This is a genomic window from Pseudomonas sp. LB3P31, from assembly GCF_054897945.1.
Genome location: NZ_CM142710.1, coordinates 1085073 through 1142743, shown reverse-complemented (window position 1 = coordinate 1142743; position 57671 = coordinate 1085073). Strand labels below are relative to the sequence as shown.

47 protein-coding genes and 2 pseudogenes (1 of these 49 only partly in view) are annotated in these 57671 nt (G+C 62.5%); 35 read left to right on the top strand and 14 right to left on the bottom strand.

The features are described from left to right. Positions 1-6 precede the first annotated feature (6 nt). Positions 7-666, bottom strand: a complete 660-nt coding sequence (locus ACYZTK_RS05055) for a TetR/AcrR family transcriptional regulator (RefSeq protein ID WP_462013439.1) — start codon at positions 664-666, stop codon at positions 7-9. Then, a complete protein-coding gene (locus tag ACYZTK_RS05050) occupies positions 653-1504 on the bottom strand; it encodes a 3-hydroxybutyryl-CoA dehydrogenase (protein ID WP_462013438.1) in 852 nt (283 codons plus the stop codon). Before ACYZTK_RS05050 ends, ACYZTK_RS05055 begins: the two co-directional genes overlap by 14 nt. Positions 1505-1671: 167 nt before the next feature. Here ACYZTK_RS05050 and ACYZTK_RS05045 point away from each other — a divergent pair, with 167 nt between their 5' ends. The 3 genes from ACYZTK_RS05045 (at position 1672) to ACYZTK_RS05035 (ending at position 5776) form a co-directional block, all read left to right on the top strand. Continuing rightward, complete coding sequence (locus ACYZTK_RS05045; protein WP_462013437.1) at positions 1672-2712, top strand: AraC family transcriptional regulator; 1041 nt, start codon at positions 1672-1674, stop codon at positions 2710-2712. 77 nt (positions 2713-2789) lie between these two features. Further along, positions 2790-3914: a hypothetical protein gene (locus ACYZTK_RS05040; RefSeq protein WP_462013435.1), complete on the top strand. Its 1125-nt coding sequence runs from the start codon at positions 2790-2792 to the stop codon at positions 3912-3914. A 47-nt stretch (positions 3915-3961) separates the two neighbouring features. Continuing rightward, positions 3962-5776, top strand: coding sequence for an ABC transporter ATP-binding protein (locus ACYZTK_RS05035; RefSeq protein ID WP_462013434.1), 1815 nt, complete (start codon positions 3962-3964; stop codon positions 5774-5776). Between the two features lie 299 nt (positions 5777-6075). Here ACYZTK_RS05035 and ACYZTK_RS05030 read toward each other — a convergent pair whose 3' ends face one another. Both ACYZTK_RS05030 and ACYZTK_RS05025 read right to left on the bottom strand, forming a co-directional pair. Beyond that, the gene (locus tag ACYZTK_RS05030; RefSeq protein WP_462013433.1) at positions 6076-7074 is read right to left on the bottom strand and encodes an NAD(P)H-quinone oxidoreductase; all 999 of its coding nucleotides are present in this window, start codon (positions 7072-7074) and stop codon (positions 6076-6078) included. 106 nt (positions 7075-7180) lie between these two features. Continuing rightward, positions 7181-7903 carry a pirin family protein gene (locus tag ACYZTK_RS05025; protein ID WP_462013432.1) on the bottom strand — a complete coding sequence of 241 codons (723 nt, stop codon included), beginning with the start codon at positions 7901-7903 and terminating at the stop codon, positions 7181-7183. 340 nt (positions 7904-8243) lie between these two features. On the opposite strand from ACYZTK_RS05025, the gene ACYZTK_RS05020 reads away from it, so the two are divergent. Both ACYZTK_RS05020 and ACYZTK_RS05015 read left to right on the top strand, forming a co-directional pair. Then, complete coding sequence (locus ACYZTK_RS05020) at positions 8244-9200, top strand: GlxA family transcriptional regulator (protein WP_462013431.1); 957 nt, start codon at positions 8244-8246, stop codon at positions 9198-9200. Between the two features lie 141 nt (positions 9201-9341). Continuing rightward, on the top strand, positions 9342-10826 hold the full coding sequence (locus ACYZTK_RS05015) for an ATP-binding protein (RefSeq protein WP_462013430.1): 1485 nt from the start codon (positions 9342-9344) through the stop codon (positions 10824-10826). On the opposite strand, the gene ACYZTK_RS05010 is transcribed toward ACYZTK_RS05015, so the two are convergent. Further along, positions 10791-13604 (bottom strand): ATP-binding protein, encoded by a 2814-nt coding sequence (locus ACYZTK_RS05010; protein ID WP_462013429.1) that lies wholly within the window; start codon positions 13602-13604, stop codon positions 10791-10793. The genes ACYZTK_RS05015 and ACYZTK_RS05010 overlap by 36 nt on opposite strands. Positions 13605-14044: 440 nt before the next feature. Between ACYZTK_RS05010 and ACYZTK_RS05005 the strand changes: the two genes are divergently transcribed. Continuing rightward, positions 14045-14620 (top strand): flavodoxin family protein, encoded by a 576-nt coding sequence (locus tag ACYZTK_RS05005; protein WP_462013428.1) that lies wholly within the window; start codon positions 14045-14047, stop codon positions 14618-14620. Between the two features lie 31 nt (positions 14621-14651). Beyond that, the gene (locus tag ACYZTK_RS05000; RefSeq protein WP_462013427.1) at positions 14652-15476 is read left to right on the top strand and encodes an alpha/beta fold hydrolase; all 825 of its coding nucleotides are present in this window, start codon (positions 14652-14654) and stop codon (positions 15474-15476) included. A 56-nt stretch (positions 15477-15532) separates the two neighbouring features. Here ACYZTK_RS05000 and ACYZTK_RS04995 read toward each other — a convergent pair whose 3' ends face one another. Further along, positions 15533-15988: a helix-turn-helix domain-containing protein gene (locus ACYZTK_RS04995; protein ID WP_462013426.1), complete on the bottom strand. Its 456-nt coding sequence runs from the start codon at positions 15986-15988 to the stop codon at positions 15533-15535. A 145-nt stretch (positions 15989-16133) separates the two neighbouring features. Between ACYZTK_RS04995 and ACYZTK_RS04990 the strand changes: the two genes are divergently transcribed. The 5 genes and pseudogenes from ACYZTK_RS04990 to ycaC all read left to right on the top strand — a co-directional run bounded on the left by ACYZTK_RS04990 (position 16134) and on the right by ycaC (position 21503). Then, on the top strand, positions 16134-17057 hold the full coding sequence (locus tag ACYZTK_RS04990; protein ID WP_462013425.1) for a LysR family transcriptional regulator: 924 nt from the start codon (positions 16134-16136) through the stop codon (positions 17055-17057). A 193-nt stretch (positions 17058-17250) separates the two neighbouring features. Next, a pseudogene (locus ACYZTK_RS04985) lies at positions 17251-17556 on the top strand (RHS repeat-associated core domain-containing protein); the annotation flags it as partial. Between the two features lie 801 nt (positions 17557-18357). Further along, on the top strand, positions 18358-18972 hold the full coding sequence (locus ACYZTK_RS04980; protein WP_462013424.1) for an antibiotic biosynthesis monooxygenase: 615 nt from the start codon (positions 18358-18360) through the stop codon (positions 18970-18972). Beyond that, complete coding sequence (locus ACYZTK_RS04975) at positions 18969-20807, top strand: amidohydrolase (RefSeq protein ID WP_462013423.1); 1839 nt, start codon at positions 18969-18971, stop codon at positions 20805-20807. Before ACYZTK_RS04980 ends, ACYZTK_RS04975 begins: the two co-directional genes overlap by 4 nt. Before the next feature lie 69 nt (positions 20808-20876). After that, entirely contained in the window at positions 20877-21503 is a 627-nt protein-coding gene (gene ycaC / locus ACYZTK_RS04970) for an isochorismate family cysteine hydrolase YcaC (RefSeq protein WP_045061273.1), read from the top strand. A 371-nt stretch (positions 21504-21874) separates the two neighbouring features. Here ycaC and ACYZTK_RS04965 read toward each other — a convergent pair. After that, positions 21875-22054: pseudogene (locus ACYZTK_RS04965) on the bottom strand (mechanosensitive ion channel domain-containing protein); the annotation flags it as partial. Positions 22055-22185: 131 nt separating this feature from the next. Between ACYZTK_RS04965 and ACYZTK_RS04960 the strand changes: the two are divergent. Continuing rightward, positions 22186-23076, top strand: coding sequence for a LysR family transcriptional regulator (locus ACYZTK_RS04960; RefSeq protein WP_462013422.1), 891 nt, complete (start codon positions 22186-22188; stop codon positions 23074-23076). 142 nt (positions 23077-23218) lie between these two features. Here ACYZTK_RS04960 and ACYZTK_RS04955 read toward each other — a convergent pair whose 3' ends face one another. From ACYZTK_RS04955 to gspG, 3 genes are read right to left on the bottom strand one after another with little or no spacing between them, the layout of a single operon-like run. Beyond that, complete coding sequence (locus ACYZTK_RS04955; protein WP_462013421.1) at positions 23219-23908, bottom strand: hypothetical protein; 690 nt, start codon at positions 23906-23908, stop codon at positions 23219-23221. Positions 23909-23935: 27 nt separating this feature from the next. Continuing rightward, on the bottom strand, positions 23936-25123 hold the full coding sequence (locus ACYZTK_RS04950; protein WP_462013420.1) for a type II secretion system F family protein: 1188 nt from the start codon (positions 25121-25123) through the stop codon (positions 23936-23938). Between the two features lie 14 nt (positions 25124-25137). Next, entirely contained in the window at positions 25138-25584 is a 447-nt protein-coding gene (gene gspG, locus ACYZTK_RS04945) for a type II secretion system major pseudopilin GspG (RefSeq protein ID WP_462013419.1), read from the bottom strand. Between the two features lie 192 nt (positions 25585-25776). Between gspG and ACYZTK_RS04940 the strand changes: the two genes are divergently transcribed. The 20 genes from ACYZTK_RS04940 (at position 25777) to ACYZTK_RS04845 (ending at position 48389) form a co-directional block, all read left to right on the top strand. Continuing rightward, positions 25777-26388: a lytic transglycosylase domain-containing protein gene (locus ACYZTK_RS04940; RefSeq protein WP_462013418.1), complete on the top strand. Its 612-nt coding sequence runs from the start codon at positions 25777-25779 to the stop codon at positions 26386-26388. Between the two features lie 439 nt (positions 26389-26827). Beyond that, positions 26828-32668: a manganese-oxidizing multicopper oxidase MnxG gene (gene mnxG, locus ACYZTK_RS04935; RefSeq protein ID WP_462013417.1), complete on the top strand. Its 5841-nt coding sequence runs from the start codon at positions 26828-26830 to the stop codon at positions 32666-32668. A 49-nt stretch (positions 32669-32717) separates the two neighbouring features. Beyond that, positions 32718-34736 (top strand): YncE family protein, encoded by a 2019-nt coding sequence (locus ACYZTK_RS04930; protein ID WP_462013416.1) that lies wholly within the window; start codon positions 32718-32720, stop codon positions 34734-34736. A gap of 13 nt (positions 34737-34749) precedes the next feature. Next, a complete protein-coding gene (locus ACYZTK_RS04925; RefSeq protein ID WP_462013415.1) occupies positions 34750-35406 on the top strand; it encodes an SCO family protein in 657 nt (218 codons plus the stop codon). Beyond that, positions 35403-36023, top strand: coding sequence for an SCO family protein (locus tag ACYZTK_RS04920; protein WP_462013414.1), 621 nt, complete (start codon positions 35403-35405; stop codon positions 36021-36023). Before ACYZTK_RS04925 ends, ACYZTK_RS04920 begins: the two co-directional genes overlap by 4 nt. 9 nt (positions 36024-36032) lie before the next feature. Beyond that, on the top strand, positions 36033-37583 hold the full coding sequence (locus tag ACYZTK_RS04915; protein WP_462013413.1) for a cytochrome c/ABC transporter substrate-binding protein: 1551 nt from the start codon (positions 36033-36035) through the stop codon (positions 37581-37583). A 13-nt stretch (positions 37584-37596) separates the two neighbouring features. After that, the gene (locus ACYZTK_RS04910; RefSeq protein WP_462013412.1) at positions 37597-38550 is read left to right on the top strand and encodes a peptidylprolyl isomerase; all 954 of its coding nucleotides are present in this window, start codon (positions 37597-37599) and stop codon (positions 38548-38550) included. A gap of 232 nt (positions 38551-38782) precedes the next feature. Next, positions 38783-39301, top strand: a complete 519-nt coding sequence (locus ACYZTK_RS04905; RefSeq protein ID WP_462013411.1) for a response regulator — start codon at positions 38783-38785, stop codon at positions 39299-39301. Between the two features lie 82 nt (positions 39302-39383). Continuing rightward, complete coding sequence (locus ACYZTK_RS04900) at positions 39384-41090, top strand: GspE/PulE family protein (RefSeq protein ID WP_462013410.1); 1707 nt, start codon at positions 39384-39386, stop codon at positions 41088-41090. Further along, positions 41071-41874 carry a hypothetical protein gene (locus tag ACYZTK_RS04895; RefSeq protein WP_462013409.1) on the top strand — a complete coding sequence of 268 codons (804 nt, stop codon included), beginning with the start codon at positions 41071-41073 and terminating at the stop codon, positions 41872-41874. The genes ACYZTK_RS04900 and ACYZTK_RS04895 overlap by 20 nt, the downstream gene beginning before the upstream one ends. Position 41875: 1 nt before the next feature. Continuing rightward, the gene (locus tag ACYZTK_RS04890) at positions 41876-42421 is read left to right on the top strand and encodes a PilN domain-containing protein (RefSeq protein ID WP_462013408.1); all 546 of its coding nucleotides are present in this window, start codon (positions 41876-41878) and stop codon (positions 42419-42421) included. Then, positions 42408-42959: a GspMb/PilO family protein gene (locus ACYZTK_RS04885; protein WP_462013407.1), complete on the top strand. Its 552-nt coding sequence runs from the start codon at positions 42408-42410 to the stop codon at positions 42957-42959. Before ACYZTK_RS04890 ends, ACYZTK_RS04885 begins: the two co-directional genes overlap by 14 nt. Next, the gene (locus tag ACYZTK_RS04880; protein ID WP_462013406.1) at positions 42956-43474 is read left to right on the top strand and encodes a hypothetical protein; all 519 of its coding nucleotides are present in this window, start codon (positions 42956-42958) and stop codon (positions 43472-43474) included. The genes ACYZTK_RS04885 and ACYZTK_RS04880 overlap by 4 nt, the downstream gene beginning before the upstream one ends. Continuing rightward, positions 43471-45306, top strand: a complete 1836-nt coding sequence (locus ACYZTK_RS04875) for a secretin N-terminal domain-containing protein (protein ID WP_462013405.1) — start codon at positions 43471-43473, stop codon at positions 45304-45306. Before ACYZTK_RS04880 ends, ACYZTK_RS04875 begins: the two co-directional genes overlap by 4 nt. A gap of 2 nt (positions 45307-45308) precedes the next feature. Next, a complete protein-coding gene (locus ACYZTK_RS04870) occupies positions 45309-45782 on the top strand; it encodes a type II secretion system protein (RefSeq protein WP_462013404.1) in 474 nt (157 codons plus the stop codon). A gap of 4 nt (positions 45783-45786) precedes the next feature. Next, positions 45787-46161 carry a type II secretion system protein gene (locus ACYZTK_RS04865; RefSeq protein WP_462013403.1) on the top strand — a complete coding sequence of 125 codons (375 nt, stop codon included), beginning with the start codon at positions 45787-45789 and terminating at the stop codon, positions 46159-46161. Then, positions 46136-46675, top strand: coding sequence for a type II secretion system protein (locus ACYZTK_RS04860; RefSeq protein WP_462013402.1), 540 nt, complete (start codon positions 46136-46138; stop codon positions 46673-46675). The genes ACYZTK_RS04865 and ACYZTK_RS04860 overlap by 26 nt, the downstream gene beginning before the upstream one ends. Next, entirely contained in the window at positions 46672-47064 is a 393-nt protein-coding gene (gene csgE / locus ACYZTK_RS04855; protein WP_462013401.1) for a curli production assembly/transport protein CsgE, read from the top strand. The genes ACYZTK_RS04860 and csgE overlap by 4 nt, the downstream gene beginning before the upstream one ends. Next, the gene (locus tag ACYZTK_RS04850) at positions 47061-47495 is read left to right on the top strand and encodes a curli assembly protein CsgF (RefSeq protein WP_462013400.1); all 435 of its coding nucleotides are present in this window, start codon (positions 47061-47063) and stop codon (positions 47493-47495) included. The genes csgE and ACYZTK_RS04850 overlap by 4 nt, the downstream gene beginning before the upstream one ends. Before the next feature lie 27 nt (positions 47496-47522). Then, positions 47523-48389, top strand: coding sequence for a CsgG/HfaB family protein (locus ACYZTK_RS04845; RefSeq protein ID WP_462013399.1), 867 nt, complete (start codon positions 47523-47525; stop codon positions 48387-48389). Positions 48390-49346: 957 nt separating this feature from the next. Here ACYZTK_RS04845 and ACYZTK_RS04840 read toward each other — a convergent pair. From ACYZTK_RS04840 to ACYZTK_RS04825, 4 genes are read right to left on the bottom strand one after another with little or no spacing between them, the layout of a single operon-like run. Continuing rightward, complete coding sequence (locus ACYZTK_RS04840; RefSeq protein ID WP_462013398.1) at positions 49347-50795, bottom strand: curlin; 1449 nt, start codon at positions 50793-50795, stop codon at positions 49347-49349. A 27-nt stretch (positions 50796-50822) separates the two neighbouring features. Continuing rightward, complete coding sequence (locus tag ACYZTK_RS04835; RefSeq protein WP_462013397.1) at positions 50823-51284, bottom strand: curlin; 462 nt, start codon at positions 51282-51284, stop codon at positions 50823-50825. A gap of 60 nt (positions 51285-51344) precedes the next feature. Beyond that, the gene (locus tag ACYZTK_RS04830; protein ID WP_462013396.1) at positions 51345-53591 is read right to left on the bottom strand and encodes an Ig-like domain-containing protein; all 2247 of its coding nucleotides are present in this window, start codon (positions 53589-53591) and stop codon (positions 51345-51347) included. Between the two features lie 35 nt (positions 53592-53626). Continuing rightward, positions 53627-54973: a hypothetical protein gene (locus ACYZTK_RS04825; RefSeq protein ID WP_462013395.1), complete on the bottom strand. Its 1347-nt coding sequence runs from the start codon at positions 54971-54973 to the stop codon at positions 53627-53629. A 281-nt stretch (positions 54974-55254) separates the two neighbouring features. On the opposite strand from ACYZTK_RS04825, the gene ACYZTK_RS04820 reads away from it, so the two are divergent. After that, a complete protein-coding gene (locus ACYZTK_RS04820) occupies positions 55255-56703 on the top strand; it encodes a sensor histidine kinase (protein WP_462013394.1) in 1449 nt (482 codons plus the stop codon). Between the two features lie 184 nt (positions 56704-56887). After that, positions 56888-57671, top strand: partial view of a multicopper oxidase domain-containing protein gene (locus ACYZTK_RS04815; RefSeq protein WP_462013393.1) — the beginning only. It continues 2024 nt past the right edge of the window; the window shows 784 of its 2808 coding nt (coding positions 1-784); it begins with the start codon at positions 56888-56890; its stop codon lies off the right edge, out of view.

Here is a 57671-nt window from a genome sequence, read left to right as displayed (position 1 = left end):
AAAGCGCTAAATCGCGGCGAGTGCCGAGGTTTTTTTAGATGTTTTTCCTATCGATGAAGCGAGGCTTATTGCCTCACTGCTGCGACGCGGCGCCAGCAGGCGCTCGATGGCGCCGCTGACCATATTCTCCAGTAGCTCATCGCGCTCGGTTTCATCCAGCAGGTGGTGGGTCAGCCAGGTGGGCGCGCTGTTGAGCAGCGCGGCGATGGCGTGTCCCGCGGCGAGCATGCCCTGATCGCTGAAGCGCGAGCGCACTCCGAGGATTTTCAGCAGTTTGCGCTCGTACTGCTCGCGCAGTTGCTGGACCCGCGCCTGCTGTTCCTCATTCAGGCAGCCGCTGTCCCGCTCCACCAGGCGGAAATGCCAGGGCATGTCCTCATGCAGGTTCAGGTGGGCGCGGATCAGGCTGCTGAGCCGCTCGCGCTTGGCAACAGCCTTCTGTTCGACCCGTCCCAACGTGGCCAGCAGCTCTTCATAGAACTCCTCGATCAGGTCGAGGAGCAAGTGCTGCTTGCTCGGGTAGTGGTGATACAACGAGCCCGGAGCGAGCCCCAGGCACGTGGCGAGTTCGCGCATGCCGACCTGGCCGAAACCCTTGCTGGCGAACAGCTCCAGCACCTTGTCGCGGTATTCGGCAAAACGTGAACAGCGCTCAGGCATAGGCATGGAAGCCACGCCCCGTTTTGCGTCCAAGGTAGCCGGCGGCGACCATTTCCTTGAGCAGTGGCGCGGGGCGGTATTTGCTGTCGTTGAAACCTTCGTAGAAAGCTTCAAGAATCGCCAAAACGGTGTCCAGGCCGATCAGGTCCGCCAGTGCCAGCGGGCCGATGGGCTGGTTGCAGCCCAGGCGCATGCCGGCGTCGATGTCGTCGGCGCTGGCCAGGCCTTCCTGGAACACCAGGATGGCTTCGTTGATCATCGGCACCAGAATCCGGTTGACCACGAAGCCCGGACGGTTGCCGGCGGTGATCGCGGTCTTGCCCAGGGTGGTCGCCATGTCCAGCGCCAGGGCGTGGGTCGCGTCGCTGGTTTGCAGACCGCGGATCACTTCGATCAGGCCCATCACCGGCACCGGGTTGAAGAAGTGCAGGCCGATGAACCGCTCGGGCTGGCTGACGCTGGCAGCCAGTTGAGTGATGGACAGCGACGAGGTGTTGGAGGCAATCACGCACTCGCTGGCCACTTGTGCGGCGATCTGTTGCAGCACCCGCAGTTTCAGGTCGAGGTTTTCCGTGGCTGCTTCGATCACCAGTTGCACCGTCTGCAGGCTGCTGTACTCGGTGCTGGTGCGGATCCGCGCGAGGGTCGCGAGCTTGTCGGCTTGGCTGAGGGTTTCCTTGGCCACTTGCCGATCGAGGTTTTTGCCCACCGTGGCGACAGCCTTTTGCAGGGCGCTCTCGCTGATGTCGAGCAAGATCACGTTGAAACCCGCCTGGGCACATACCTGGGCGATGCCGTTGCCCATGGTGCCCGCGCCGATCACGCCAATATTTTGCAGATCCATGTTCCAGTCCTTGCGCTCAAAACCGTGCGATACCTTGGCCGCGACGGCGGCCGAAAGCGTACTATTGGCCGCGAGTCTAGAGCGGGCAGGGCGCTTGTCCTATGCCACAACTGTTCAACGCAACTGGTGTTTTTTGCCATTCGAATACTGGGGAGTGAAGCGTTCACATGCGGGAAAAGGATTCGGTTGCCGCCTACTTTGTCCAAGCCATGGTCCAGGCGCTGGGCGCTGATCCGTTGCGCCGGGATGCTGCGCTGCAACTGGCGGGTATTGACCCTGCGCTGATCGAGCAGCCGACGGCGCGAGTCCCGGCCAGCGCATTTGCCGCGCTGTGGCTGATCCTGATCCGCGAGCTGGACGACGAGTTCTTCAATCTCGACTCCCACGGCATGCCGCCGGGCGCCTTCGCCCTGATCTGCCGGGCGCTGATTCAGGAGCCCGACCTGCACAAAGCCATGCGTCAGTGCCTGGCCAATTTCGGCCTGTTCCTGCGCGACTTTCGCGGCACGCTGACGGTACGGGGCAAGCGCGCCGTCATCAGCCTGGAGTCCCGGGCGAAAGACGCCGATGTCAGCCGGTTTGGCGAAGAGACGTTCCTGGTGTTGATGATCAGCCTGCTGTGCTGGCTCGGAGGACGGCGTATCCCGATCGACCGTGCCGACTTTCGCCATGCTCGGGTCGCCCTGAGCGATGACCGACTGCTCTGGGGTCCCAACCTGACGTTCGGCGCCGAGCGCACCGAGATCGAGTTCGCCAGCCATTACCTGCGCCTGCCCGTGGTCCAGGATCTGGCGTCGCTGAAAGTCTTCCTGCGCACTGCGCCGCAGTGGCTGGTGATCCGCTTTCGCAATCAGCACGGCCTGGCTGCGCAAGTTCATCAGCGCTTGCGCAACAGTCACTACAGCGACTGGCCGACCCTGCAGGCTTTCGCCCTGGAACAACACCTGAGCCCCAGCACCTTTCGCCGCAAACTCGAACGCGAAGGTTGTTCGTATCAGGAAATCAAGGACGAAGTACGCCGCGGCGTGGCGTTCGAGCAGTTGCGCGAGAGCCGCGCGAGTGTTGGCGACATTGCCGAGCGCCTGGGTTTCCAGGAGCCCAGCGCGTTTCATCGGGCGTTCAAGAAGTGGACCGGGGAGAGTCCGGGCAAGTACCGGGCACGGTTTCAGGGTGGCGCGGCGAAAGATCTGACAGACGCTTCTGATTAAGCGTCACCCCGATGTTTTCCGCTGTTTCGGCCTGTACAGTCGTAGCGCCTGACCCCATGGAACTGGAGCCTGCCGCCGTGACCGATATCGAAAACATCCCCCCACGAACTGCCACCCCCGACCGTTTCAAGCAACTGAGCCAGTTTCTGTTGTGGCTCAACGAACGCGCCTGGCCGCTGACCGTGGGCATCCTGCTGATGTCCGGGGTGTACCTTTACCAGTACATCCAGGAAGAAAAAATCCCGCTGAGCATCACCTCGTCGGCGGTCATCACCGCGCTGCCGGTGATGTCCGCGATACTGGTGTTCATCATCACGATCCTGGTGGCGTTCGTCCTGTTGCCGATCTTCGTGCTGTTTCACAAACTCAACGATTCGGACCGACGCCTGAGTGACGAGCTCACCCTGGGCCGAGCCTCCCCGGAACAACGCAAACGGCATATCCGCATGTTGGGGCGCTGGGCCGCCAGCCTGTTGGTGCTTGGGACGTTCTGCGCATTGCTGAGCGCAATCGGTTCCCAGGTTTCCGGCACCTGGTACTGGACCCTCGCCGCAGTCGTCGGCACGGTGCTGACCATCGCCGTCTACTACTGGCTGATGACGCTGGGCATCGACGGCCCGATGTCGATGGATTTTCGCTTTGCCTGCCTGATGTCGGCCTTTGTGCAGATGGGCGTGATACTCAACGTCACCATCATCGCGATCGACATCGCCGGCCGTTATGTGAGCAATCTGTGGTGGCTGGTGCCGCTGATGCTGGGTGAAGTGTTGGTGCTGTGGATCATCCAGCTGCTGGGTGCCCTGTTCGTGGTGAAGATGCGCAGCCACGACAATCCGCTGGCCCTGGTCGCTTGTGCGGTATTGGTGCTGGTCGTGGTGCTGGGCATGTATCCGGGGTCGGGCGCCAAGCTGGGCGGGTTCGCCTTTCAGGTGTCCGCCTCCGGCGCGCGCAATTGTACGATCGTGAATTTCGGCCCCGAGAGCAAAGGATTCGAAGCCATCACCGATCCCGCCAGACCGGGTTTCAGTCGCCCGCTGCGGGTGATTGCCGAAGCCGACGGCACCTACTTTGTGCGTTTGTGGAAGTCCGATTCCAAGGCCGTGCAGTTTGTCCCCCGCGCCGGGCTGGTAGGCGTGGATGTGTGCCCGGGCGATAAGACGAAAACCGCAGCCGCCACAGTGACCGCCCCGACCTCTGGCTGAAGTACCATGGCGTATTCACGCCATTACCACGCCGGGTCCAGCGCCGTATGCCAGTTGCTCTCAACCGCGTCACCGCATTGCTCGACCAGGCCCGCCGCGCCTTGCTGCTGGTCTGGGGCACCTCTCGCGCATTGTTCATTGGCCTGGTCATCGCCACCCTGATCGCCGGTGTGCTGCCGGCGCTGGCCGCCTGGCTGGGCCAGCGCATCGTCGATGCGGTGGTGTTCGCCATGAATCTGCATGCGCAGCAGGGCAGTGCGCCGTTGTGGCCAGTGGTGCGTTACGTGTTGTTCGAGGCCGGCGTGCTCGCGCTGCTGTCGGCGACCCAGCGGGCGCTGTCGGTGCAGCAGTCGCTGTTGCGGGTGCAGTTGGGGCAGAAGGTCAACACCATGATTCTGGAGAAAGCCCAGACCCTGTCCCTGGTGCAATTCGAGAATTCCGAGTTCTACGACAAGCTGGTGCGGGTGCGACGCGAGGCGTCGACCCGGCCGCTGGCACTGGTGATGAAGTCGTTGGGGCTGATCCAGAACCTGATCGTGCTGATCAGCTTCGGCGTGTTGCTGGTGCATTTTTCGCCCTGGGCCCTGGTGCTGCTGGTGGTGGGGGCGTTGCCGGTGTTCTTCGCCGAGGCGCATTTTTCCGGGGACGCCTTTCGCCTGTTCACCCGCCGCGCGCCGGAGAGCCGGCAGCAAAATTACATCGAGACGCTGCTGTCCCACGAGGCCTACATCAAGGAGGTCAAGCTGTTCGGCTTCGCGCCGCTGCTGTTGCAGCGCTACCGCGACACCTTCGCCCGGCTCTACGCCGAGGACCGACGCCTGACCCTGCGCCGCGATGGCTGGGGGTTTGTCCTTGGCCTGCTGGGCACCGGCGCGTTTTACCTGGCGTATGCCTGGGTAGTGGTCGATGCCGTGCATGGCAGCATCACCCTCGGCCAGATGACCATGTACCTGGTGCTGTTCAAGCAGGGGCAGACAGCGGTGAGCAGCAGCCTCAGCGCCATCAGTGGTCTCTACGAAGATGGTCTGTACCTGTCGAACCTGTATGAATACCTGGCGGAGCCGGTGCTGATCGACAGCGGCCACCTGACCGTGGGCGCGGTGCCGGGCGATGGCTTGCGCTTCGAGAACGTCGGTTTCCGTTACCCGGGGGCGAGTCGCCCGGCCCTGGAAGGCATCGACCTGCACTTGGTGCCGGGTCATAGCGTGGCTTTGGTGGGGGAGAACGGATCAGGCAAGACCACCCTGATCAAGCTGCTGGCGCGTCTGTATCGTCCGGATCAGGGGCGGATTCTGCTCGACGGCAGCGATCTGCAAATGTGGCAGGAAGAGGCGCTGCGCCGGCGCATCGGGGTGATTTTCCAGGACTACATCCGCTACCAGTTTACCGTCGGTGAAAACATCGGAGTTGGCGATACCCAGGCGTTCGGCGATGAACAGCGTTGGCAGGCAGCGGCCAGTGAAGGCATGGCCGCGCCGTTCATCGACAAGCTCGATCGTGGGTATGCGACGCAACTGGGGCGCTGGTTCGCCGGCGGCCAGGAGCTGTCTGGCGGGCAGTGGCAGAAAATCGCCTTGTCCCGCGCCTACATGCGCCGCGACGCCGATATCCTGATCCTCGACGAGCCGACTTCGGCCCTCGATCCGGCGGCCGAAGCGGCAGTGTTCGAGCACTTCAGCGAACACACTGAAGGGCGCATGACCCTGCTGATTTCCCACCGGTTTTCCAGCGTGCGCAATGCCGACCACATCATCGTTCTCGACCAGGGGGCGATTCTCGAACGGGGTGACCACGCCAGCCTGGTGGCGGCCGATGGGCGCTATGCGCAGCTGTTCCATCTGCAGGCCCAGGGTTACCGCTAGGCCTCAGGAATCGTGAGCAGCCCGGGTGACGGCGGGGCCGGCCATCTGCGGCGGATGCGAAACAGCAGCTCGCGCTCGTTGTGCTGCAGCACCCCGCAACCCACGGCAAGCCGACCACCAGCACGGCCATGCACAGCAGCGCCAGCCAGACCTGTGGGAGCGGCGCTGGCCGCGACCCCCGGGCCTGGCATAGATCCACTGTGGGAGCGGGCTTGCTCGCGAAAGCGGTAGGACATCCACCATCCATGTGGCCTGACACGGCCCCTTCGCGAGCAAGCCCGCTCCCACAGGGGGTGTGGTCAGTCCACTTGCAACACAATCTTGCCGATATGATCCCCGGCCTCCATCCGCGCATGGGCCTGGGAGGCGTCGGCCAGGGCAAACACCTGGTCGATCATCGGTACGCACCGCCCGGCGGCCAGTACCGGCCAGACGTACTCGCGCAGCTGTTCGGCAATCGAGGCCTTTTCCTCGCGGGTGCGCGCACGCATCAAGGAGCCGGTGATGGTCGCGCGCTTGCCAAGGATCGCCGTCAAGTCGACATCATTGGCCTTCGCCCCACCCAGAAAACCCAGCATCACCAGGCGCCCGTCCATACCCAGTGCCGCGACGTTCTGGTTCAGGTACGAACCACCCATGATGTCGAGAATCACATTCACGCCTTTGCCGGCGGTGTTGTCCTGGATGACCTGAACAAAATCCTGATCGCGATAATTGATCGCCTCGGCCCCCAGCTTACGAATCGCCGCGCACTTTTCCTCGCTGCCCGCCGTGGCGAAGGCCTTGACCCCGAACTCGCGGCAGAGCATCAGGGCAGTGGTGCCGATCCCGCTGGTGCCGCCATGAATCAGCGCGCGCTGGCCCTTGTTGGCGCCGCCGATATCGAACAGGTTGGCCCACACGGTAAAAAACGTTTCCGGGACAGCCGCAGCGTGAATCCAGTCCATGCCGTCTGGAATCGGCAACGTCTGGCTGGCCGGCACCACGCAATATTGTGCATAGCCACCGCCGTTGGTCAGCGCGCAGACTCGGTCGCCCAGGATGAACTCGTTGACGCCTGCACCGATCGCCACCACTTCGCCCGCCACTTCCAGCCCCGGAATCGGGCTCATGCCAGGCTTCATCGGATACTTGCCGGAGCGTTGAATCACATCGGGGCGGTTGACCCCGGCGGCATGCACGCGAATCAACACTTCGCCCGCAGCCGCCGTCGGCACCGGCTCCTGGCGCGGCTGCAAGACCTCAGGTCCGCCAGGCTGGGTGATTTCGATCAAGGTCATGGTCTGAGGCAAGGGCATGTCGGTGGCCTGTATTCAAAGGATGTACAGGATGGGACCACATTTTTCGTCGTTTGACTGTAGGAGCTGTCGAGTAAAACGAGGCTGCGATCTCTTGATCTTGCCGTCAAGGCATCTCCGGCAATTCCAGCGGCCGCAGATCAAACACCAACACCTCCGCATCCACTCCATTACTCAGCGTCAACACCTGCTCGTCACGCACCCGCACACCATCGCCTTCCTGCAATTGCACGCCATTAAGCTCGACGCTGCCGCTAGCCACGTGCACATACGCATAACGATTCGCCGCGAGTTCCAGGGTCGCGCTTTCCTTGCCGTCGATCAGCGCCGCGTAGACCCGCGCATCCTGGCGCACCTTCAGCGAGCCGTTTTTGCCTTCCGGGGAAATGATCAACTGCAAGCGCCCGCGTTTTTTCTGCGTGCTGAAATGCTCCTGTTGATAGCGCGGTTTGGCGCCGGCAACGTCGGGCACGATCCAGATCTGCAGGAAGTGCACCGGGCGAGTGCTGGAGTGGTTGTACTCGCTGTGCGCAACGCCATTACCGGCGCTCATCAACTGCACATCGCCAGGGCGGATCACCGAACCGGTGCCGAGGGTGTCCTTGTGTTCAAGGGCGCCTTCGAGCACGTAGGAGAAAATCTCCATGTCGCGGTGCGGGTGCTGGCCGAAGCCTTTGCCGGCTGCGACGCGGTCGTCATTGATCACCAGCAGGTCGGAAAAACCCTGCTCTTTCGGGTTGCGGTAGTTGGCGAAGGAAAAGGTGTGGAACGACTTCAACCAACCGTGATTGGCCATGCCGCGATCAGAGGCTTTGCGAAGGGTCAGCATGATGAATTCTCCTTGAGGGACGATGATTCGTCCGAGTGAGGAGAAGGTTAATGGTTACTGATCGACGCAATAAGTAGATGGAAATTGAATAACTGTCGCTTTTAGGTTGACAGTAATGTGTGGCGGATCACATTTTCCAGCCCGACATCTGGCTTACTCTCGCCCATAATGCCCGTTACATGACCTTGCATAGCCCTGCATAAAGCTGTGGGAGCAAAGCTTGCTCGCGATCGCGGTGCTTCAGTCGATAAACCTGGCACTGAAAACTCCGCCATCGCGGGCAAGCCTTGCTCCCACAGGCTGGTGTTAATTCATTCTCGACCTCAGCGATACTCATCTCATGAAAACCGTGGCAATGGTGCTGTTCCCCGACTTCCTCCTGCTCGACATGGCCGGCCCCATGGAGGTGTTTTCGATCGCCAATCGGTATGTGGCGGCTGATCAAGCCTACGCACTGACCACCATCGGCACCGAGCCTGGCGCGCTGCGGGCCTCCAACGGCGTCAGCCTCACCGCCGACCTGCACATCGACAACGCAGCTCAAAGCTACGACCTGCTGCTGGTCCCCGGCGGCCCAGGCGCCTACAACGAAAAACCCCCGGAGTTGCTCGCCTGGCTGCCTGGCGCTACGGCCCGTGCCGGCCAGTACGGCTCGATTTGCACCGGCGCCTTCGTACTTGGCCACGCCGGTCTGCTCGACGGCTACCGGGTGACCACCCACTGGCATTACACCGAGCGACTGATCAAGGCCTTCCCCAAAGCGAGCGTTGAGACCGACCAGATCTATGTGCAGGACCGCAACCTCATCACCTCCGGCGGCGTGACGGCCGGAATCGACCTGGCGCTGTCGGTGGTCGCCGCAGACCACGGCAAGAAAGTCGCCCAGGACGTGGCCAAAGTGCTGCTGGTGGTGATGAAGCGTCAGGGCGGACAGGCACAGTTCAGTCCTTTGATGGCTGCAGTGGCCCCCCACGAGACCGCCATCACCCGGGTGCAGAAGCATGTGCTGGACCATCTGCACCAGCCTTTCAGCATCGACTGTATGGCCAGCCAGGCGGCCATGAGCCCGCGGCATTTCGCCAGGGTGTTCGCTCGGGAAGTCGGCATGACGCCGATGGAGTTCCTCCAGCGCGCACGCATCGATCGAGCCAGAAACCTGTTGGAAACCAGTGACTTGCCCCTCAAGACCATTGCTTTCAAAAGCGGCTTCGGCAGCGTGCGGCACATGCGTTTTCTGTTCAGTGAAAAGCTCGGCCTGACCCCGACGCAGTACCGCGAACAGTTCAGTTGGGGCTGATTGTCCGTCGCGCGCACCCGGATGGCTGTGACGCTCCCATCGCGGCAGTTGTGCTGTCACCAATGCGTGCCAAGATTGATGAGAACCAATTGCAATGGAGGTGCGCGAATCCGCGTGGTCGGATTTGCGCACGTGAACTGCATGAACAGTCTCTCAGATTTGCACAGCGACACGGTGCTGCGATTCGGCCCCTACGCCTTTCACCTGCAACAGCGCCTGATCCTCGACGGGACGCGGGCGCTGCGCATGGGCGGTCGCGCCCTGGACATCCTGCAGGTGCTGGTGGAGCGGGCGGGCACGGTGGTCAGCAAGGACCAATTGATCGCCCTGGTGTGGCCGACTTCGGTGGTCGAGGAGATCAACCTGCGCGTGCACATTGCCGCGCTGCGCCGGGCCCTGGGTGACGGGCAGAACGGCCAGCGCTACATCGTCAATGTGCCGCAGCAGGGTTACAGCTTTATCGCCCGGGTGATGCAGGTGCCGGCGGACACGTTGGCCGCCGCCGAAACCTCCGTGCAACCGCAGCACAATTTGCCCGCCCGACTGACCCCAGTGACCGGTCGGGACTCGCTGGTCGGCAGCCTGGTGCGGCAATTGCCGGTCTGGCGCCAGATGACCCTGGTCGGCCCCGCTGGCATCGGCAAGACTACGGTCGCGCTGCGGGTGGCCGAGCTGTTGTTGCAGCATTATCGGGACGGTGTATGGCGGGTAGATTTTTCGACCATCGATGACCCGGCGCGCGTGGTCGATCATGTGCTGCGTAGCCTTAATCTGGACGTCGGCACCAGCCTTGATGCATTGACGCAATGGCATGGCTTGCTGGTGCTGGATAACTGCGAGCATGTGCGCGAACGCTGCCGCACGCTGGTCGAGGACTTGCTGCAGGCCGCGCCACGCTTGTCGACGCTGGTGACCAGTCGCGAACCCCTGCAGGCCGGTGGCGAGACGGTGCACCGGGTGCCACCACTGACCGTACCGCCGGCGTCAGCGCTGCTCAGTGTCGAGCAAGTCATGGGCTACTCGGCGGTGCAACTGTTCGTCAGTCGGGCACGCGCGCGCCAGCAGGGTTTTGCCCTGCGCGAACAGGACCTCGAGGCCATCCGGGAAATCTGTCGGCGCCTGGATGGTTTGCCGTTGGCCATCGAGCTGGCGGCGGCGCACATCGACGCGCTGGCGTTGGTCGGATTACAGGCGCAACTGAACAATTGCTGCCAGTTGCTGACCCAGGGCCGACGCACCGCCGTACCGCGTCATCAAACCCTCAAGGCGGCCCTGGACTGGAGTTACGAACGGCTGAGCAACCGCGAGCAGACGGTGCTGCAGCGCCTGGCGGTGTTCAAGATGTCTTTTACCCTGGATGCGGCCATCGGCGTGATCAGTTGCGCGGTGCTGCGCCCGGCGCTCCTGACCGGGTTGCTGGAACGGCTGGTGGCCAAGTCGCTGCTGTCGCTGGAGCGGGTCAACGGCAGCGTGCGTTATCGCTTCCTGCACACCACTCGCAGCTATGCGCTGGACAAGCTCGAACACAGTGGCGGCCTGCGCCTGTTCGAGGTGCGCTACGCCCATTACATCAGCCGCGCCCCGCGGGTTTCACGCGCGCAACTGGCCTTGCAGATCGTCGAGTAGACGCCGGACCTGGAGCAGGTCCGGCGTGGCAAAACCCTCGGTGAAACGCTCGTACACCGGCGCCAGCAACTCGTACGCCTGCTGGTGTCGACCCTGGCCCTGCCATAGCTGCGCCAGGGCCGTGGCGCTGCGCAGTTCCCAGGCCAGCGCCCCCTGGTTTCGCGCCACATTCAACGCCCGGATCAACAGGGCTTCAGCGCTGCTGGCATCACCTGCCGCACCTGCCTCATCCCCGGTCAGCAGGGCCACACCTCTGGCCCGCAGGATTTCCGCCGTGCACCAGCCGGCCGCTCCGGTATCCGCCCTGAGCATCAGAGCCTCATCAACCAGGCCTGGATTCAGGGTGACCATGATCTCGCTGATCAGCCCAGGTCCCGCTGGCAGGGCAGGCTGCGCTGCGCCGGGGTCGATCACCTGCGCATACTGGCGCGCCCAGTTGTAGAACAGCAGCACTGAATGTTTCTGCGCTTGCTCCAGCAGCAGCTGCAACAGTTCACGGGCAGTGCGGGTGTCGCCGTTGTACTGCGCGATTAGGCAGCCGGCGAGCGCCAGGGTGTAGCAGATGGACGTGCCGTGATTGATCTGCAGCGCGACGTCCAGCGCTTGGCGGGCCGTGCGCCAGGCCTGTTCGGGCTGACCCTGGACCCAGAGGATGCGCGCCAGAATCGTCAGCGCTGCAACGCTCTGGTCGTATTGCACGCCAAAGCCATGCGTGAAGCGGTTGAGGTGTCCGCTTTGGGCCATGCGCTGGATCACCTCTTCGGCATTTTCCCGCGCCAGCTGCTGATTGCCGGCGAAGTGCAGGGCGAGGACCCGCAGACGGTGCGCGCTCAACCCCAGCAGCGGGTCGCCGTGCTGGCCCAGGCGGTCGAACTGCTGGCTCTGCTGCAGCGCCATCTGATAATTGCCGCAACTGAGATTGACCGCCATGTGCCCGGACACCGCGCGCAACTCCCCGGCGACGTCATTGCACTGTCTGGCCTGGGTCCTCGCGCTGACGAACGCCTCAATGGTCTCAACGGTGCCACCCTGGGCGTGGTAGCAGGAACTGCCGAGGGCGAGGTTCAGGCTCATCTGCAACTGGGGGCAGGGCTCAGGCGTGGCGTCGAGCAGTGCCAGCGCCTTGCGCAGGTAGATCCCGTGTTCCTTGAGCAACGACAGTTCCTGCCAAAGCGGCGTCGATGTTGCTGCCAGGGTGATCGCCAAAGTCTGCGGGCCGGCCGCGAGCAGACCCCAATCCAGCACGCAGCGGATGTCGTCCAGCGTGCGGGCGTAACGCTCGATCCACCGGTGGGTGGCAATCAGATCCCAGTCGGTGCGGGCCTGTTGCATCAGTGCCAGGCACCGTGCGGCGTGGCGAGCGCGGGTGTCCGGCAGGTCACCGGTCTGTTCGAGTTTTTCCAGCGCGTAGCCGCGGGTCAGATCGAGCAGGCGGTAAAACACCTCTTCGTCGCCGACTTCCACGTTGAGCAGCGACTTGGCCACCAGTTGCGTGATCGAGCCAAATACTTCACCGGGCTCGATATGTTCGCCGACGATCACCGCAGCAGCCGACTCCAGGGTGAAACCGCCGCGAAATACCCCGAGCCGGCGCAGGCAGGTCTGCTCGCAGGGGCTGAGCAGTTTAAAGCTCCAGTCCAGCGTGGCGCGCAGGGTCTGATGGCGGGCGAGGCTCAGATGACTGCCTTGGGTCAGCAGGCGAAAACTGCCCTGCAACTGGTTTAGCAAACCGCTCAAGCCAAAGCGTCCGACCTGCGCCGCCGCCAGTTCAATCGCCAGCGGTATACCGTCGAGGCGCTGACAGATGTCGATCAGTAGCGGCAGTTCGGCATCGTTCAGCTCGAAACTGTCGTGGCTGGCCATGGCCCGTTCGACGAACAGCTGCAGCGCGGAAAAGGCCAGCGCCTGGGCGCGATCCAGCACCGCGATGGGCGGTGGGCAGTCGAGCGATTCCAGGCGCTGCACAAACTCGCCTTCGGCCCGTAAACCTTCGCGGCTGGTGGCCAGGATGTGTACTCGGGGTGCGCTACGCAGGATGCTTTCGCAAAGCGAAGCAATGGCGTCGACCAGGTGTTCGCAGTTGTCGATCACCAACAGCATCTGCCGCTCGCGCAGGAAGGTCGCGAGGCTGCTGACGGGTTCGCTGTCGTGCAGGGACAGGTCGAGCAGGGTGGCCAGGTGCGCGGTGATCATCGAAGGGTCGTTGATCGGCGCCAGGTCCAGCAGGCGAATGCCATCGCGGTATTGCCCGATCAGTTGTTCGGCGACGCGCAGGGCCACGGTGGTCTTGCCGATGCCGCCGGGCCCGACGAGGGTGATGAAACGCTGGCGCGGCAGTTGCGCCACCAGGCGCTCGACCAGGGCCTGGCGACCGATCAGACGGGTGCGCCGCACGGGCAGATTGTGTCGGCTACGCTCTACTTCTTCACTCGGCGGATGTGGCGCGATCTGCTCGGTTGAGTAGGGCGCAACAAAACTGTAGCCGCGCTGGGCCACCGTGACGATGTAGCGCTGCCCGGCCTGGCCGTCGCCGAGGGCTTTGCGCAACGCGGCCATGTGCACCCGCAGGTTGATGTCTTCCACCACGCTGTTGGGCCACACCCCGGCAATCAACGCTTGCTTGCTGACCACATTGCCGGCGTGTTGCAGCAGGATCAACAGGATATCCATGGCGCGCCGACCCAGGCGTACGGGCTGGTCGCCTTCCAGCACCAGGCGTTGCCGGGGGTAGATTCGGTAGGGACCGAAATGGATGGCCTGTTCGGGGGCAAAGGTCACGCGCTCTCTCCTGCATGCGTGCGTCTGGTACGCGGTTTGCGAGCATATTCCAGAGGTTTGCCGTGCAACGCAATGAGACGGTGGGTAGGGGAGCAGAATTAACAACGTTTAACTCGTCGTGAAGCGGGTTGCGGTTCGACACTGCAGGACGCGTAAAAACTCGTATGACGCGATGACGCGATGACCCGATGACCCGATGACCCGTAGGAGCTGTCGAGTGCAACGAGGCTGCGATCTGTTGACGTTGATTGTTAAAACAAGATCAAAAGATCGCAGCCTCGTTGCACTCGACAGCTCCTACAGTCCAAACGGTCCAAACGGTCCAAACGGTCCAAACGGTCCAAACGGTCCAAACAGTCCAAACAGTCCAAACGGTCCAAACAGTCCAAACGGTCCAAACAGTCCACCAGGCAATCCAATACCCCGGGAGCAACGCCGCAATGAGCAACGTGGTGGTGGTCTATCACAGTGGCTACGGACACACCCGGGTCATGGCCGAAGCCGTGGCCCTTGGGGTGGCTCAGCACCTGGGCAGTACCTGCCAGCTGATTGCGGTGGAAGACGTTAACGCCCACTGGGACCGGTTGCACAGCGCCGACGCGATCATCTTCGGCGCGCCGACCTACATGGGCAGTGCCTCGGCCTCGTTCAAGGCATTTATGGAAGCCACGGCCGCGTTCTACCTGGCGCAGCCCTGGCGCGACAAGCTGGCCGCCGGCTTCACCAACTCCGGCAGCCTGTGCGGCGACAAACTCAACACCTTGCTGCAGATGGCGGTATTTGCCGCGCAGCACTCGATGATCTGGGTCGGCCTCGACCTGTTGCCGGCGCGCTCCGGCAGCGGCCTGTTCGACGGGCAGTTGAACCGCTTGGGCAGCTCGCTGGGGGCCATGGCCCAGTCCAACGTCGAACAGTCCCCCGACCAGGCACCTCCCGCCGAAGACCGCTGCACTGCAGCGCACCTGGGCGAGCGGGTCGCGCGCCTGGCTGCACGCATGACTAATTCCTCCGATTGACAACCCAACCCCACGTAATGGAGCAAGCCTCATGAGCACGTTCACCACCCGCGACGGCACCGAGATCTACTACAAGGACTGGGGCACCGGCCAGCCCATCGTGTTCAGCCACGGCTGGCCGTTGAACGCCGACAGCTGGGAATCGCAGATGATCTTCCTGGCCTCCAAAGGTTATCGCGTAATCGCCCACGATCGCCGCGGCCACGGCCGTTCGAGCCAGCCCTGGAGCGGTAATGACATGGACACCTACGCCGACGACCTGGCGCAGTTGATCGAACGGCTGGACCTCAAGGACGCCGTGCTGTTCGGCTTCTCCACGGGCGGCGGCGAGGTGGCGCGCTATATCGGTCGTCACGGCACTGGCCGCGTGGCCAAGGCCGGTTTGATCTCCTCGGTGCCGCCGCTGATGCTCAAAACTGCGGCCAACCCGGGCGGGCTGCCCATTGAAGTGTTCGACGGCATTCGCCAGGCCTCACTCGCCGACCGCTCGCAGCTGTACATCGATCTCGCCAGCGGTCCGTTCTTCGGCTTCAACAAACCGGACGCAAAACCGTCCCAAGGCATGATCGACTGGTTCTGGATGCAGGGCATGACCTCCGGCCACAAGAACGCCTACGACTGCATCGCCGCGTTCTCCGAAACCGACTTTACCGAGGACTTGAAAAAGTTCGACATCCCGACGCTGGTGGTGCATGGCGATGCCGACCAGGTGGTGCCGATTGAAGCTGCAGGTATCGCTTCGGCGGCGCTGGTCAAGAACTCTACGCTGAAGATCTATCCAGGTGCACCGCATGGCCTGACCGACACGCATAAGGATCAGCTCAATGCTGACCTGCTGGCGTTCCTTCAGGGGTGATAGCGGTTTAGGGTAAGGCAAATCAAAAGATCGCAGGCTGCGCCAGCTCCTACGGGTTATGTACAGGCCTGGGTAGGAGCTGCCGCAGGCTGCGATCTTTTGCTGTTAGAGGGCAGCGCAAGCACAGTCCGGCAGCGCCATGCAAACGGATTGATGCCTTCACTGCGGGTGAAGATATGGCAAAAATGCGCCTGGTCGCAGAACCCGCATTCCAGGCTGATTTGCGTCAGCGTCAGGTCGGTGGTTTGAATCAACTGCTTGGCGCGGGCGATGCGTTGCTGGCGAATCCAGTCCTGGGGTGACAGCCCGGTGCTGCACTTGAACGCGCGGGAAAAATGACTGCGCGACAGGGCGCAGGCGCGTGCCAGTTCGGTGACTTCGACGGACTCGCCCAGGCGTTCGAGGATAAGCTGCTTGGCCAGGCTTTCACGCCACGGGGCCAGGCCTCCGGTGTTGTTCCTGCGCGAATCCAGGGCGGGCGGGCAGGCGATATTTTGCTGAAGGTGAGCCATGGCCAATGTCCGGGTTGGTATTCCGCATTCTTGGACGCGAGGCTCTGGCAGGCGAGTTAAACGTTGTTAATTCCGTGTTTACACCGGGCATCCAGGAACAAAGTCAGACACAATCGCCCTCTAAGCCAACAGGGAACCGTGCCCCATGAACCGTAACGATCTGCGCCGCGTCGACATGAACCTGCTGGTGATTTTCGAAGCTCTCATGTTCGAAAAGAACCTGACCCGTGTCGCGGAAAAACTGTTCATGGGCCAGCCGGCAGTGAGTGCGGCGCTGGGGCGCTTGCGCGACCTGTTCGACGATCCGTTGTTGTTGCGTAACGGTCGGGCCATGGAACCGACGGCGCGCGCCCTGGCGATTCTCAAGGAGCTGCAGCCGGCGATGGACACCATCTCCGGTGCGGTCAGCCGGGCCAAGGAATTCGATCCGGCCACCAGCAGCGATGTGTTTCGAATCGGGCTGTCGGACGATGCCGAGTTCGGCCTGTTCCCGCCACTGCTGACGCAACTGCGCGAGGAAGCGCCGGGGATTATCGTGGTGGTGCGCCGGGCGAATTACCTGTTGATGCCGGCGCTGCTGGCTTCCGGGGAAATCTCCGTCGGGGTCAGCTACACCACGGACCTGCCGGCCAATGCCAAGCGCAAGACCTTGCGCGACATTCCCTGCAAGGTGCTGCGCGGCGACAAGCGCCCGGGCCCGCTGACGCTGGATGACTACTGCGCGCGACCCCATGCGATGGTGTCGTTTTCCGGGGACCTGAGCGGCAATATCGACCTCGACCTGGCGAAGATCGGCCGCAATCGCCGGGTAGTCCTGGGCGTGCCGCAGTTCAGTGGCCTGCGCGCCTTGCTGGCAGGCACCGAGATGATCGCCACCGTCCCGGATTACGCAGCCTGCGCACTGGTCGAAGGCTGCGCCCTGCGCGCCGAGGATCCACCATTTCCGATCGCGGCCGCGCAGCTCTCGATGGCCTGGAGCGGGGTGCACGACAACGACCCGGCCGAACGCTGGCTGCGCTCGCGGATCAGCGACTTCATGTCGCGGCCTCTTGCAGTTCAGACACAGTAGCGACTCGTTCGCTCCGGCAGGAATAAACCCTGTGGGAGCAAATTTCACACGCAGTGAGCGCACTCAGCTTCAGCGCGTCCTATCATTTCTGCTAGTACCCAACTGCTGCAAAATGCGGAAGAGTAGTAGCCTCCTGAGACACCTGTCTTTCAGCAAGCAGTAATCACAAGAGCCCGGTGAAATGAAAACGCGTCTACTTGCCACCGACAATAACCAATCCGTGTTGAAGGTGCTTGAATCGACCGGGACAAACACGCTGGTCTATACAGTCTATGGATATCGTCCGTCACACGGCAGCCTGCTCGGCTTTAAGGGGGAATGGGCGGAGCCGGCGACGGGACACTACTTGCTAGGCATGGGTTATAGAGCGTTTAACCCAGTGTTGATGCAGTTTAACAGCCCGGACAGCTGGAGTCCGTTTGGGGACGGTGGACTTAACGCCTATGCATATTGCGGCGCTGAACCCGTGAATCGAAATGATCCCTCAGGACATGCGCCTGTGTTGCCAAGGGCAGTAGTGCGCAAGATTCGAACGGTTATCGCTGGAAGCGATTCATCAAAAACTGCAGTCCTTTATCCTTCGGTGTTCAACAAGAGTCGTAACCCAGGCACTAGCTTAAAACGCTTAGCAAGGGGAGGAGCTCCAAGGGATTTCAAGGTGGTACCAGTCCATAGAGTTAAATCCGTACAAAGTGAAATGACCTCTGTATCTGATGCAGCCGGTAGTACATCCCGTAGCAGCGCCGTGCCTCCGTTTATGATGGTCCGAACGGATACCGCAGTTTCTCCGGTTTCGCGAAGTCAGGCTTCAGGCCTTCGCCGGGTGTTGAGCGGTCAAGAGTTCTCGGATCAGGCCGCCGCTGAGCGATTAAGGCCGAGTCCCAACGTCGACCACCTTGTTACCCAAATGATTCAGCGAGGATTGACCGTTACTCGTTCGGCTCCTGCACCTGCTGTCCCAACACCAGCATCAGCTCCGGTCGGACTTTCAGGCACCGCAGCGGATCTCAGGCGGACTTGATTGTCGTAGTCCTGCTCGCATCCCTGGGGTCTCGTGGAGACCCGCCAAATTGCGGTTGCGATGGTATCTGGTGCGAAACTGAGGACCGCACCGCTGGCCAAAACAGCACATACATCCAATTCCCCATCACGCACTCTCGGCATTATTCCCTCAGATGCCTGCCCTTTGAGGCCGATAGTTTTCCGGACAGTTGAGCTGACTGACGATCCTGTGTACCGCATTGCTATGCGTGCCCCGGATGTCTGAAGTTCAACCTCCGATTCCGCGGAGTCTTGCCTCATGTCTGAATCCACCCCACTGCACACCCCCGCACGCGGCTTTGATGAGGTCGTGACCCTGGTGATCAAACACCGGGTCAAGGCCGGTTTCGAAGTGCCCTATGAAGCCTGGTTGCGCAATATCGTCAGCATTGCCGGACAGCAGGATGGGCACCTGGGGGTGGACGTGATGCGCGGCAAGAACGCCGGTCTCGACATGTACACCTGCGTGCTGCGCTTCTGCTCCACGGACGCCATGCAGCGCTGGCTCGATTCGCCGCAACGCCTGCAACTGGTGAGCGACGCCACGCCGATGCTCGCCGACGGCGATCAGACCGAAGTCAATCCGGTCAACGAATTCTGGTTTGCCCCACAAGCCGACAGCGCATCGCCCGCGCCACCGCGTTGGAAGCAGGCGGTGGTCACGCTGCTGGTGATTCTGCCGCACACCCTGCTGGTGCCGCTGATCTGGGGACCGCTGCTGCAACTCAATGCCTTCCTCTCCAACTACGTGGTCGCGACGTTTCTGATCACCCTCACCATCGTCGTTTCGGTGGTGTACCTGTTCATGCCGATGGCGACGCGCCTGTTCGCGCCCTGGCTGTCTCCTACCCCTGAGCCCAAGGAAAACCAATGAACGCCGATCTGATTCTGTTCAACGGCCAGTTTCACACCGTCGACCGGGAAAACCCGAACGCCAGTGCCGTGGCCATCAGCGACGGCCGTTTCATCGCGGTCGGCACCGACGCCCAGGCCATGGCCCTGCGCGGTGCGAGCACTCAAGTCATCGACCTCAAGGGCCGCTGTGTCATCCCCGGCCTCAACGACTCGCACCTGCACTTGATCCGTGGCGGCCTGAACTACAACCTCGAGCTGCGCTGGGAAGGCGTGCCGTCAGTGGCCGATGCCCTGCGCATGCTCAAGGAACAGGCCGACCGTACGCCGACCCCGCAGTGGGTGCGGGTGGTGGGTGGCTGGAACGAATTCCAGTTCGCCGAAAAACGCATGCCGACCCTGGAAGAGTTGAACCAGGCGGCGCCGGACACCCCGGTGTTCGTCCTCCACCTGTACGATCGCGCATTGCTCAACCGCGCCGCCCTGCGAGTGGCGGGCTACACCCGCAACACCCCGAACCCGCCGGGTGGCGAGATCGTCCGGGACGCCAACGGTGACCCAACCGGCATGCTGGTAGCGCGTCCCAACGCGATGATCCTGTACTCGACTCTGGCCAAGGGGCCGAAACTGCCGCTGGAGTACCAGGTCAACTCGACTCGCCAGTTCATGCGCGAACTCAACCGTCTCGGTCTCACCAGCGCCATCGATGCCGGCGGCGGATTCCAGAACTACCCGGACGATTACCAGGTGATCGAGCAGTTGGCCAAGGACCAGCAGCTGACCATCCGCATCGCCTACAACCTGTTCACCCAGAAGCCCAAGGAAGAGCTCACCGACTTCAAGAACTGGACCAGCAGCGTCACCCTGCACCAGGGCGACGACTTTCTGCGACACAACGGTGCCGGGGAGATGCTGGTGTTCTCCGCCGCGGATTTCGAGGACTTCCTCGAACCGCGCCCGGACCTGCCGCAGAGCATGGAAGACGAGCTGGAGCCGGTGGTGCGCCACCTCGTCGAGCAACGCTGGCCGTTCCGCCTGCACGCCACTTACAACGAATCGATCAGCCGCATGCTCGACGTGTTCGAGAAGGTCAATCGCGATATTCCATTCAATGGCTTGCCGTGGTTTTTCGATCACGCCGAAACGATCACACCACAGAACATCGAGCGGGTGAGGGCGCTGGGTGGCGGCATTGCGATCCAGGATCGCATGGCGTTCCAGGGCGAATATTTTGTCGAGCGCTACGGCGCCAAAGCTGCCGAGGCTACGCCCCCCATCAAGCGCATGCTGGCCGAAGGCGTGCCGGTCGGTGCCGGCACCGATGCCACCCGGGTGTCCAGCTACAACCCGTGGACTTCGCTGTACTGGATGGTCAGCGGTCGCACGGTGGGTGGCCTGGAGCTGCACAGCGAAGGGCTCTCGCGGCAGACCGCGCTGGAACTGTTCACCCACGGCAGCGCCTGGTTCTCATCCGAACAGGGTAAGAAGGGCATGATCAAGGTCGGTCAATTGGCCGATGTTGCCGCCTTGAGCGCGGATTTTTTCAGCGTCGACGAAGAAGCCATCAAGTGGATCGAGTCGGTGCTGACCGTGGTCGGCGGCAAAGTAGTGTATGCCGCGGGCGACTTCGAAAAACTCGGCCCGGCCAGCGTGCCGGTGCTGCCGGACTGGTCACCGGTGGTAAAAGTCCCTGGCCACTGGCGCCCGACCTCGCCGGTGCAGGCCCAGGTTCACCACTGCAGCGGACCGTGCGGCGTGCATGCCCACAGCCATGATCGGGCGCGTCTGTCGAACGCTCCGGTGAGCGATTTTACCGGCTTCTGGGGCGCCTTCGGCTGCTCGTGTTTCGCGTTCTGATCCTATCCAGCAGGCGCCGGGCGACAGGCTCGGCGCCGTACGTAATACCCATCCAACGAGGAGTTTCACATGAGCAATGTTCCCTACAAGCGCCTGAACAAAGATGACGCCGTGGTGCTGCTGGTCGACCACCAGACCGGCCTGATCTCGCTGGTCCAGGATTTCTCGCCGAATGAATTCAAGAACAACGTGCTGGCCCTGGGCGACGTGGCCAAGTTCTTCAAACTGCCAACCATCCTGACCACCAGCTTCGAAAATGGCCCGAACGGCCCGATGGTTCCGGAGTTGAAAGAACAATTCCCGGACGCACCGTACATTCCCCGCCCTGGCCAGATCAACGCGTGGGACAACGAAGATTTCGTCAAGGCGGTCAAGGCCACCGGGCGCAAGCAACTGATCATCGCCGGCGTCGTGACCGACGTGTGCGTGACCTTCCCGACGCTCTCGGCGCTGGCTGAAGGCTTCGAAGTGTTCGTGGTCACCGACGCTTCCGGCACCTTCAACGAAACCGTGCAACAAGCCGCCTGGGCGCGCATGGCTGCGGCTGGCGCACAACTGGTCAACTGGTTCTCGGTAGCCTGCGAGCTGCAGGGCGACTGGCGCAACGACATGGAAGGCCTGGCCAACCTGCTGTCGCCGCGCATTCCCAACTACCGCAACCTGATGAACAGCTATTCGGTGCTGAGCTCGAAATAAGCATTCCCAGCCAACATCACATGCCTGTGGAACTCGGTTGCTGTTATCTGGGTAAACCCGGCCCCCTGTGGGAGCGAGCCTGCTCGCGATGGACGTTAACGATGACGCGTGTTGCCTGAATGCACGCGGTGTTCTTTCGTCCATCGCGAGCAGGCTCGCTCCCACAGTGGGGGATGCTTCATGCCGGACGGTTCTTCAGCCATCCTAAAACCCCACCTTTCTTGACCGGCACCGGCTTGGCCAGCAACGCCAACCGACTGTTCTGCTGCCGCACCGCCTGCAATTTATTCAACGCCCGACCCACTTCCACGCGCTCCTCCATGCATTGGCGGGCCAGGGACTTGTCGATCCGGCAAATGATGCACGAGGTCAACGTGGCCTTCGACGCCGTCAATCATGATCCAGTCATCCACCTGATACGGCTTGGTAGTGTTGAGCACGATCCCGGAGAACACGTCGCTCAGGGTGCTTTGCAATGCCAAACCGACCACGATCGCCACCACCCCGGACGTCGCCAGCAAACCCTTCACCGGCAACTCCAGCACATAACCGTTTCACAACCTGCAATCAGAAGATCGCGGCCTCCGGCAGCTCCTACACGTCCGGCGGTAGGCACAGATTAATAGGGTGTCAGAAAAGGAAAGCCGTTATAAAGTGTTTGACTGTCAACCAAGACGTGACAATGAACCCATTCGAAGATATGCGCATTTTCTGCCAGGTCATGGACTCCGGCAGCTTCACCGCTGCCGCCGATCAGTTGGGCCTGTCCAAGCAGTTCGTCAGCCGCCGGCTGATGCAACTTGAAGAGCGCCTGGGCGTGCGGTTGCTCAACCGCTCCACCCGGCGCCTGGATGTCACGCCGTTGGGGCAGAGCTACTACGAGTCGGCCTTGCGCCTGCTGAGTGAAGTGGAGCAAGTGGAGCAGGGCATCGCCGGCCAGACCACCGAGCCTCGCGGTACCATCCGCGTGAGTGCGCCGTTGTCATTTGCCGTGGCGCATCTGGGCTGCTTGCTGCCGCAATTCCTGCAGCGCTACCGCGACGTCACGGTGGAGGTGGACCTGAGCGACCGGCCGGTTGACCTGCTCAGCGAGGGCTACGACCTGGCGCTGCGCATCGGTAGTCTGGAAGATTCGACGCTGATTGCCCGACGCATTACTTCGATCGAGCGAGTGTATTGCGCCAGCCCTGGGTACCTGGCCGAGCGCGGCACGCCGTTGAATCCGCAAGATCTGCACGCACACGATTGCCTGCCGTATGGCCACGGCCGCCAGGTGCAATGGCGCTTCGAAGGGCAGGGCAAGCCACTGGTGGTGCAGGTGACCGGGAGGATGCGGGTCAATAACGGGGAATTGCTCAGGGATGCGGCGGTAGCCGGCATGGGCATTACCTATCTGCCGACATTCATCGTGGGTGCGGCATTGAAGGAGGGCAGGCTGGTGCCGGTGCTGGATGAGTTTCGTCCGGAGCCGTTGGTGTTGTCGGCGGTGTATCCACAGCATCGTCAGGGGTCGAGGCCGGTGCAGGCGTTGATCGAGTTTTTGCGCGAGCGATTGAACAATACCGCCCCGTGATCCGTACCCCGTAGGAGCTGCGGAGTGAAACGAGGCTGCGATCTTTTGATCTGATTTTTGAACAGCCAGATCAAAAGATCGCAGCCTCGTTTCACTCGGCAGCTCCTACGCAGCTCCTACGGTGCTCCGAGATCAGCGTTGGTCAGGACCTTTTGTCATCGCCAGGCTCGCCACCGACATGCACACCGCGGTCATCGCCAACTTCACCGTTGGCATGTACGCCACGGTCGTCACCGACTTCACCGTTGGCATGTACACCGCGGTCGTCTCCAACTTCACCGGCGCGATGCACGCCGTGGTCGTCACCAACTTCACCGGCGCGATGCACGCCGTGGTCGTCACCAACTTCACCGGCGCGATGTACGCCGTGGTCGTCACCTGGCTCATTGTGGGTGCCACTGCGCCCCGAGGAGGATGAAGCAGAGTTGCCGGAATGGCCCGAGCCATGGTCGCTGCCGCTGTGACCGCTACCGCTGTTGCCGCCGCCACTACCACCGCTGCTGCCACCATTGCCACCGCTTCCGCTGCCTCCGTGACCGCCACCATTGCCGCCACCGCTGCCACCTCCGCCATTACCACCGCCACCACTTCCGCCGCCGCCGCCACTTCCACCACCGCCACCACCGCCACTTCCACCACCGCCACTTCCACCGCCACCACCACCACCACCACTTCCTCCGCCGCCCCCTCCACCACTCCCGCCACCACCTCCACCACTACCATCCTTCGCCTGAGCACTCGACATTCCGGACAAACCATCCGGAATCAATACTGTCGATGCCGACAGAACTGCGCCAATAGCCATTGCGAGCAAAAGCTTCTTCATGTGCATATCGAACTCCGTCTTGTTGTGGGTGTATCAATGAATACTCGAGGCCAGTTCGAAAATGGGGATGTACATCAGAATCACGATCACCCCGATCAACAGGCCAATGAACGTCATGAGCAGCGGCTCGAACAGCCGCACGAACCACTCGATCCAGCGACTGATTTCCTCGTCATAAAAGTCGGCACTGCGCTCCATCATTTGCCCGAGGTTGCCGGACTGTTCGCCAGCGCGCAGCAGGCGCAGGGACACCGGTGTCACCAGGTGATTGAGCTCAAGTGCAGCGGATAGCGATTGTCCTTCGCGAACCCGCTCGCAGGCCTGGTCGAGGCGCACGCGAGAGGGCACGGTGAGCAGGCCGCGGACCATGCCCATGGCCGTGACCAGCGGGATGCCGCCCTGCAGCAGGATGCCCAGGGAGCGGTAGAAGCGCGCCAGTTCATACATGAAAATACGTTGATGGACCGCCGGGAGCTTTTCGATCACGCGGTCGACGCCACGGCGAAACGCCGGCTGGCGCTGGAGAAAGGCGAGGGCGACGACGATCGCCACCAACCCGCCAAAAAACTCACCCTGGTGAGCATGCAGGAACATCCCGCAGCTCATCAGGACCTGGGACAGCCACGGCAGATTCGACCCCAGCCCCTCGAACACCAGGCTGAAGCGCGGCACCACGTAGCCCATCAGGAATAACACCACGCCACCTCCCACCACCAGCAACAGCATCGGGTAGATCGAAGCGCTGACGATCTTCTGGCGAACCTCGTCCATGCGCTGGCGATAGCTGACATAACGACCTAGGGCATCACCCACGGCGCCGGTCTTCTCGCTGGACTGTACCAGCGCTACGTAGAGTGGAGGGAAAACGGCCGACAACTGGCCCAACGCCTGGGAGAAAGATTTGCCCTCGTACAGCAGGCGCACCAGCTCACTCAAGGTCTTGCGCGCCTGGGGCGCGTTTTCTTTTTCCGCCAGGCTCTCCAGCGCATCGATCAAAGGAAGGCCGGCATTAAGCAGTGTGGTCAGCTCCTGGCTGAACAGCACCAGGTTAAAGGTCTCGCGCTTTTGCAGGCGCAGCGCTTGCCAGCGCCGGTCGGCGTGCAGGGTGACGACGCGCAGGCCCTGGTCCTCGACCATGCGCCGCGCCTCGCTGTCGCCCTGCGCCTCGACGGTCACCGACACTACGCCGGCCTTGCCCACTGCCTTGAGATGAAACCGCATGGTCGCCACTCCCGTCATTGCCAGCTGGTGACTTCGGCGTTTTCGCCTTCGCCGCCGGGTTGGCCGTCCTTGCCCATGGACAGCAGGTCGTACTCGCCGTTTTCACCGGGGTAGCGGTAGGCGTAATTGCGACCCCATGGATCCTGGGGCAGCTTTTTTTGCAGGTAGGGGCCGGTCCAGCGGGTTTCATCGCTGGGTGCGGTGACCAGTGCCTGCAAGCCCTGTTCGGTCGACGGGTAATGGCCGACCTCCAGGCGGTACAAGTCTAGCGCCTTGCCCAGGCCTTCGATTTGCGCCTTGGCGACTTTCACTTCCGAGCGCCCGAGCTGGGCAAAGTACTTCGGCGCGACGATGCCGGCCAACAGGCCGAGCACCACCAGCACCACCAGCAATTCGAGCAGGGTAAAGCCGCGTTGAGCTCGCGGGGTACAGCGAGGGGTACTGCGCTGACACTGATTCATGATGACCTCACACATAGGCAGAAGGGTCGCGCGAACGGCTTATGCAATTGCCATGCTCATGCCCGGTCATTGCCCTGCAACCCCCGTATCACGGGCCTTCCAAGTTACGGCACGGTGCTTGCGTACCGGTGTTTCACGACTTGTCATTGGGGCATTACCCCCATTTTTCGGGGCAGGTCAGGGGAGGCACCAATGATCAAGTCATTCACTGCAGGACTGCTGGGCGGGCTGCTGCTGGCCGGGGTCGCACAGGCCGATGTGTTCGTTTCCGTCGACGCCAAGGGCAGCTACGTCCTTTCCAACGTGCACCGTCCCGGCCGCCACTATGAGCGGGTGATTCAAGAGCCTGAAGTGGCCCAGCTCAGCCTCGACCAGCAGCCGCAGATGATTGCCGCGCGGCCATACGCAGAGCTGGTTTCAGCAGCGGCCACGGCGAACCAGTTACCGGCGGCGCTGCTGCATGCGGTGATCCAGGCCGAGTCCAGCTACAACTCCGGCGCCACCTCGCCCAAGGGCGCGGGCGGGTTGATGCAGTTGATGCCCGACACCGCCCGGGAACTGGGGGTCAAGGATGTCTACGATCCGAAGGCCAACATCCAGGGCGGGGCCAAATACCTCAAGCGCCTGATGACCCTGTTCGACAACGACATCGCCCTCGCGGTGGCGGCCTACAACGCCGGGCCGCAGGCGGTGATCAGCCGCGGCGGGGTGATCCCGCCATTCGCCGAAACCCAGCGCTATGTGCCCAGTGTCCTGCGCCAGTACCGGCGTTTGCAGGGGCTGGCGGTGGATGCACCGCTGTGATTGGGGGATTCCCCAATAGTGGGGCAACGCTAATCCCCTGTGATTCCTGTGGGAGCAAGGCTTGCCCGCGATGGCGGTGTGTCATTCGACATGAATGGTGACTGGAACACCGCGATCGCGGGCAAGCGTTGCTCCCACAGGAGCTGCGGTGACTGATAGGCCGCGATCGCGGGCAAGCCTTGCTCCCACAGGAGCTGCGGTGACTGATAGGCCGCCATCGCGGGCAAGCCCGGCTCCCACAGGACCGCGTCAATCAGTAAAACAGCACAGTTCTTGCGATAACCCGAAAACCGGGGGAATGGGTGGGGGATTTTCCCCTACTTGTTAAGTGATTCAAATAAACCGTTGATAAATAGACATTATTTTTATGGCATGCGGATTGCTCAAGGGATTTGTCGAGATCTATTCCCAGTGAGCATCCCCAACGAGGTCCGTGATCATGACCGGCATACCGAACGCTCATCACCTGCTTAATCTGCTGCTGTTTCTGGTGCCGATGTTCGGCTTCGAAACGGCCCAGGCAGCCTTGCGCTGCGAGCGCAATCTGGTGGCCAACGTCGTGGCGCTGGATCAGCCGCTGATGTTCAACCGCCTCGGTGCGCAGAACGTCAACGGCATGATGTTCGCCCTGCGCCGCGATGTGGTCGACGACCATAATCGCTCTCTGGCCCAGGGCGGCACGGCGGCGCCGGGCAAGGTCTCGCTGCGTCCGGACAAGCGTCCGCGGCCCCTGGTGCTGCGCGTTGCCGCCGGTGACTGCCTGACCATCAACCTGCAGAACCTGCTGGCCTATCAGGCCAACCCGGGCAGCCATGACGATGGGGAGGAAGAACAGGAGGGCGAGATCGAAGGTGAAGTACAAATCGGCGAAGCCGACGACTTCAAGGTCGACGAGCAAGTCACCGATCGCCACGTTGGCTTCCAGGTCAACGGCATGCAGGCGGTCAACAGCATCGACGATATTTCTTCCTACACCGGGCGCAACGCCAACACTCTGGTGGCCCCCGGCGCGACCCGTTCCTACACTCTGTATGCCGAACGCGAGGGTGCGTTTGCCGCCAGCAGCCGCGGTGCCACCTTTGGTGGTGAAGGCGATGCCGGCAACGTCGCCAACGGCCTGTTCGGCGAGGTAGTAGTGGTGCCCAAGGGCGGGCGCAGCTATCGCAACACCGTGACCGAAGAAGAGATGCGCCTGGCCAGCTCCGGCCGCACCCCGACCGGTCAGCCCATCGTCGACTACCAGGCGCGCTACCCGCAACGCGAGCCGTGGATCCGCGAAGGCAAGGCCGGCACGCCGATCATCAACATGGTCGACGGCACTGAAATCATCTCCAGCGAAAGTGACGCGATTGTCATGGGCAGCAACGCCGACGGCAGCTTCCCGCCTTCGACCTACCCGCTGGAAGCCATCGGCAAACGCAACCCGGCGTTGCCCAACCGGCTGGAACCGTTCCGCGACTTCGCTTCGCAGTTCCAGGATGAAACCGCCGCGACCCAGGCCTTCCCCGCCTATTGGGCAGACCCGGTGATGGCCCACGTGCTGGAGCCGACCCGCGATTCGTTCATGATCAACTATGGCTCGGGTGGCATGGGCGCTGAAGTGGTCGCCAACCGCCTGGGCGTCGGGCCGATGCACGACTGCCTGTCCTGCGCCTACGAAGAATTCTTCCTCAGCTCGCACACCGTCGGCGACGTAGCGATGCTGGTGGACGTGCCGGCCAACGCCGGCCTGGAAAACATTCGCCCCGGTGAAACGCCACGCGCCGACCAGATCGGGGTCAAGGCGACCATGGCGCTGTACCCGTCCGAGCCGTCAAACGTCAACCACAGCTACATCGGCGACTTCGTGAAATTCCGCAACACCCACAACGGCCACGAGCAGCATATCTTCCACCTGCACGGGCATCAGTGGCTGTTCAACCCCAACGATGACAACTCCGACTACGTCGACGCCCAGGGCATTGGTCCGGGCGCTGGCTACACCTATGAAATCGCCAACGGTGGTTCGGGCAACCGCAACCGCGTGGCCGGCGATGCGGTCTATCACTGCCACTTCTATCCGCACTTCGCCCAGGGCATGTGGGCGATGTGGCGGGTGCACGACGTATTCGAGGAAGGCACCAAACTCGAAGTTTCGCAGCAGGGTAGCGATGGTTACCACAGCGAACCTTACGCCCTGCGCAGCGGCAAACCCGCAGCGGGTGCACGGGCCTTGCCCGATGGCGAGATCATCGCCGGCACGCCTATTCCAGCGGTCGTGCCGCTGCCCGGCAAAGCCATGGCGCCGATGCCAGGCAAGGTCGCAGTGGTGCCGAAAATCGGTGAAACCCTGGTGGCCGGTCACGACGATGACGATGAAGAAGACGACGATGATGGCGAACATCACGGCGGCAACGGCGGCGCCCAGGCCATCGGTTCGCTGGCCCTGGTGGATCGCAGCGAAGCCAACCGCAATGCCGATGGCAGCCTGAAAAACCCTGGCTACCCATTCTGGATCGGTGGCATGGAAACCTCGGTCGGCCAACGCCCACCGACTCCGCCGCTGGACATGCTGGATGCAGCCAAGGCCCTGGCCCTGAAAACCAGCGGCAACTCGCTGTGGGCCAACCTCGACCCGGCGCAGTCCGGTGGTTGGGATGGCGGTTTGGGCAGGCACTCACTGGACGGTTTCTCCGCCGGCGGTGAAGCGCGTACCGTTACCACTTCGCTGGATTTCTCCAAGGAAGTCACCCGCGCCAAACCGATCTACATGCCGGAAGAGGGCACCGAGGTCGAGCAGGCCGCCATGGCTTTCCACGCCCAAAAAGATCACCCCAGCTACGCCTTGCTGCCAGGCAACCAGATCGTGGCGAAGGCCTTCCGCACCAACGGCGCCTTGCCAATCGCTGGCGCGCCGTACTACGAACCTTGCATGGACGATCGGCAAAAACGCCTGACCAGCAGCGCCGGCACTGGCGAGTTTGCCAGCGGCGAACGGGCCGACGGCATGTCCTACACCGGTTCCTCGACCTTCACCGCCGACCGTCCGCGCATCTACAAAGCGGCAAACATTCAGTTCGACGCGGTGTACAACAAGGTCGGTTACCACTTCCCGCAAGCGCGCATTCTCGCCCTATGGGAAGACGCCTGGCCGGTGATCACCAAGCAGCGCCCACCAGAGCCTCTGGTGATGCGCATGAACACCTTCGACTGCGTGCAGTACCAGCAAACCAACCTGGTGCCGGCCGTCTACGAGATGGACGACTATCAGGTGCGCACCCCAACCGACGTGATCGGTCAGCACATTCACCTGCCCAAATGGGACCTGACAGCGGCCGACGGTTCGGCCAACGGCTGGAACTACGAAGATGGCGTGCTCTCCCCAGGCGCCGTGCAGGAGCGCATCCTCGCGATTCGCGAGTTCAACCAGTGCCTGGGCGCCGATCCGCGTGACGGCACGCCGGCCTGCCCAAAAGCCAAGAACCATCCATTCTTCGGTCAATATGGCCGGGCAGACTGGGTCGGGGCACGGACGGCCATGCAGCGCTGGTTCGTCGATCCGGTGGTCAACACCAAAGGCGTCGATCGTGGCCTGGGCACCATTTTCACCCACGACCACCTCGGCCCATCGACTCACCAACAGATTGGCCTGTACGCCACCGTGCTCGCCGAACCTGCCGGTTCCACCTGGTTCCACGCCGAAACCGGCGAGCAGCTATACAGCGGCGCCCGTCAGGACGGCGGACCGACTTCGTGGCAGGCAGTGGTGTCCACCGGTGACCTGGACGGCGACGGCAAGAACGATAGCTTCCGCGAGTTCTTCCTCGAGTACAGCGACTTCCAGCACGCCTATGAAGCCGGTGTGTATGTCGGCGCCGGACCGAATGGCGTACCTAACCCGACGGCGTTCCCGGCCACGGCGGACAGCTTCCGCTACGCCATCAACCCGCCGGTGCGCAACAACGCCAGCAACCTGCTGGACGGCATCATCGAAGTGCAGGGCGGCATGGTTCCAGGTTGCCCAAGCCGGCCTTGCCCGCAGGCGATCTCGGTGGATGACCCGGGCATGTTCGTCGTCAACTACCGCAACGAGCCGTTGGCCCTGCGGGTCTATGACCCGAACAAAATCGGCCCGGATGGCAAACGCGGCATGCAGGCGGACGGCCTCGCCGGCGACCTCGCGTACGCCATGCAAAGCCGTACCGACCGTGCGATCGCGGCGATGAACCTGGCGCCCAATCTGGTCACCTCGGCCACCGGGCCAACCGGCGGCACTACGCTATTCCCGCCGCACATCAACCGTGGCGGCGCGGAAGCTGGCGATCCGTTCACCCCGATGCTGCGCACCTACACCGGTGACAACGTGCGCCTGCGGCTGCATGCCGGTGGCCACGAGGAAGAGCACAACGTGACTCTGCACGGGGTGAAATGGCTGCAGAGCGGCTCGGGCTTCGGCATGAGCTCCAACTCCGGCTGGCGCGCCTCGCAAATGGTCGGCATCTCCGAGCAGATGGGCTTCAACGCGCCGGTGTCGATGCTCTCCAGTTCGGCGGCGACCACGGGTGATTACCTGTACTCGATGGACGCCTCGATTGAAGGCTACTGGAACGGCATCTGGGGCGTGATGCGCAACTACACGGCCCAGCGCAGCGACCTGTTCGCCGTGCCCAACAACCCGAAACCGGCGGGCATGCGCAACACCGTGGCATTCGACGGTTCGTGCCCACGGATCAGTGCCAACCCCAACGGCATCGGCACCCGGCCGACCGTGCAACGCAACTATGAAGTGGTCGCGGCGCTGGCCAACGACATCCTGCGCAACCCGTTGAACCTGGTCATCGGCGACCCTGCCGGGCTTGGCCAGCACGTCGGCGGGCCTTTGAATCCGGCGGGTGGGACCCTGGTGTTCAACTCGCGGACGGTGAATATCCCGCAGGTCACGGTGGTCGATCCCGAGGATGGCGAAACCATCACCATCGGTGGGCAAAGCGGGCCGCTGCATGATCCGACCGCGATCCTGTATGTGCGCAAGTCCGACCTCGACCCAACGACCGGCAAGATGAAACCGGGTGTACCGGTAGAGCCACTGGTATTGCGCGCAGCCGCGGGTGACTGCATCAACGTCACTCTGGAAAACCGTTTGCCGCTGATCATGCCCGACCTGACCCAGACTGCCGTGATGCAAGGCCTGGTCAAGCGTGATCGCAACAGTGGCCAGGGTTCGACCATCTTCACCAACAACCTGATCCGGCCTTCCAGTCACGTGGGGTTGCATGCCCAGCTGCTGTCCTATGACATCACCAAGTCCGACGGCACCAACGTCGGCGCCAACCCGATCCAGACCGTGCCACCACGGGTTGGCAACAGCGGCGCCTACCCGACGCGTACCTACCAGTACTACGCCGGGCACCTGGAGCGTGAAGGCAAACCGGTCACGCAACTGGGTCGCAGTGTCGACAACATCAACGCCACCGCTGTCGAGTTCGGCGGGCTGAACATCACCCCGGCAGATGTGATCAAGCAAGGGCAGAAAGGCCTTGGCGGGGCAATGAGCATCCTGCCGATTGGCGCGACCTGGGTCGAGGACGCCCGCAAGACCAACGCTACTGTCACGGCGCCAGGGCAGGCGGTGTACCGCGACTTTGCGATGGTCTGGCAGAAAGCCTTGAACATGCGCTGGGCCAACGGCCGGCCGGTGGAAGGTATTGCCGCCGAAGGGATGGGGGTGCCGACCGATCCGCAGGACAACTCGAGCATGGCCATCAACTACAAGGCCGAGCCGCTGTGGTTCCGCTTCGGCCTGGCACCGGATGCACCGTTCGGTCACGCCGGAGGTGCCGGTTACGGCGACGTACCCAACGCGCACATGGCCTACAGCAATGCGCTGATTGGCGGTGATCCACAGACGCCGGTGCTCTATGCGAAGCCGGGCCAACCGTTCCGTACCCACATCCTGTTGCCGACCGGTGGCAGTCGTGGCTCGACCTTCCAGCTGGATGGGCACGTGTGGTCGGTCAACCCGTTCCAGTCGGAGAAGAGCGATACCGGTGGGTATCCGTCGGGTACTCCAGGGGTTGGTTCGGTGCGGTTCGGCTACAACCCGATGTCGATGTATATCGGCGCCCGGGAAAGCATCCTGCCAGCGGCGCACTTCAGCTTCATGCACCCAAGCGCCGGGGGCAGCAACGCGATCCCGGGTGACTACCTGTACCGCGACTATGGCGCCTACGGCAATACCGCCGGGTTGTGGGGATTGCTGCGGGTAACCAACGAACCGGAGCCGGCACCGCCAGCCCAGTAGGAGCGAGCTCCGGCGAAGGCAGGCACAGATCTGTAAGGGGAGAAGGCACATGAACAGGAACATCAAACTCAGCACAGGTGCACTGCTCGTCGGCACGGCGCTGGTCGGGCTGGGGCTATGGAAAACCATGCCGTCGGACATGCTCAGCGAAATCGCGTTGCCGAACACCTGGAGTGCCCACGCCAGTACGCCCGCCAACGCCGCTCAGCCTGCCAGCCCGACCCCGGTGGCCGCGAGCGCCAACCAGACCCTCGAACGCGATGGCGTGTCAGTCGCCCTGCAGGTACGCCCCCTGGCCGAAGACGGCGTGCTGCGCGAAGGCGAGTTCGCCGACGTGCGCTTTCGCATCACCGACAGCACCTCCGGCCAGCCCCTGGCAGGCGTCGCACCGGGTGCCTGGCTTGACCCTGAAGCCATCGCCGCCGACCAGGCCCAAGGCCGGGAAAAGAGCTGCAAATCCCGGGTTGGGGTGTTCCTCAAATCGAGCATCGGCGCACGGCCCATGCTCGACCTCAACAGCTACTTCCTGCTGGTGATGAACCGCGATGCCAGCGTATCGGTGGTCGATCCGTCGGTCTCGGTGGGTGGCATCACCAGCACCATGTCGCGCATCGACATCAAGCAACCGCCCATGGACTGGACGACCCCCAGGGACAACAAACGGGTGTTCGTCTCGATGCCCACCGCCGGTGAAATCGCGGTGATCGACAGCCAGCAGTTCAAGCTGATCGACTCGGTGGCCGCCGGCAGCAATCCGGTGCGCGTGGCGCTGCAACCGGATGAGCGCCTGCTGTGGGTCGGCAACAACGCCAAGAGTGCCGAAGAGTCCGGTGTCACCGTGATCGACGCCAGCAGCCTGAAACCGCTCAAACACCTGGCCACCGGCGCCGGCCACCACGAAATCGCCTTCAGCAAGGACAGCCGCCAGGCCTTCGTCAGCAATCGCGACAACGGCACTGTGAGCATCATCGACATTGCCAGCCTGACCGTCAGCAAACAACTCAAGACCGGCTCGCACCCGCTGTCCGTGGCGTACTCGCCGCTGTCCCAGGCGGTGTACGTGGCCGATGGCAAGGACGGCACGGTCACCGTGATCGACACCGCCAGCCTTGCGGTACGCCGGGTCATCCAGCTCAAGCAGGGCCTGGGCCCGATGGGCTTCAGTGCCGACGGCCGCTTCGCCATCGTGCTCAATACCCTGGAGAACCAGGCCTCGGTGATCGACGCTGCGAGCAACTCGCTGATTCATGACCTGGACGTCTCCGCCGAACCGTTCCAGGTGGTGTTCACCAAGGCCTACGCCTACATCCGCGGCCTGGCCTCGGCCAAGGTCACCATGATCAACCTGTCGTCCCTGGGCGAAGGTCGCAAACCGATCACCCAAGGCTTCGAAGCCGGTCCGCAGGCGCCACGTCTGGCGGGCGACCTGCCACTGGCGTCGAGCCTGGCGGTTTCGCGTGATGACAACGCAGTGTTCGTGGTCAACCCGGTCGACAACACCACCTACTTTTACGCCGAAGGCATGAACGCTCCGATGTCCGGCTACCCCAACCGCGGGCAGGTGGCGCGGGCGGCGATGGTGATCGATCGCAGCCTGCGCGAAGTCGAGCCGGGGCTGTACAGCGCGCGGATCAAACTGCCGGTGGCCGGGCGTTTCGACGTGGCCTTCCTGCTCAACCAGCCGAACATCATTCATTGCTTCACGACGTTGGTGGAGCCTGGAAAAAACCTCGCCCAGCATCCGGGCGTGCCCAAGGTGGAATTCATGCTCGATAAATCCACCGCGGACCTGGGCAACCCCTACGTGGTGCGCTTTCGCATCGTCCAGGGCCAGCAAAAGACCGAGCGCAGCGGAGTCAAGGACGTGAAGGTGCGCTACTTCCGCGCCCCGTCATCGAAGACCCGGACCGTAGCGGCGCTGGAAGTCGGTGATGGCGTGTACGAAGCGCCGGTCTCCCTCGACCAGGACGGCGCCTGGTACCTGCACGTGCGTGCGGCGTCCCTGGGCGCGAGCTTTGACGACAAGACTTTTGCCAGCGTCCGGGTGCTCCCGGTCGCTGCCCACTGAAGAGGAGATGCACATGAACGGATTTGCCCCCTGTGGAATGCTGACCCTGTGCCTGCTGGCCGCCGGTATCGGCCAGGCCCTGGCTCACTCGGCGGACGAACACGCCGGCCATGACATGCCCGCCAAAGCCGCGACCTCGGAAAACGCCCAGGTCAAGTTCGCCGACGTCGCCCTGGTGGACCAGACGGGCAAGGCGGTGCGCCTGGAAAAAGACCTGGTGAAGAACAAGATCGTAGTCATGAGTTTCATCTACACCAGCTGCACCACGGTCTGCCCGGTGGTGTCGTCGATCATGGGCAAGGTGCAGAAGCAACTAGGTGCGCGGGTCGGCAGCGAGGTGCAGCTGGTGTCGATCAGCATTGATCCGCAACGGGATGACCCCAAGCGTCTGAACGACTACGCCCGCTCGTTCCAGAACGGCCCCGGCTGGAGCTGGCTGACCGGGTCGACCCAGTCGGTCAACGAAACCCTCAAGGGCCTGGGGACTTTCAACGGCGACTTCAAAAGCCATGCACCGCTGATCCTGGTGGGCGATGGCAACAGCCGGCACTGGACCCGCTACTACGGCTTCACCGACCCGGCCGTGCTCACCCGTGAGGTGGAAAAACTCAGCGGCCAGCGCAATGCCCACGCCAAACACACCGCCATTGCCATGGAGCAGCAGCCATGAGGACTCTCGACCGGATTGCCCTGAGCCTGTGCCTGGGAATTTTCAGTTCGCTGGCGCTGGCCCACGAGGGGCACCAGGAACCCGCACCTGCAGCGCCCGCCGCGCAACCGGCGAGCGGCACCCGCGATGCGAAAACCTGGTTCACCGACACGCCGTTGCAAGACCAGAACGGCGAGACCCTGCGCTTCTACAGTGATGCCCTGCAGAACCGGGTGGTGCTGCTCAACGTGATTTTCACCAGTTGCACCGATGCCTGCCCGCTGATCACCCAGAAGCTCAAGGAAGTTCGCGAGGTCCTGGGCGACAAGGCTGACGGCATCACCTTCATCTCCCTTACCAGTGATCCGCTGCGGGACACTCCGGCGGTACTCAAGGCTTACACCTTGAAACAAGGGGTAGAAGACCCCCACTGGCTTTTTCTGACGGGCGACAAGGCCCAGATGGACCTGGTCCTGGGGCGCATTGGCCAAATCGTGCCCACCCCGGAACAGCATTCCACGCAGCTGATCGTTGGCGACGTGGCCAACAAACGCTGGAGCAAGATCCGCCCCGATGCCCCGGCCGCCGCCATTGCCCAGCGCTTGCAGTTGCTGACAATGCCCTTGGTCGGACGCTGAGTGCGCGCCATGAAAACTGCCCTCGTCCTCGGCCTGTTACTCCTCGGCGGTCTGCACCTCGGCGCGCAGGCGCTGACGCTGACCCCGAACGAAAGCGCCGGTAAACGCCTGTATCGCGAGGGGCTGTCGGCCAGTGGCGAGCCGATCATGGCGCGGGTCGGCGCGGCGGGCATGCTGTTGCCCGCCACCAGCCTGCCGTGCGCCAACTGTCACGGCGCCGATGGCACAGGGCGTCCCGAAGGCGGGGTGCGTCCGCCGGACCTGAGCTGGTCACGGCTGAGCAGCACCTACGGTCAGCAACAGGTCAACGGTCGCGACTACCCCGTTTATACCGACGGCAGCCTGGCCAGGGCGATCCAGGAAGGACGCGACCCCGGCGACAATCAACTCGACCCGGCAATGCCCAGGTTCGTCCTGTCGATGAACGATCAGCGCAACCTCAGCGCTTACCTCAAGCGCGTGGCCGACGACCGCGACCCCGGCCTCGACCCCGCGACCGTACACCTGGGCACCCTGTTGCCAGGTTCCGGCCCGTTGAGCGAGGAGGGCAGCACTATCGCTGCGGTGCTCAAGGGCAGCGTGGCACGCATCAACGAAGCGGGTGGCATCCATGGCCGGCAGCTGCGCCTGACCATTCTCGACCCTGGTCCGGATCGTGCCAGTGCCGAGCAGGCCCTGGACCGCCTGATCGACACTGAGCAGGTGTTCGCCCTGATCGCACCGCTGGTGCCGGCACTGGACACAGAGTTGCCCGCACGGCTGGAACGCGCCGGTGTGCCGCTGATTGGTCCCTTGTCATTGCTGGGCACGGCCCAGGCCAGCCGGCAGATTTTCGAACCCCTGCCGGGCTTGCGCGAGCAACTGATCGCCTTGGCCGACTACGCCACCGAGCAACTGAAAGTGCTGCCGGGGCCGACGCTGATCACCTACCCGGACGAACCCGGGCAGCGCCAGGCGGCACAGAATCTGGGCCAGTATCTGCAGGATCACGCGTGGCAGAAGGTCAGCCTGCAAGCCTACGACCCGGCTCGCGACGAGTTGCCGCTGGGCTCGCGTTCGGTGTTTTACCTGGGCAGCGGCGGTGGATTCAGTCGCCTGGCCGAGCGCCTGCAGAAAATCGGGCAGGTGCCCTATCTGTTCGCCACCTCGAACCAGGTGGCGGGGGACCTGCTGCAGGTGCCCAGCAGTTTTTCCCGGCGGGTGTTCCTGGCCTATCCGTTCGTGCCCAGTGACTGGACGGTGGCCGGACGCCTGGCCCTGACCCAGGTGCGCAGCAACCAGGGGCTGGGCGGTCAGCATGCGGTGCTGCAGGTTGGCGCCTACAGCTCGATGCTGCTACTCAGCGAAGGGTTGAAGCAGGCCGGCCGTGACACCAGCCGCGAGAAGCTGATCAACGCCCTCGAAGGCCTGCATGATTTCGATACCGGGCTGACCCCCTTGATCAGCTTCGGCCCCGGCAGGCGCCAGGGCTTGAGCGGTGCCCATGTGGTGACCGTGGATCTGCCCGACCAGCGCTTCTACCTGGTAGCGCCCTATAGACCGATTGCAGCGATGCCCTGACCGGAGGCCCCTCATGAAACTCAACAACTGGTTGCTCCTGCTGGCCCTGTGGGTGCCGGTAAGTTACGCCAGCACTGGCCCGATCGCGGCGCGGGTGAATGGCGAGGAAATATCCGAGTTCCGCCTGGAACGCTTTTTCGTCGAGTTCCTCGAAGACCAGGGCCGGGCCGTGGGCAGCATCCGCAACCCCAAAGCTTACAAGCAGCTGCGGCAGAAAGCTCTGGATGCGTTGATCGACAAGGAACTGCTATGGCAGGAAGCCGTGAAACGCGGGGTGGTGATCAGTGATGCCGTAGTTCAGGCCCAGATCGACCAGGCCCGCCAGGCCATCGGCGGTCCCGAAGTGTTTACCCGGCGCCTGAACGACGCCGGGTTTGATGAAGTCAGCTTCACCGAGTACACCCGCCGTGACCTGGCGGCGCAGCAGGTGTTCGCCGAACTTACCAAGGTCAGCGGGCCCGATGAAAAACAGGTCATGGCTTTCTATGAGGAGCATCGCAGCGAAATGGCTCGTCCCGAAGAGGTGCAGGCCCAGCATATCCTTGTAAAAGTGGCGGAAGGCGCCGACGCCGCGACAATTGAGGCAGCGCGACTACGCTTATTGAACATGCGGTTGAAAATCGTTAACGGTGCCGAATTTGCCAGTATCGCCAGAAGTGAGTCAGAAGACGCCTCCGCCAGCAGCAGCGGAGAGCTGGGCTATTTCCCTCGCGGGCGCATGTTCGCGCCATTCGAAGCGGCAGCCTTTGCCATGTCTCCCGGTGAACTCAGCCAGCCGGTGCGCACCCCCGTGGGCTGGCATCTCATTTATTTACAGAACCGCAGCGAGGCGGCCGATGTCTCAGAGGAACAGGGGCTTGAAATGGTCAGGGCGTACCTTGCCCGACAGCAACAGGTTTCAGTCCGTGGCGAAGTTCTCGCGCAGTTGCGCTCGACCAATCGAATCGAACGTATTGACGATGATTGAAGATTGTTCCCCAATAGTGGGGAAAAGCTTCAGGGCAGATCCGTGCGCTTCCCCCGGCTTTGGGGGGCATGCGGGGATGGAGTGCCCGGGCGAAAAAGGTTTTTCATGAATATCAACGACATGCAGTGGTGAAATCACCGGTGCGGAGTCTGGCATGAAGTGTGCGTTAGCCTCATCAAGGCGGCACTCTGCCAGGTTCGACATTCGGGCCTGCGGTTACAAGGAGTCCACCTTGTTAAACAAAGTACTGGTTGTTGAAGACGAACAGCTGCTTGCACATAACCTCCAGGATTACCTGCAGGCGCAAGGGCTGGATGTCCGGATAGCACACGAAGGTGCCAAGGCCATCGGCGACGCCGCTGATTTTGCACCCGATGTGATGGTGTTCGATTACCGCTTGCCCGATATGGAAGGTTTTCAGGTTCTCGAAGAAGTCCGCCAGAACAGGAATTGTCATTTTGTACTGATTACAGGGCACCCAACCGCTGAAGTGTGTGAGCGGGCCCGGCAACTTGGAGTCAGTCATGTCCTGTTCAAACCGTTCCCCTTGGCGGAACTGGCACGAGCCGTCTGTGACCTTTTGGGCATGAAGCGCGAAGCGAAAGCCGCTACAGGATTCGTCGAACGACGCCAGAGCAGAACCGAAAGTTTCCCGCTGCAGTTGTACGACGGAAGCTGGGTGCTGGTGGATCGCCGACGAAACTCGAACTCCATGGCACCAGACGACGAACAATTGCTCACCGGGGAGTAATGACGCGACAAGTCGTTCCGGACCCCCGTAACTGCTCGCCGCGTCGACAGGGCTTAAAGCCCCCGGCGTTGGAGAGCATGCCATGGACCGTCTATCCCTAGCCGTAGAACCGGCGCTGTTGGACACCGTACCGTCGCGTTTTTCCAGTGAACAACTGGCCCAGGCCCGCTCCCGCGCGGCCACTTCCGGCGAACGGGTGCTGGAAGCACTTGTGGTGTTGTGCGAACTGGCCCCCATGCCTTTCATCGAATGCCTCGGCGTCACCCTGCATTACCCGGTGCTCGACACCGACACGCTGTTCAAGGCCACTCCGGTATTCGACCGGGTCACCCTGGCCCAATGCCTCAAGCGCGAATTCATCCTGCTGCGTCACGAAGAGACGGTGATTGGCGTCTTCGCCGACCCCTTCGACACCGCACGCCTGGCCTGGATTGACGATTGCCTGCACGGCGCGCCGCTGTACTTGGTGCACGCCGACGACCTCAAAGCCTACCTGGCCCGCCACGAGGAAAGTTTTCACGCGGTGGAATCGCTCAATGCCCAGGCCGACTCCGGGGTGGAAATCGACAAGCTGCAAAGCCTGTCCCTGACCAGCATCAGCGAAGACGCGAGCATCGTGGTCAAACTGGTCAACTCGACCCTCTACGACGCGCTGAAAATGCACGCCAGCGACATCCACCTCGGTACCACCGGCAGCGGCCTGGTGATCAAGTACCGCATCGACGGTGTGCTCAACAACATCAGCAAGATTCAGGGCACCGAGTTCGCCGAGCAGGTGATTTCCCGGGTCAAGGTCATGGCTGAACTGGACATCGGCGAAAAACGCGTGCCCCAGGACGGCCGCTTCAAGGTCGGCATCAGTGGGCGGCAGATCGACTTTCGGGTCTCGATCATGCCCAGCATCTTTGGCGAAGACGCCGTGCTACGGGTTCTGGACAAACAGGACCTGGCCGACAAGGTCAGCGGCGTGCAGTTGCAGGCCCTGGGCTTTGAGGACGAAACCCTCAAGCAACTGCGCCGCCTGGCCGCTGAACCCTACGGCATGGTGCTGGTCACCGGCCCCACCGGCAGCGGCAAGACCACCACGCTCTACGCGATGATCACCGAGATCAACCACGGCGTGGACAAGATCATCACCATCGAAGACCCGGTGGAATATCAGCTGCCGGGTGTGCTGCAGATCCCGGTTAACGAAAAGAAAGGCCTGACCTTCGCCCGGGGGCTGCGCTCGATCCTGCGCCACGACCCGGACAAGATCATGGTCGGTGAAATCCGCGACCCCGACACGGCGCAGATCGCCGTGCAATCGGCCCTCACCGGGCACCTGGTGTTCACCACCATCCATGCCAACAACGTATTCGACGTGATCGGCCGGTTCACCCAGATGGAAATCGACCCCTACAGCCTGGTCTCGGCGCTCAACGCAGTGTTGGCCCAGCGGCTGATCCGCCTGGTGTGCGCCAGCTGCAGTGCGCCGCATTTTCCCACTGACGACGAGCTGCACCTGTCGGGTCTCGACCCGCAACAGGTGGGCGATTTTCACTTCGTTCACGGCAAGGGCTGCGGCCATTGCCGCGGTACCGGCTACCGCGGGCGTACCGCGATTGCCGAGTTGCTGCACCTGGACGACGAGCTGCGGCAGATGATCGTCGAGCGCCAACCGATTGCGAAAATCAAGGCACATGCCTGCAAACGTGGCTTGCGCCTGCTGCGCGAGTCGGCCCTGGAACTGGTGCAGGAAGGGCGGACCACGCTCGAGGAGATCAATCGTGTCACTTTTGTCTCGTGATCGTTTTGTCGCCGTGCTCGGCGCCAGTGGCGTCGGTCTCGGCCAGCGCCATGGCAGCGCAACCCAATGGCTGGGCAGCGTCGGATTCATCGACGAAGGCTTCCATGCCTGGGCCGTTGCCCTGGAAACCCTCGACCGCCTGCTGGGCGAACATGCCGCTGCCGGTGCGCAGTTAAGCGTGGTCGTCTCCGGGCACTTCAGCCGCTTCTGCCTGGTGCCCTGGAGCGCGCAGATCAATAGTCCCGAAGAACTGCGCGGATTCGCCCAGCTGTGCTTCGAAGACCTGTATGGCGTACCGACCCAGCCGTGGAACCTGGTGCTGTCGGCTGAACCTGCCGGTTACGACCGCATCGCCGCCGCGCTGCCGCAGGATCTGCTTGAGCGCCTGCGCACTCTGGTCAGCGCCCGGGGCCTGAAACTGCGTTCGGTACAGCCGTACCTGATGGCCGCGTTCAATCATTTCGACGCGAGCTTCGACGCCGGCGACTTCCTGTTCGTGGTCGCCGAGCCGGTACGCAGCGTGCTGCTGGTGGCAAGGGAAGGGCGCTGGGCTTCGGTGCGTTCGGTCGGCAGCAGCGACAGCGATGCCGCCCTGGCAGCGCTGATCGGTCGCGAAAGTCAGTTGCAAGCCTCCAGCAGCGAACGTCCACTGAATGTCTATCTGCATGCGCCAGCGCGCATCGACTCGCACCCCGAGGTGCCAGGGGTTCACCTGCGCACCCTGGAAGAGGACCGGACAGCCGTACGCGATAGCCTGTACGTCATGTCCCGGGCGGTGGCCTGACATGCGCGCCCTGACGCTCGACTTCCAGCCACGCCGCCGCTCCGGTCCCCTCGGCTGGAGCCTGCTGGCCGCCGGTGTGGCGCTGACGCTGACGTGCCTGGCGCTCAACCAGCACGTCAGCGACCAATCCTCGCAACAGCAAGGCCATTTGCAAACTGCCCAGCGTGTGCTCACCGGCGACACTGGCAGCAAGGTCAGCCTGACCCCGGCGCAAATCCGCGAACAGGCGCAAAACCTGGCCGAAATGCGCAAGGTCTCGCAGCAATTGCGCCGCCCTTGGGAGCGCCTGTTCGCCACCCTCGAAAGCATGCCAAGGGACAACATTGCCCTGCTGACCCTGACCCCGGACGCCCGCAAGGGCCAGGTGCGGATCAGCGCCGAAGCCCGCGACCTGGACGCGATGCTCGATTTCCACCGGCGCCTCGAAGCCAGCGACGAGCTGTCCGATGTGTCGCTGCTGAGCCATGAAATCGTCGCCAACGTGCCGGAGCATCCGGTGCAATTCAATCTGTCGGCTACCTGGGAGATCGGCGATGCAAATCCCTAGATTGATCGTCCACGAATATCTGCAAGGCCTGGGTGTGCCCGGGCTGGCTGGCCTGGCGCTGGTGGTTGTGGCGCTGGTCTACGGCCTGGGCGGCTTGCTGCCGGACTGGCAGTCCCTGCAACAGCTACACCAGCAGACCCGCGAAGCCGGCGAGTACCTGGCCAAGGTTGAAGAGGGCAGCGTCGCCGCGCCAGTGGTGCCGCAGCGCCAGCTCGACGACTTCCGCAGCAAGCTGCCGTCCCAGCCCCAGGCCACCATCGCGATCGACAAGATCTACGCGCTGGCCGCCCAGGAACGCATCACCCTGGCGCGCGGTGAATATGCCCTGGGCATCGATCCCAAGACCCATCTGGCGCGTTACCAGATCCTCCTGCCCGTGCGCGGCAGCTACCCGCAACTGCGGCGCTTCCTGCACGCCTTGCTCGGCCAGTTGCCGGCGGTGGTGGTGGAAGACGTGGAGTTCCAGCGCAAGAAGATCGCCGACACCGACCTCACCGGGCGGATCCGCATGACCCTTTACCTGTCGAGGTCGTCATGAAAAGCCAACGCGTAGTGGGCTGGCTGGTGTTCTTCGGGGTTGCCGCAGCGCTGACCTGGGGCAGCGAATTCTTTCAAGCAGCGGACGAGAGTGAGGACACCGTCGCCGCTGTGGCCAACCCGGCCAAAAGCAAGATTCGCGGCGCCTTGCCGGCCGCGCCAGCCACTGGCAAACCAGCGCAGATCAAAGACCTCAGCCCTGCCGGCGACCTGTTCGCCGCCCGCAGTTGGAAAGCCGCGCCGACCCTCGCGGTCGTCACCGAACAACCTGTCAACGTCACCCCGGTGGTGCAAGCCCCTAGCGCACCGCCCATGCCTTTCCAGTTCGTGGGCAGGCTGGATGACCGTACCGATCTGCAGGTGTTTTTGCAGAACGGCGAAAAGATATACGTCGTGCGCAAAGGGGACGTGATCGACGAAACGTGGCGGATCGAGGGCATTTCCGATGTGGAGCTGAGCTTTGTCTACCTGCCTTTGCATTTGTCTCAGACGCTGTCTGTGGGGAGTACGCAATGAACCGATCCCGTATGCTGATAAGCCTTGTCTGCCTGTGTGCAGGATTGGCCGCGTGCAGTTCCGCGCAGGTGGCCAAACAAGAGGCATCCGACCTGATTGAGTCGGGACAGTATGAAGCCGGCCTGGCTCGAATCGAGGAAGGCCTGCGCGAAAATCCGCGCGACACCGAGCTGCACCTGGCCCTGAACAGCGGCCGCGCCCGGGCAATCACTGCTTTGCTGACCCAGGCCGACATGGACCGCGCCCAGCGTAATTTTCCTTCCGCGCGCATGGGTTATGGCCGGGTGCTGACCATCGAGCCGAACAACCGGCGCGCCCAGGAATCCCTCAGCCAGCTGGAACACATGCGCAGCCTCGACGAAAAGCTCGAGCTGGCCCGTGGTGACCTGCGCCGTGGTGACATCTACGCCGCCGACCGCCAGGTCAAACAGATCCTCGAACTGGACCCGAAAAACGAAGGCGCCCTGGACCTGCAAAGCAACATTCGCCTGGTGCAGAGCCGCAACGTCGTGCAGTACCCACAGCTGCGCACTCGCCTTGATCGGCCGGTGACCCTGGAATTTCGCGACGCCAACCTCAAGACCATCTTCGAAGTGCTGTCCCAGGTCGCCGGGCTGAACTTCATCTTCGACAAGGACCTGCGCCCGGACATGAAAGCCACCATCTTCGTGCGTGACGTGCGCATCGAAGACGCCGTGGCACTGCTGCTGCAACAGAACCAGCTGCACCAGAAAGTGGTGAACGAAAACACCTTGCTGATCTACCCGGATTCGCCGCAGAAACTCAAGGACTACCAAGAGCTGGTGATGCGCACCTTCTACCTGACCAGCATCGACGCCAATACTGCGCTGAACATGATCAAGACCATGCTTAAGACCCGCGACGTGTTCGTTGATGAGCGCCTCAACACCCTGACCATGCGCGACAGCGAAGACGCGATTCGCATGGCGGAAAAACTCCTGCAGTCCCAGGACCAGTCCAACCCGGAAGTGGTGCTGGAAGTGGAGGTGATGGAAGTCGCCCGTCAGCGCATTCTCGACCTCGGCCTGCAATGGCCCAACACCTTCGGTGTGCTCACCAATGATGGCCAGCCAGTGTCGATACTTGATCAGCTCAAGGGCATCAACTCCAGCCGGATCTCCATTTCACCTTCGCCACAAGCCAAGATCAACGCCTCGGACAAGGACATCAATACCCTGGCCAGTCCGGTCATCCGGGTCAGCAACCGCGAGCAGGCACGCATCCACATTGGCCAGCGCGTACCGATCATCAGCGCCACTTCGGTGCCTTCCACCCAGGGCCCGGTGATCACCGAAAGCGTGACCTACCTGGACGTCGGTCTGAAGCTTGAAGTGCAGCCGATCGTGCACTTGAACAACGAAGTGGCGATCAAGATCGCTCTCGAAGTCAGCAACGCGACGCCGCTGGAACCGACCCGCCAGGGCACCATTCCGGTCCAGGTCGACACTCGTAATGCGCAGACCACCTTGCGCCTGCACGATGGTGAAACACAGATTCTCGCCGGACTGATGCGCAACGACCATGGCAGCACCGGCAACAAGATCCCGGGCCTTGGCGACATTCCCGGCATCGGCCGCCTGTTCGGCAGCAACCGCGATGACGTCAGCAAATCGGAACTGGTGCTGTCGATCACTCCACGGATCGTGCGCAACCTGCCGTACCAGAGCCCGTCGGACATGGAGTTCCCGACCGGTACCGAAACCAGCATGCACATCCAGGCCCCGGACCGCTCGATGGACACCGCGATCCGCACTGAAACCCTGGGCACGCCGGTGGTTGCCGCCACCCGTGTCGTCGTCGAGAAGCCTTGATCATGAACGCCTCGCAACGCGGTTTCACCCTGATCGAAGTCGTGGTGACGCTGGCCCTGATCGGCTTGCTGGCCGGCATGGCCGCGCCGCTGACCGAGACCGTGGTGCGCCGGGGCAAGGAGCAGGACCTGCGTACTTCGCTGTACCAGATCCGCGATGCCATCGACGCCTACAAGCGTGCATTCGATGCCGGTTACATCGAGAAGTCGCTGAACAGCAGCGGCTACCCGCCGAACCTGAAGGTGCTGGTGGAGGGCGTGCGCGATGTGCGTAGCGCCAAGGGTGCCAAGTTCTACTTTTTACGGCGCATTCCTCACGACCCGCTGGCCGCGGTCAAGCGTGACGACGAGGGCGGTTGGGGGTTGCGCACCTATGACAGTTCGGCCCAGAACCCGCGTGAAGGTGAGGACGTCTTCGACGTTTACTCCCAGTCCCGCGGCAAGGGACTCAACGGCATCGCCTATAGGGAGTGGTGAGATCATGCGTCGGCAAAAGGGTTTTACCTTGCTGGAACTGATGGTGGTCATGGCAATCATCGCAACCCTGATGACCATTGCCCTGCCACGTTATTTCAACAGCCTGGAAACGTCGAAAGAGACCACCCTGCGCCAGAGCCTGTCGGCGATGCGCGAGGCGCTCGATCACTACTATGGCGACACCGGGCGCTATCCGGATTCGATCGAGCAACTGGTCGAGCAGCGTTACCTGCGCAACCCACCGATGGACCCGATTGCCGAACGCAAGGACACCTGGGTCATGGTCGCGCCGCCAGACGGTGTGGCGGGCGGGGTGGCTGATATCAAGAGTGGAGCCACAGGGAGGGCGCGTGATGGCAGCCTTTATTCCGAGTGGTAAGCCTGGCCGCGAAGGCGGGTTCACCTACCTGGGCGTGCTGTTCCTGATCATGGTCATGGGCATGGGCCTGGCCAGTGCCGGTGAGCTGTGGTCGACCGCGTCCCGGCGCGATCGCGAGAAGCAACTGCTCTGGGTCGGCACCCAGTACGCCCAGGCTTTGCGCAGCTACTACCGCAGTTCGCCGGGCCTGGCGCAGTACCCCAAAGAGCTGGAAGACCTGCTGCAGGACCAGCGCTTCCCGACGCCCAAGCATCATATCCGCCAGCTGTACCCGGACCCGATTGGCGGCGGTGAGTGGACCCTGCAACGCGGCTTCGACGGACGTATTACCGGGCTCAACAGCCCGTCCACCGACAAGCCGCTCAAGCAAGTCGACTTCCCCAGCCAGTGGTCGGACTTCAACGGCATGGCCAGTTACAAGGACTGGCAGTTCGTTGCCGAGAAAGCCTTTCTGGATGGCGCATCCGGCCCGGTCAAAGGCCAGTCCACCGCACCCCAGGCGCTGCAGCCATGAACCGTCAATGGCTGGCCGCCATGGCCCTGGTGCTGGTCTTGCCTTTGGCCTCGGCCGGGGAAGAGGACGAAATGATGGGTTTCATCGTCGATGACACGATATCGCACATCGGCCACGACTTTTACTACTCATTCAGTGAACGCCTGCGCGCCACCAGCCCGATGGATTTCAACCTGGTGGTACGCGAACGACCTTCGGCACGCTGGGGCAGCCTGGTGACCGTGGAATATCAACAACGCCTGGTTTATCGGCGCTTTCTGGCGCCCAACACCGTGGAGCTCAAGGACGAGGCCTATGACGCCGCCGACTGGGTTCGCGGACAGATTGTCCAGCGCAAGCTGGAAAACTTGTTGCAAGACACCACGGACCTTGAGAGGGACGAATTATGAAGACGAAATTGTTTTCGCAGCGCACCGGGCTGTCAATGGCCGGCATCTGGCTGCTGGGGTTCACCGGCTGCGGCCTGGTCCAGGCCACCGAGCTGGTGTACACGCCGATCAACCCGTCGTTTGGCGGCAACCCGTTGAACGGCACCTGGTTGCTCAACAACGCCCAGGCGCAGAACGACTACGACGATCCCGACCTGAAAGATCGCACCTCGATCGCCGGCACCTCGGCCCTCGAGCGCTTCAGCAGCCAGTTGCAATCGCGGCTGCTGGGGCAGTTGCTGGACAACATCTCCACCGGCAACACGGGGAGCCTGTCCACCGACGCATTTATCGTCAACGTGATCGACGACTCGGGTGCGCTGACGATTGAAGTGACGGACCGGGTGACCGGTGAAATTTCGGAAATCCTGGTGAACGGTCTGGCTCCTTGAGCCAAGGAACGATGGGGAGTAACGGACATGAAAAAAATAATTTTGCTAGGGATGCTGTTGGCGACCTTACAGGGTTGCAGCCTGCGCGATCCGGTGTCGGCCGAGCAGGACACCGAAACCCCGACCCTGACCCCCAGGGCGTCAACTTACTATGACTTGCTCAAGCTGCCGCGTCCAAAGGGCCGCTTGATGGCGGTGGTCTACGGCTTCCGTGACCAGACCGGCCAGTACAAACCGACTCCGGCCAGCTCCTTTTCCACCAGCGTGACCCAAGGCGCGGCGAGCATGCTGATGGACGCCATGCAGGCCAGCGGCTGGTTCGTGGTGCTGGAACGTGAAGGGCTGCAGAACCTGCTGACCGAACGCAAGATCATTCGAGCTTCGCAGAAAAAACCCAACACCCCGATGAACATCCAGGCTGAGCTGCCACCGCTGCAGGCGGCGAACATGATGCTCGAAGGCGGCATCATCGCCTACGACACCAACGTGCGCAGCGGCGGGGAAGGGGCCCGCTACCTGGGCATCGACATCTCCCGCGAGTACCGGGTCGACCAGGTCACCGTCAACCTGCGCGCGGTGGACGTACGCAGCGGCCAGGTGCTGGCCAACGTGATGACCAGCAAGACCATCTACTCCGTAGCCCGCAGCGCCGGGGTCTTCAAATTCATCGAGTTCAAGAAACTGCTCGAAGCCGAAGTCGGCTACACCACTAACGAACCGGCCCAGCTGTGCGTGTTGTCGGCCATCGAATCGGCGGTCGGCCACCTGCTGTCCCAGGGCATCGATCGCAAGATGTGGCAGATTGCAGGCGACAATTCGGTAGCACCGCAGAACGAAACGATGGAGCGCTACCTGTCGCAGAACCGCGTGGTGCCTGAGGGCGAGGAAGAATAACCGGGCCGGGCGCAGGCTCCCCTTGCAATCCCACGCCCCCCCGGTAGGAGCTGCCAAGTGAAACGAGGCTGCGATCTTTTGATCTTGTTTGTGCGGCATAAGCCAGATCAAAAGATCGCAGCCTCGTTTCACTCGTCAGCTCCTACGGGGACGAAGGCAAGCCGTGCTGTAGGAGTGAGCCTGCTCGCGATGACGGCCTCTAGGCCAACCAGTTCCCCCCAGACATCCCCCAATCAAAACTGTGGGAGCTGGCTTGCCTGCGAAGGCGGTGTGTCAGCCAACAAACTCGTCAACTGATAGACCATCGCGAGCAGGCTCGCTCCCACAGGGATATGCTGCGAACACACCATCTGTCCCCGACTCAGGTCAACTGTAGGAGTGAGCCTGCTCGCGATGACGGCCTCTAGGCCAACCATTTCCCCCCAGACATCCCCCAATCAAAACTGTGGGAGCTGGCTTGCCTGCGAAGGCGGTGTGTCAGCCAATAAACTCGTCAACTGATAGACCATCGCGAGCAGGCTCGCTCCCACAGGGATATGCTGCGAACACACCATCTGTCCCCGACTCAGGTCAACTGTGGGAGCGAGCCTGCTCGCGATGACGGCCTATTGGCCAACCCTTTCCCCCCATACATCCCCCAATCAAAACTGTGGGAGCTGGCTTGCCTGCGACGGCGGTGTATCAGCCAACAAATTCTTCAGCTGAAAGACCATCGCGGGCAAGCCGCGCTCCCACAGGGATTTGCAGCGTACGCAGTACCCATGCACCACGAAGTTCCACTGTAGGAGCTGCCAAGTGAAACGAGGCTGCGATCTTTTGATCTTGGGTGTTCATAAGCCAGATCAAAAGATCGCAGCCTCGTTTCACTCGGCAGCTCCTACCGGAGCGAGCCTGCTCGCGATGGGTCCGCAAAAAAAACCGCGACCTCCCGGCCGCGGTTCTTTCAAACCCGCAAGATCACTGCTGCAAAACAGTCGCCTGGTTAGCCCCCCCAAACTGCTGCACATTCGCCATCTGCGACACGCCACTCTGATCGACATTGGCAATGTTCCCCGTGCCGCCCTGGGTCACATACGCCACGTTCATGCTGTCGGCCTGTTTGACGGTGATCTGGTTGTCGCTGCCATACATCTGCGTGGTGAACGCCTGGTTGCCGGTGCCCGACTGGTCGAAATCGGCGCTGTTGCCGGTACCGGTGGACGTGCCCTGGATCAGGTTAGTGGTGCCGCGCTGGTCGGCGATGAGGATGTTGTCGCTGCCGTTCTGGTCGAAGTACAGCTCGTTGTAGGACTCGGCCTGGCTGACCGTGGTCTTGTTGCCCATGCCGGTCTGGTTGGTGGTCATGATGTGGCCGGCGCCGGTCTGGGTGAAGTTGGCGACGTTGGCATTGCCGGTCTGATTGACCGTGGCGCGCTGGTTGGTGCCGAACTGGCCACCGCTTTGTGGGCCTTTCCAGTTGCTGGCGTAGACCTTGTTCTCGTTACCCACCGAGTTGGCATTGAGCACATGGCTGTCGCCGCTCTGGTAGGTGAAGTGAATGTTGTTGGTGCCCTGTTGGTATAGCGCCAGGGTCGAGCCCATGGATTCGAACTGGTCGGCGTAGATCGCGTTGAGGTCGCCGACTTGCAGCACCTGGGCGTAGTTGTTCTGACCAAAGCTCTGGTCGACGATGGCTTCGTTGGCCTGCCCGTACTGATCGACGATCACCTGGCTGGCAGCCTGGCCGAATTGCCAGACTTCGCTGCCGTTCATTTCGCCAAACTGACTGATGGTCATGGTGCCACCGATGCCGCTGCGTTGATCGCCGTAGGCATAGTTTTCGCTGCCGTTCTGCATGATCGCGATCTGGCCGCCTGAGTGACCGACCTGCTCGGCGGTGCCGGAGTTGACGGTGCCGTACTGAGTCACGGTGGCGACATTCGCGTCGCCCACTTCCATCTGTTCGATGTTGGCCTGGTTGCCGTCACCCATTTGCACGGTGTGACCCGAGGCGCCTTGCTGGCTGTCCTGGTAAATGAACGAGAAGTTGCCGCCACCTTGTTGCTGCTGCAGCGCTTCGTTGCCATTTACGCCAATGGACTGGCTGGCATGGCTCACGTTGAACGTACCGACCTGTTGTTGAACGATGGTGCTGCCATCCTCGAACAGTTGCTCGGCGTAGCCGGCGTTGTAATCGCCGATCTGTTCCTGGTCGATGGTGCTGGTGGCAGTGTCCTGCAGCGCCATCGCGTCGTTACCCTGGCCGAATTGCTGCTGAGTCGAGCTGGCGAATGAGGCCTGGGTCTGCTTGACGTTGGCGATGTTGGCATCACCGAATTGTCTCTGGGTCGAGACACTGTCGTCGGCCATGGCCTGGGCACTGACAATGACCAGGATGGCGGCGGTGAGGGGCGTCAGTTTGAACATGATGAAACCTCCGGGTAGTGCAGTGCTTTAGCGATATTGTTTAACCGAAACGCTCATGCCATTGCCCGACTGGGTAACGGCGCTGGAGAGCCCCGCGCCGGCCTGGTCGATGGTCGCGTCGTTGTTGTTGCCGTTCTGGGATATCTGCGCGCGGTTGTGGCTGCCGGTCTGAGTGATGCCGGCGTTGTTGCCTGAACCTTGCTGGTTGATCAGTGCCATCAGGTCGTTGCCTTGTTGCAGGATGTACGCCTCCTGATTACTGCCCGACTGAACGATGCTGCCGAGCAGCGACTGGCCGTTCTGTTGCAACAGCGCAACGTTGGCCTGGCCGTTCTGATCGATCAGCGCCTGCTGGCCAATTGGCGGTGGCAGCTCGCCGAGGTCGGTGGCGGGTGCCAGGTCGTCGTTTTCCATCAGGTCGTCTGCGCGCACACCCGCGCTGCCACAGAGCAGAAGCAGGCAGAGCAGGGTCGCGGTCGACGTGTTCATGGCGTGGTCCTTTGTGAAGAGGCTGGCCCCATCAACCCGTAGAGTTGATGGGGCGAGGGCTCAGTTCGCCGTTACGTTCACCGTGCGTACGGTGCCCTGGGACGAGGTGATGGTGGCTGTCGGGTTCGCCGACGGAATCACTGTGGTGCTGTTGCTCACCGTCAACCGCCAGCGGCCGGTCACTGGCACCGTGGTGGTGCCCAGGGTTACCGGGCCCGTCGGGGTGCTGACCTGCACGGTGATGGTGTTGCCAGTAGTCACCGATGACGTACCGCTGAAGTCCCAGGTGAAGCGGTTGTTGGAGCGAGCCGACACCGTGGCCGCCGTCACTGCGAAGTTCTCTGCAGCAGGCCGTGGCGAGACTTGCACGGTGACCGTCCCCGGCGTCGCTGAGACGGCGCCGAAGCTGTCCCGGGCGAAGTAGTTGAAGGTCGTGGTGAAAGCCGCAGTGACGGTGGCTGGTGGGGTGTAGGTCAATACCGTGCCATTGCTGCTGACCGTGCCGCGACCGGCCGGAGGTGGAGTGAAGCTGGCGACTGCCAGCGGCACGTTGCCTTCCGGATCGGTGTCGTTGGCCAGCACGCTGATCGGGATCGCAACACCCAGGGTGGCGGCGGCGTCGTTGACGGCCACTGGTGGCTGGTTGGGCGCAACGGTAATGGTCACGGTCGCCGGGGCGGTCGAGGCCAGACCTTTGACGTCTTGGGCCTTGTAGGTGAAGGTCGTGGTCAACGGAGCGTTGACCACCGCAGGCGGGGTATAGACCACCGAAGCCGCGCCGCTCAATGTCACAGTGCCCTGGTTCGCCGCCGGCTGGGTTAACGCGGTGATGCTCAGCGGCACGTTGCCGTCGGGATCACTGTCGTTGGTCAGCAGGTTGAGGGTGATGGGCACGCCGAAGCTGGTGCTGCCGCTATCGGCGACGGCCAGCGGAGGCTGGTTTTCACCGGAGTTGGGCGCGCTGCCGACCACCACGACCGCCTCGGTGTCACTGCCGCCCGCCGCCGATTTCACGGTCACGGTGGCGGGTGGCTGGGTCAGGTCGGCAATGGTTATTTTCTGCAGGGTGCCGGACTTCGACAGACGTCCGTAACCTTGCGCGACCATGTCCGGGATGGCCACTTCATCAGTGGAGGTCGCCTCGATCAACAGGCTGTGGTTGGCCCAGCTGTAGCGAGCGGTCTGGATTTTCACCAGGTCGGTGAGCTTGCTCGATACGGCCGTCGGCCGGGTGGTGCCCGAAGGGTTGGTCGCGGTGACCACAACGACCGAAGGCACCGGACCATTGGCTAGGCTCTGGCCAAAAAACAGCCCGGTATTGTCGCTTTGCAGGGTGGTCTGGCAGGCCGACAGCGGTGGGCCGGGAACCAGAGCAATGCTTTCACGCAAGCACAGGGTTGAGCTGTTGTCGGCCTTGGCGAACACTTCGACGCGCACGTTGCTGCTGCCGCCCGAAGTGGTGCGCCGGTAGGTCACGCGATTCAGTTCGACCGGGGTTTGTGCGCGGGGATCGAGGACCTTGCCGGCCACGGTGAACAGGTTGGTCTGGATCACCCCTGCAGGTCCGGATATGCGCAGGAAGTTGGTGTTGTTCGGGCTGCCGGTGACCTGCTCGGTAAGGTTCGGGTCGCCGACGAAAGTTTCCACTGCGCCGGTGTCCGGGTTCACCTCGGTGTAAGGCCCGTTGACGCTTCGCAGGAATGGCCCGATGTCGCCGGCCACTGCGCCAGTGTAATTGCCCGGTACGCCAATGCCGATATCGCGGGTGATGTTGATCGCCCGGCGACCAGGCGCCGTCACGTTGACCGTTTCCACGCCGTATGGGTGAGTGATGGTGTACACGCCGGCAGTGGGAATGTTCACCCGGATGCGAATCCGCGCGAAGCTTTGCTGGTCGCCATCAACCGGATTTTCCGAAGTGAATGCCGCCTCGATCCCCGCCACATAGGCGTCTACGCCGTAGCCTGCGCCATTGTTGGGGATAGCGGTTCCGGCGAGATACCAGAAGGCTTCTGGTGGCCAGTTATCGGGGAAGATCATCGGCAGGGTATCGTCATACACACCCGGCTCCGGCAGCAGGGTGCACATGTAGGCCGGCGGTACCGAGGCCGGTACCCGCGAGCTCGCGGCCCGGGACTGGCACAGTTCCATCGACAGCAGATTGTTGTCCTGATACCACATGGGGAATTTCCCCGTGGCGAAGGTATAAGGGCCCGGGTCGACGGCGGCGAGTTGCGCGAACGCGCTGCCGGACAGCGATAGAGTCAGTCCCAGGGCGTTGAGCGCCAGGCGTGGCCAATTATTCATGATGCCTCCTGATGAGGATCTGGGCATGTGAGCGTTCATTGCACGATGACCACTTCTTCGGTGTCGCTGCCGCCATTGGATGACGTCACGCGAACCTTGGCGGGTGGGATCGGCGAGATGCCGGTGGCCAGGGTTTTCACCGCGCCATCGCCACTCAATGCGCCGATGGCGGTACCGGTGCCCGAGGTCGCAGTCAGCACCGGTGGCGAGGTTTCATCACTGGTGGAGGCCACGAGGGTCAGTTGCCCGGAACTCAGGCTGTATTCGGCGCGCTGGATCACCACCAGGTCAGTCAGCGACATCGACAGCGTGGTTGGCGTGCTGGTGGGAATGGCCAGGTGATTGTCGGCGGTCACTTGCAAGGTGCTTGGCAGCGTCGGGTTGACCGCCGACTGCGCGTACCAGTTGCCGGTGGTGTCGGCTTCGCTCAGATTCAGCACCGGAGTGCTGCTGGTCAGGCCAACGGTGGCCGGTGGTGGCGGCGCCATGACGAACACGTCTTGCTGGGCCACCGGTGCGCTCTCGCCAGCCTTGCGCGAGTAGGTGCTGCGCTGGGTGATCATCGGGGTAGGGCGGACCACCGTGGACAATTTGCCCGAGATGGAAAACAGCGTGGTGCGCAGGTCGAGGCCATTGGGCCCCTCGATACGCACGAAGTTGGTGTTGAACGGACTACCGGTCACCACTTCCGTGAGGTTGGGGTCGCCGACGAATTGTTCGGCGCTGCCGGTCACCGGATTGGTCTCGGTGTACGGGCCGTTGACGCTGCGCAGGAACGGCCCGACATCGCCCTTGAGCGCGCCATCGTAGGTTTCCGGCACACCTATGCCAATGTCCCGGGTCATGTTGATTGCGCGCCGCCCGGGGGTGTCGATGTTGAACACGTCGACGCCGTAGGGGTGGGTGATCACATAGGTACCAGCGGTAGGCACGTCGACGCGAATCCGTACCCGGGCAAAGCTGACCTGGTCACCCTCCACCGGCTCTCCGGCGGCGAAGGCGGCTTCGATGGCCGTGCCGAATGACAGGTCAACCCCCCGTGCGGCGTCGACGATTACCGCGTCGGCGGTAAACCAGAAGGCTTCATCCGGGAAGTTGGTCGGGAACACCACCGGTTGCGCATCGTCGAAAACCCCGGGGGTCGGCAACAGGTTGCACATGTAGTTAGGTGCGCCCGGACCGCCGGGGACCCGAGAACTCACGGCCTTGGACAGGCACAGGTCAACGGTTCGACCGTGCGTGTCCTGGTACCAGGCGGCGAAGCCACCGTTGCCGGGTAGATAAGGTCCGGGATCGACCGCAAACAGCGCCGCCTGGGCGACGCCTTGAGCCAGAGCACTGACAACCAGGACGGCCGCAGTTTTGGACAGTAAAGGGTGCATGTGTATTCCCTCTATTGGAGACCTGTCCCTGGGGGATGGGTCAGTTGAGAGGGGTTTCGGCAACTTCCATACCAACACGTAAGAATCGCCCGCACAGGCCCGGCGCACGGGCTTGCACAGTTGCGAGCACGCGATGACGCGGAAAAAACCAGCGGGCCCCTGTCCCCAGAGTTGGGGGTAGATGGGGGCGGCGGGGAATGGGGATCAATCACCCCCAAGGTCGGGCAAAGATCAGCGGGTGGGCTATAAACCTATAGGGGAATTAGTGCGGAACAGCATCCATGGCCAGGTCGACTCAAACACTCGCGTCCACGCAGGGCGATGTCCGCCTGGGCTCGCGCAAGCAGCCGTTCAACCTGTTGCGCTGGTTTTCACTGATCAGCCTGGCGGTGATCGGTACGGTGGCGATTGCCCTGGGCGCGGTGTCGACCCGGTTCGTGATCACCGAAAGCGTCCAGCGCGATGCGTTGCTGACTTCACAGTTCATCCAAGCGATCGCCTCGGCTGAAGTGCGCCACGTGTCCATCCCCCATGTACGGACCATGGGCGAGCTGCTCGACCCGCGCCAGGACCGCAATTTTCCCGATGTCGATCCCCTGGCCCGCGCCAGTGCCCGCGGCGAATTTCTCGACCACATCGAACACTTGCCGGACGTGATCCTGGCCAACATTTATGCGCCCGATCGCACGGTGATCTGGTCGACCAACCCGTCCCTGATGGGCACCACGATTCACGCCGACGACGATCTCGACCAGGCATTCCATTCCAGGATCCCGGTGTCCGCCAGTTACCACGACGTCGACAAAAACCGCATGGAGCAGAAGTTCGTCACTCCACCGGAATACATTTTCATCGAGAACTACATCCCGCTGTTCGATGCCGACGGTGACAAGGTCACGGCGATGGTCGAGATCTACAAGGAGCCCAAGGACCTGATCGATCGCATGGAACGCGGTCTGATCCTCATTTGGCTGGCCACGGCCCTGGGTGGCGGGCTGATTTACCTGGGGCTGTACTGGATCGTGCGGCGCGCGGCGAACCTGCTGGCCACTCAGCAGAAGCAACTGATCACCAATGAAACCTTTGTCGCCCTCGGCGAGATGTCCTCGGCGGTGGCCCACAGTCTGCGCAATCCCCTGGCGACCATTCGCTCCAGCGCCGAGCTGGCGCTGGAATTCGACACCGGCGCGGCGCACAAAAACATCAATGACATCATCGGCCAGGTCGACCGCATGTCGAAGTGGGTGCGCGAGTTGCTGCAGTCCTTGCGGCCACTCAGCGACGATGCGGAACCGGTGAACCTGGTAGCAGCGTTGCACGACAGCCTGATGGCCTTCGAGCAGCAGATCGCCAAGGGGGCAATAAACGTCGTGTTTGCGCCGACCGAGACACCGATGGTCCTGAGCCAGCAGGTGCAACTGACCCAGATCCTCAACAGCTTGATGTCCAACGCCCTGGAAGCCATGGAAAAGGGTGGCACATTGACCATCCGGCTGGAGCCAAGCGATGCCCGCAGTGTCAGCCTGATAGTGAGCGATAATGGTAAAGGCATGAACGCCGAACAGCGCACCATGGCCTTCCGCCCGTTTTTCACCACCAAGCAAGGTGGGCTGGGGGTCGGGTTAGTGTTGGTCAAGCGGATCATGGAGCGCTTTGGCGGCTCGGTGAAGCTGGAAAGCCGCGAAGGCGAGGGCACTTGCGTGCGCCTGACGTTCAGGCTGATCCCCTGAAAACGGGTATGAACTTTCCCCGTTAGCGGGTGCCATTCCCCAGTCGCTGCCCCCGGTAATGGCACATTGATGTTGTTAAGCCATTGTATTATGTGGCATTAATACTTTTGTATTAACCTGTTACAAATTTGGCGAGTTCCTTGCAATTCCACCAGCACCCCTTCTGACTGTGAGGCGGCTGGTGATGAACTGGAAATCGAGCTACCCGAATAAACGAGCCTTCATATGGTTCACGCCCCTAAGCGTTCTGCTGATGACGCTGGGCGCTTCCACCTTGCGTGCCAGCCCGATCGACGACGAGCGACAGCCCGAAACTTCTGATCCGTCGGCTTACTATGACGAACCTGAAGACAAGGCGGGCGCCCTCAATGCCATCCTGACCCTGCCCGAGGCCAACGAAGACTCCTTCGATTTGCCCGATGGGGTCAAAGGCAGTCGCGACATAACGCGCCAGGAAAACATCCTGCCGCCGACCGTTCAGACCAGTTTCAACTACCCCACCAACGGCAAGCCGAGCCCGTTGTTCGGCGCCCAGCCGTTCACCCAGCAACTGGTGCTGTTTGAAGAATTCGGCCCGGAAAAACTCGACCCGACCACGCCGGCCGCGCCCTTGCCGTTCCCGCCCGTGGCCATCGGCCCGGCGCCGCAACAGGACCCGAGCAGTGCGGCGCGCAGTGCGCCACCCAGCGCAGCGCTCGATGCGTTCCTGCGCCAACCGGGGCTGACGCCGTTCCCCAGCCAGTTCTCCAACGTGGTCGACCGCAACCCGTGGCAGGCGCAGATCGAGTACTTCCTCAATCGTCATATCGGTTCGTCTGCCGAAGGCCGTCCGCCAGGCAAAGGCTGGTCGCATCAGCGCTGGAACGAGTTCTACCCGCAGCTGGCCTACAAGACCGTACAGACCGGCGCCCGGGTCAATGGCGGCCTGCGTGACAGCCGGCAAATGCATGGCTATGCGCTGGGCGAGT

What these genes read in the sequence shown, in the direction of transcription:
- ACYZTK_RS05005 (WP_462013428.1), top strand. Translation starts at nt 14,045, where the DNA reads ATGAGCAACGTGGTGGTGGTCTATCACAGTGGCTACGGACACACCCGG.
- ACYZTK_RS04995 (WP_462013426.1), bottom strand. Translation starts at nt 15,988, where the DNA reads ATGGCTCACCTTCAGCAAAATATCGCCTGCCCGCCCGCCCTGGATTCG.
- ACYZTK_RS04845 (WP_462013399.1), top strand. Translation starts at nt 47,523, where the DNA reads ATGAAAAAAATAATTTTGCTAGGGATGCTGTTGGCGACCTTACAGGGT.
- ACYZTK_RS05015 (WP_462013430.1), top strand. Translation starts at nt 9,342, where the DNA reads ATGAACAGTCTCTCAGATTTGCACAGCGACACGGTGCTGCGATTCGGC.
- gspG (WP_462013419.1), bottom strand. Translation starts at nt 25,584, where the DNA reads ATGAATCAGTGTCAGCGCAGTACCCCTCGCTGTACCCCGCGAGCTCAA.
- ACYZTK_RS05055 (WP_462013439.1), bottom strand. Translation starts at nt 666, where the DNA reads ATGCCTATGCCTGAGCGCTGTTCACGTTTTGCCGAATACCGCGACAAG.
- ACYZTK_RS04950 (WP_462013420.1), bottom strand. Translation starts at nt 25,123, where the DNA reads ATGCGGTTTCATCTCAAGGCAGTGGGCAAGGCCGGCGTAGTGTCGGTG.
- ACYZTK_RS04925 (WP_462013415.1), top strand. Translation starts at nt 34,750, where the DNA reads ATGAACGGATTTGCCCCCTGTGGAATGCTGACCCTGTGCCTGCTGGCC.
- ACYZTK_RS04975 (WP_462013423.1), top strand. Translation starts at nt 18,969, where the DNA reads ATGAACGCCGATCTGATTCTGTTCAACGGCCAGTTTCACACCGTCGAC.
- ACYZTK_RS05050 (WP_462013438.1), bottom strand. Translation starts at nt 1,504, where the DNA reads ATGGATCTGCAAAATATTGGCGTGATCGGCGCGGGCACCATGGGCAAC.
- ACYZTK_RS04840 (WP_462013398.1), bottom strand. Translation starts at nt 50,795, where the DNA reads ATGTTCAAACTGACGCCCCTCACCGCCGCCATCCTGGTCATTGTCAGT.
- ACYZTK_RS04920 (WP_462013414.1), top strand. Translation starts at nt 35,403, where the DNA reads ATGAGGACTCTCGACCGGATTGCCCTGAGCCTGTGCCTGGGAATTTTC.
- ACYZTK_RS05035 (WP_462013434.1), top strand. Translation starts at nt 3,962, where the DNA reads ATGCCAGTTGCTCTCAACCGCGTCACCGCATTGCTCGACCAGGCCCGC.
- ACYZTK_RS05045 (WP_462013437.1), top strand. Translation starts at nt 1,672, where the DNA reads ATGCGGGAAAAGGATTCGGTTGCCGCCTACTTTGTCCAAGCCATGGTC.
- ACYZTK_RS05030 (WP_462013433.1), bottom strand. Translation starts at nt 7,074, where the DNA reads ATGCCCTTGCCTCAGACCATGACCTTGATCGAAATCACCCAGCCTGGC.
- ACYZTK_RS04910 (WP_462013412.1), top strand. Translation starts at nt 37,597, where the DNA reads ATGAAACTCAACAACTGGTTGCTCCTGCTGGCCCTGTGGGTGCCGGTA.
- ACYZTK_RS04940 (WP_462013418.1), top strand. Translation starts at nt 25,777, where the DNA reads ATGATCAAGTCATTCACTGCAGGACTGCTGGGCGGGCTGCTGCTGGCC.
- ACYZTK_RS04890 (WP_462013408.1), top strand. Translation starts at nt 41,876, where the DNA reads ATGCGCGCCCTGACGCTCGACTTCCAGCCACGCCGCCGCTCCGGTCCC.
- ACYZTK_RS04865 (WP_462013403.1), top strand. Translation starts at nt 45,787, where the DNA reads ATGCGTCGGCAAAAGGGTTTTACCTTGCTGGAACTGATGGTGGTCATG.
- ACYZTK_RS05000 (WP_462013427.1), top strand. Translation starts at nt 14,652, where the DNA reads ATGAGCACGTTCACCACCCGCGACGGCACCGAGATCTACTACAAGGAC.
- ACYZTK_RS04885 (WP_462013407.1), top strand. Translation starts at nt 42,408, where the DNA reads ATGCAAATCCCTAGATTGATCGTCCACGAATATCTGCAAGGCCTGGGT.
- ACYZTK_RS04850 (WP_462013400.1), top strand. Translation starts at nt 47,061, where the DNA reads ATGAAGACGAAATTGTTTTCGCAGCGCACCGGGCTGTCAATGGCCGGC.
- ACYZTK_RS04915 (WP_462013413.1), top strand. Translation starts at nt 36,033, where the DNA reads ATGAAAACTGCCCTCGTCCTCGGCCTGTTACTCCTCGGCGGTCTGCAC.
- ACYZTK_RS04835 (WP_462013397.1), bottom strand. Translation starts at nt 51,284, where the DNA reads ATGAACACGTCGACCGCGACCCTGCTCTGCCTGCTTCTGCTCTGTGGC.
- ycaC (WP_045061273.1), top strand. Translation starts at nt 20,877, where the DNA reads ATGAGCAATGTTCCCTACAAGCGCCTGAACAAAGATGACGCCGTGGTG.
- ACYZTK_RS04820 (WP_462013394.1), top strand. Translation starts at nt 55,255, where the DNA reads ATGGCCAGGTCGACTCAAACACTCGCGTCCACGCAGGGCGATGTCCGC.
- ACYZTK_RS05020 (WP_462013431.1), top strand. Translation starts at nt 8,244, where the DNA reads ATGAAAACCGTGGCAATGGTGCTGTTCCCCGACTTCCTCCTGCTCGAC.
- ACYZTK_RS04875 (WP_462013405.1), top strand. Translation starts at nt 43,471, where the DNA reads ATGAACCGATCCCGTATGCTGATAAGCCTTGTCTGCCTGTGTGCAGGA.
- ACYZTK_RS04825 (WP_462013395.1), bottom strand. Translation starts at nt 54,973, where the DNA reads ATGCACCCTTTACTGTCCAAAACTGCGGCCGTCCTGGTTGTCAGTGCT.
- ACYZTK_RS04960 (WP_462013422.1), top strand. Translation starts at nt 22,186, where the DNA reads ATGAACCCATTCGAAGATATGCGCATTTTCTGCCAGGTCATGGACTCC.
- ACYZTK_RS04930 (WP_462013416.1), top strand. Translation starts at nt 32,718, where the DNA reads ATGAACAGGAACATCAAACTCAGCACAGGTGCACTGCTCGTCGGCACG.
- ACYZTK_RS04860 (WP_462013402.1), top strand. Translation starts at nt 46,136, where the DNA reads ATGGCAGCCTTTATTCCGAGTGGTAAGCCTGGCCGCGAAGGCGGGTTC.
- ACYZTK_RS04955 (WP_462013421.1), bottom strand. Translation starts at nt 23,908, where the DNA reads ATGCACATGAAGAAGCTTTTGCTCGCAATGGCTATTGGCGCAGTTCTG.
- ACYZTK_RS04880 (WP_462013406.1), top strand. Translation starts at nt 42,956, where the DNA reads ATGAAAAGCCAACGCGTAGTGGGCTGGCTGGTGTTCTTCGGGGTTGCC.
- ACYZTK_RS04900 (WP_462013410.1), top strand. Translation starts at nt 39,384, where the DNA reads ATGGACCGTCTATCCCTAGCCGTAGAACCGGCGCTGTTGGACACCGTA.
- ACYZTK_RS04990 (WP_462013425.1), top strand. Translation starts at nt 16,134, where the DNA reads ATGAACCGTAACGATCTGCGCCGCGTCGACATGAACCTGCTGGTGATT.
- ACYZTK_RS04870 (WP_462013404.1), top strand. Translation starts at nt 45,309, where the DNA reads ATGAACGCCTCGCAACGCGGTTTCACCCTGATCGAAGTCGTGGTGACG.
- csgE (WP_462013401.1), top strand. Translation starts at nt 46,672, where the DNA reads ATGAACCGTCAATGGCTGGCCGCCATGGCCCTGGTGCTGGTCTTGCCT.
- ACYZTK_RS04830 (WP_462013396.1), bottom strand. Translation starts at nt 53,591, where the DNA reads ATGAATAATTGGCCACGCCTGGCGCTCAACGCCCTGGGACTGACTCTA.
- mnxG (WP_462013417.1), top strand. Translation starts at nt 26,828, where the DNA reads ATGACCGGCATACCGAACGCTCATCACCTGCTTAATCTGCTGCTGTTT.
- ACYZTK_RS04980 (WP_462013424.1), top strand. Translation starts at nt 18,358, where the DNA reads ATGTCTGAATCCACCCCACTGCACACCCCCGCACGCGGCTTTGATGAG.
- ACYZTK_RS05025 (WP_462013432.1), bottom strand. Translation starts at nt 7,903, where the DNA reads ATGCTGACCCTTCGCAAAGCCTCTGATCGCGGCATGGCCAATCACGGT.